At 71.3% G+C, this 53,115-nt stretch carries 63 protein-coding genes (2 of these 63 running past the window's edge); 44 read left to right on the forward strand and 19 right to left on the reverse strand.

From position 1 onward, the window contains the following. The 5 genes from ACYVOM_RS28080 to ACYVOM_RS28100 form a co-directional block, all read left to right on the forward strand. On the forward strand, positions 1 to 401 hold the 3' portion of the coding sequence (locus tag ACYVOM_RS28080; protein ID WP_460306523.1) for a response regulator. 226 nt of this gene lie to the left of the window's left edge; the window shows 401 of its 627 coding nt (coding positions 227-627); its start codon lies off the left edge, out of view; the stop codon is at positions 399 to 401. Between the two features lie 112 nt (positions 402 to 513). Then, complete coding sequence (rpmE, locus tag ACYVOM_RS28085) at positions 514 to 735, forward strand: 50S ribosomal protein L31 (RefSeq protein ID WP_460306524.1); 222 nt, start codon at positions 514 to 516, stop codon at positions 733 to 735. Positions 736 to 842: 107 nt separating this feature from the next. After that, positions 843 to 1,898, forward strand: coding sequence for a peptide chain release factor 1 (gene prfA / locus ACYVOM_RS28090; protein WP_460306525.1), 1,056 nt, complete (start codon positions 843 to 845; stop codon positions 1,896 to 1,898). After that, positions 1,898 to 2,764 (forward strand): peptide chain release factor N(5)-glutamine methyltransferase, encoded by an 867-nt coding sequence (gene prmC / locus ACYVOM_RS28095; RefSeq protein ID WP_460306526.1) that lies wholly within the window; start codon positions 1,898 to 1,900, stop codon positions 2,762 to 2,764. The genes prfA and prmC overlap by 1 nt, the downstream gene beginning before the upstream one ends. 4 nt (positions 2,765 to 2,768) lie before the next feature. Further along, entirely contained in the window at positions 2,769 to 3,719 is a 951-nt protein-coding gene (locus ACYVOM_RS28100) for an L-threonylcarbamoyladenylate synthase (protein WP_460306527.1), read from the forward strand. Between the two features lie 31 nt (positions 3,720 to 3,750). On the opposite strand, the gene ACYVOM_RS28105 is transcribed toward ACYVOM_RS28100, so the two are convergent. Beyond that, positions 3,751 to 4,686, reverse strand: coding sequence for a DUF2207 domain-containing protein (locus tag ACYVOM_RS28105; protein WP_460306613.1), 936 nt, complete (start codon positions 4,684 to 4,686; stop codon positions 3,751 to 3,753). Between the two features lie 346 nt (positions 4,687 to 5,032). Here ACYVOM_RS28105 and ACYVOM_RS28110 point away from each other — a divergent pair, with 346 nt between their 5' ends. From ACYVOM_RS28110 to ACYVOM_RS28185, 16 genes are all read left to right on the forward strand, one after another. Then, entirely contained in the window at positions 5,033 to 5,500 is a 468-nt protein-coding gene (locus ACYVOM_RS28110; protein WP_460306528.1) for a hypothetical protein, read from the forward strand. Positions 5,501 to 5,850: 350 nt separating this feature from the next. Beyond that, complete coding sequence (locus tag ACYVOM_RS28115; protein WP_460306529.1) at positions 5,851 to 6,312, forward strand: hypothetical protein; 462 nt, start codon at positions 5,851 to 5,853, stop codon at positions 6,310 to 6,312. A gap of 101 nt (positions 6,313 to 6,413) precedes the next feature. After that, on the forward strand, positions 6,414 to 7,541 hold the full coding sequence (locus tag ACYVOM_RS28120; protein WP_460306530.1) for a hypothetical protein: 1,128 nt from the start codon (positions 6,414 to 6,416) through the stop codon (positions 7,539 to 7,541). Positions 7,542 to 7,720: 179 nt separating this feature from the next. Continuing rightward, positions 7,721 to 8,899: an MraY family glycosyltransferase gene (locus ACYVOM_RS28125; RefSeq protein ID WP_460306531.1), complete on the forward strand. Its 1,179-nt coding sequence runs from the start codon at positions 7,721 to 7,723 to the stop codon at positions 8,897 to 8,899. A gap of 111 nt (positions 8,900 to 9,010) precedes the next feature. Further along, entirely contained in the window at positions 9,011 to 9,466 is a 456-nt protein-coding gene (locus ACYVOM_RS28130; protein WP_460306532.1) for a hypothetical protein, read from the forward strand. Positions 9,467 to 9,502: 36 nt separating this feature from the next. After that, positions 9,503 to 9,718: a hypothetical protein gene (locus tag ACYVOM_RS28135; RefSeq protein WP_460306533.1), complete on the forward strand. Its 216-nt coding sequence runs from the start codon at positions 9,503 to 9,505 to the stop codon at positions 9,716 to 9,718. A 112-nt stretch (positions 9,719 to 9,830) separates the two neighbouring features. Then, positions 9,831 to 10,625, forward strand: a complete 795-nt coding sequence (gene atpB, locus ACYVOM_RS28140; protein WP_460306534.1) for a F0F1 ATP synthase subunit A — start codon at positions 9,831 to 9,833, stop codon at positions 10,623 to 10,625. A gap of 78 nt (positions 10,626 to 10,703) precedes the next feature. Then, positions 10,704 to 10,928 carry an ATP synthase F0 subunit C gene (gene atpE, locus ACYVOM_RS28145; protein WP_123668887.1) on the forward strand — a complete coding sequence of 75 codons (225 nt, stop codon included), beginning with the start codon at positions 10,704 to 10,706 and terminating at the stop codon, positions 10,926 to 10,928. A 34-nt stretch (positions 10,929 to 10,962) separates the two neighbouring features. After that, the gene (locus ACYVOM_RS28150) at positions 10,963 to 11,517 is read left to right on the forward strand and encodes a F0F1 ATP synthase subunit B (RefSeq protein ID WP_460306535.1); all 555 of its coding nucleotides are present in this window, start codon (positions 10,963 to 10,965) and stop codon (positions 11,515 to 11,517) included. Beyond that, positions 11,517 to 12,326 carry a F0F1 ATP synthase subunit delta gene (locus ACYVOM_RS28155; protein WP_460306536.1) on the forward strand — a complete coding sequence of 270 codons (810 nt, stop codon included), beginning with the start codon at positions 11,517 to 11,519 and terminating at the stop codon, positions 12,324 to 12,326. The genes ACYVOM_RS28150 and ACYVOM_RS28155 overlap by 1 nt, the downstream gene beginning before the upstream one ends. A 17-nt stretch (positions 12,327 to 12,343) precedes the next feature. Further along, entirely contained in the window at positions 12,344 to 13,981 is a 1,638-nt protein-coding gene (atpA, locus tag ACYVOM_RS28160) for a F0F1 ATP synthase subunit alpha (protein WP_460306537.1), read from the forward strand. Positions 13,982 to 13,984: 3 nt separating this feature from the next. Continuing rightward, positions 13,985 to 14,890: a F0F1 ATP synthase subunit gamma gene (locus ACYVOM_RS28165; protein WP_460306538.1), complete on the forward strand. Its 906-nt coding sequence runs from the start codon at positions 13,985 to 13,987 to the stop codon at positions 14,888 to 14,890. 8 nt (positions 14,891 to 14,898) lie between these two features. Continuing rightward, positions 14,899 to 16,326, forward strand: coding sequence for a F0F1 ATP synthase subunit beta (atpD, locus tag ACYVOM_RS28170; protein ID WP_460306539.1), 1,428 nt, complete (start codon positions 14,899 to 14,901; stop codon positions 16,324 to 16,326). Positions 16,327 to 16,392: 66 nt separating this feature from the next. Then, positions 16,393 to 16,782 (forward strand): F0F1 ATP synthase subunit epsilon, encoded by a 390-nt coding sequence (locus ACYVOM_RS28175; RefSeq protein ID WP_460306540.1) that lies wholly within the window; start codon positions 16,393 to 16,395, stop codon positions 16,780 to 16,782. Between the two features lie 16 nt (positions 16,783 to 16,798). After that, the gene (locus tag ACYVOM_RS28180; RefSeq protein ID WP_460306541.1) at positions 16,799 to 17,251 is read left to right on the forward strand and encodes a DUF2550 domain-containing protein; all 453 of its coding nucleotides are present in this window, start codon (positions 16,799 to 16,801) and stop codon (positions 17,249 to 17,251) included. Between the two features lie 25 nt (positions 17,252 to 17,276). Beyond that, positions 17,277 to 17,858, forward strand: a complete 582-nt coding sequence (locus tag ACYVOM_RS28185) for a cob(I)yrinic acid a,c-diamide adenosyltransferase (protein ID WP_460306542.1) — start codon at positions 17,277 to 17,279, stop codon at positions 17,856 to 17,858. A gap of 1 nt (position 17,859) precedes the next feature. On the opposite strand, the gene ACYVOM_RS28190 is transcribed toward ACYVOM_RS28185, so the two are convergent. Further along, positions 17,860 to 18,345 (reverse strand): GNAT family N-acetyltransferase, encoded by a 486-nt coding sequence (locus ACYVOM_RS28190; RefSeq protein WP_460306543.1) that lies wholly within the window; start codon positions 18,343 to 18,345, stop codon positions 17,860 to 17,862. A 57-nt stretch (positions 18,346 to 18,402) separates the two neighbouring features. Here ACYVOM_RS28190 and nucS point away from each other — a divergent pair, with 57 nt between their 5' ends. Continuing rightward, positions 18,403 to 19,083: an endonuclease NucS gene (gene nucS, locus ACYVOM_RS28195; protein ID WP_460306544.1), complete on the forward strand. Its 681-nt coding sequence runs from the start codon at positions 18,403 to 18,405 to the stop codon at positions 19,081 to 19,083. A gap of 163 nt (positions 19,084 to 19,246) precedes the next feature. Here the strand turns inward: nucS and ACYVOM_RS28200 are convergent, their stop codons facing one another. Together ACYVOM_RS28200 and ACYVOM_RS28205 are read right to left on the reverse strand one after the other, a co-directional pair. Next, a complete protein-coding gene (locus tag ACYVOM_RS28200) occupies positions 19,247 to 19,735 on the reverse strand; it encodes a hypothetical protein (RefSeq protein WP_460306545.1) in 489 nt (162 codons plus the stop codon). Positions 19,736 to 19,885: 150 nt separating this feature from the next. Beyond that, positions 19,886 to 20,767, reverse strand: a complete 882-nt coding sequence (locus ACYVOM_RS28205) for an oxygenase MpaB family protein (protein WP_460306546.1) — start codon at positions 20,765 to 20,767, stop codon at positions 19,886 to 19,888. Between the two features lie 63 nt (positions 20,768 to 20,830). Between ACYVOM_RS28205 and ACYVOM_RS28210 the strand changes: the two genes are divergently transcribed. The 3 genes from ACYVOM_RS28210 (at position 20,831) to ACYVOM_RS28220 (ending at position 22,926) form a co-directional block, all read left to right on the forward strand. Further along, positions 20,831 to 21,469 (forward strand): TetR/AcrR family transcriptional regulator, encoded by a 639-nt coding sequence (locus ACYVOM_RS28210; protein WP_460306547.1) that lies wholly within the window; start codon positions 20,831 to 20,833, stop codon positions 21,467 to 21,469. An 80-nt stretch (positions 21,470 to 21,549) separates the two neighbouring features. After that, positions 21,550 to 22,323 (forward strand): site-2 protease family protein, encoded by a 774-nt coding sequence (locus ACYVOM_RS28215; protein ID WP_460306548.1) that lies wholly within the window; start codon positions 21,550 to 21,552, stop codon positions 22,321 to 22,323. Between the two features lie 210 nt (positions 22,324 to 22,533). Further along, positions 22,534 to 22,926, forward strand: coding sequence for an SCO5389 family protein (locus ACYVOM_RS28220; protein WP_460306549.1), 393 nt, complete (start codon positions 22,534 to 22,536; stop codon positions 22,924 to 22,926). Here ACYVOM_RS28220 and ACYVOM_RS28225 read toward each other — a convergent pair. Beyond that, positions 22,895 to 23,935 carry an LLM class flavin-dependent oxidoreductase gene (locus tag ACYVOM_RS28225; RefSeq protein WP_460306550.1) on the reverse strand — a complete coding sequence of 347 codons (1,041 nt, stop codon included), beginning with the start codon at positions 23,933 to 23,935 and terminating at the stop codon, positions 22,895 to 22,897. The two genes, ACYVOM_RS28220 and ACYVOM_RS28225, sit on opposite strands and share 32 nt — an antisense overlap. 83 nt (positions 23,936 to 24,018) lie before the next feature. Between ACYVOM_RS28225 and ACYVOM_RS28230 the strand changes: the two genes are divergently transcribed. The 4 genes from ACYVOM_RS28230 (at position 24,019) to ACYVOM_RS28245 (ending at position 26,976) form a co-directional block, all read left to right on the forward strand. Further along, complete coding sequence (locus tag ACYVOM_RS28230) at positions 24,019 to 25,077, forward strand: 3-hydroxyacyl-CoA dehydrogenase (protein ID WP_460306551.1); 1,059 nt, start codon at positions 24,019 to 24,021, stop codon at positions 25,075 to 25,077. Between the two features lie 20 nt (positions 25,078 to 25,097). Continuing rightward, complete coding sequence (locus tag ACYVOM_RS28235; RefSeq protein WP_460306552.1) at positions 25,098 to 25,376, forward strand: ATP/GTP-binding protein; 279 nt, start codon at positions 25,098 to 25,100, stop codon at positions 25,374 to 25,376. 1 nt (position 25,377) lies between these two features. Continuing rightward, positions 25,378 to 26,088, forward strand: a complete 711-nt coding sequence (locus ACYVOM_RS28240; RefSeq protein ID WP_460306553.1) for an alpha/beta hydrolase — start codon at positions 25,378 to 25,380, stop codon at positions 26,086 to 26,088. A gap of 102 nt (positions 26,089 to 26,190) precedes the next feature. Further along, positions 26,191 to 26,976 carry an alpha/beta fold hydrolase gene (locus tag ACYVOM_RS28245; protein ID WP_460306554.1) on the forward strand — a complete coding sequence of 262 codons (786 nt, stop codon included), beginning with the start codon at positions 26,191 to 26,193 and terminating at the stop codon, positions 26,974 to 26,976. A gap of 54 nt (positions 26,977 to 27,030) precedes the next feature. Here ACYVOM_RS28245 and ACYVOM_RS28250 read toward each other — a convergent pair whose 3' ends face one another. From ACYVOM_RS28250 to mce, 3 genes are all read right to left on the reverse strand, one after another. After that, complete coding sequence (locus ACYVOM_RS28250; RefSeq protein WP_460306555.1) at positions 27,031 to 28,383, reverse strand: AI-2E family transporter; 1,353 nt, start codon at positions 28,381 to 28,383, stop codon at positions 27,031 to 27,033. Between the two features lie 115 nt (positions 28,384 to 28,498). Further along, the gene (locus tag ACYVOM_RS28255; protein WP_460306556.1) at positions 28,499 to 29,782 is read right to left on the reverse strand and encodes a DivIVA domain-containing protein; all 1,284 of its coding nucleotides are present in this window, start codon (positions 29,780 to 29,782) and stop codon (positions 28,499 to 28,501) included. Positions 29,783 to 30,151: 369 nt separating this feature from the next. Continuing rightward, entirely contained in the window at positions 30,152 to 30,580 is a 429-nt protein-coding gene (mce, locus tag ACYVOM_RS28260) for a methylmalonyl-CoA epimerase (protein WP_460306557.1), read from the reverse strand. Between the two features lie 101 nt (positions 30,581 to 30,681). On the opposite strand from mce, the gene ACYVOM_RS28265 reads away from it, so the two are divergent. Next, positions 30,682 to 31,857: an acetyl-CoA C-acetyltransferase gene (locus ACYVOM_RS28265; RefSeq protein WP_460306558.1), complete on the forward strand. Its 1,176-nt coding sequence runs from the start codon at positions 30,682 to 30,684 to the stop codon at positions 31,855 to 31,857. A gap of 91 nt (positions 31,858 to 31,948) precedes the next feature. On the opposite strand, the gene ACYVOM_RS28270 is transcribed toward ACYVOM_RS28265, so the two are convergent. Then, on the reverse strand, positions 31,949 to 32,638 hold the full coding sequence (locus ACYVOM_RS28270; RefSeq protein ID WP_460306559.1) for a DUF4230 domain-containing protein: 690 nt from the start codon (positions 32,636 to 32,638) through the stop codon (positions 31,949 to 31,951). 81 nt (positions 32,639 to 32,719) lie between these two features. On the opposite strand from ACYVOM_RS28270, the gene ACYVOM_RS28275 reads away from it, so the two are divergent. Next, positions 32,720 to 33,019 carry a DUF3817 domain-containing protein gene (locus tag ACYVOM_RS28275; RefSeq protein WP_460306560.1) on the forward strand — a complete coding sequence of 100 codons (300 nt, stop codon included), beginning with the start codon at positions 32,720 to 32,722 and terminating at the stop codon, positions 33,017 to 33,019. Between the two features lie 107 nt (positions 33,020 to 33,126). Here ACYVOM_RS28275 and ACYVOM_RS28280 read toward each other — a convergent pair whose 3' ends face one another. Together ACYVOM_RS28280 and ACYVOM_RS28285 are read right to left on the reverse strand one after the other, a co-directional pair. Next, the gene (locus ACYVOM_RS28280) at positions 33,127 to 34,332 is read right to left on the reverse strand and encodes a hypothetical protein (protein ID WP_460306561.1); all 1,206 of its coding nucleotides are present in this window, start codon (positions 34,330 to 34,332) and stop codon (positions 33,127 to 33,129) included. Positions 34,333 to 34,383: 51 nt separating this feature from the next. Then, on the reverse strand, positions 34,384 to 35,097 hold the full coding sequence (locus tag ACYVOM_RS28285; protein ID WP_460306562.1) for an ATP-binding cassette domain-containing protein: 714 nt from the start codon (positions 35,095 to 35,097) through the stop codon (positions 34,384 to 34,386). A gap of 292 nt (positions 35,098 to 35,389) precedes the next feature. Between ACYVOM_RS28285 and ACYVOM_RS28290 the strand changes: the two genes are divergently transcribed. Together ACYVOM_RS28290 and ACYVOM_RS28295 are read left to right on the forward strand one after the other, a co-directional pair. Continuing rightward, positions 35,390 to 36,289 (forward strand): co-chaperone YbbN, encoded by a 900-nt coding sequence (locus ACYVOM_RS28290; protein WP_460306563.1) that lies wholly within the window; start codon positions 35,390 to 35,392, stop codon positions 36,287 to 36,289. A gap of 123 nt (positions 36,290 to 36,412) precedes the next feature. Next, the gene (locus tag ACYVOM_RS28295) at positions 36,413 to 37,822 is read left to right on the forward strand and encodes a malic enzyme-like NAD(P)-binding protein (protein WP_460306564.1); all 1,410 of its coding nucleotides are present in this window, start codon (positions 36,413 to 36,415) and stop codon (positions 37,820 to 37,822) included. Between the two features lie 4 nt (positions 37,823 to 37,826). On the opposite strand, the gene ACYVOM_RS28300 is transcribed toward ACYVOM_RS28295, so the two are convergent. The 4 genes from ACYVOM_RS28300 to ACYVOM_RS28315 form a co-directional block, all read right to left on the reverse strand. Next, the gene (locus ACYVOM_RS28300; RefSeq protein WP_460306565.1) at positions 37,827 to 38,855 is read right to left on the reverse strand and encodes a zinc metalloprotease; all 1,029 of its coding nucleotides are present in this window, start codon (positions 38,853 to 38,855) and stop codon (positions 37,827 to 37,829) included. Between the two features lie 69 nt (positions 38,856 to 38,924). Beyond that, the gene (locus ACYVOM_RS28305) at positions 38,925 to 39,167 is read right to left on the reverse strand and encodes a DUF3039 domain-containing protein (RefSeq protein WP_460306614.1); all 243 of its coding nucleotides are present in this window, start codon (positions 39,165 to 39,167) and stop codon (positions 38,925 to 38,927) included. 74 nt (positions 39,168 to 39,241) lie between these two features. Then, positions 39,242 to 39,823, reverse strand: coding sequence for a YqgE/AlgH family protein (locus tag ACYVOM_RS28310; RefSeq protein WP_460306566.1), 582 nt, complete (start codon positions 39,821 to 39,823; stop codon positions 39,242 to 39,244). A gap of 124 nt (positions 39,824 to 39,947) precedes the next feature. Then, complete coding sequence (locus tag ACYVOM_RS28315; RefSeq protein ID WP_460306567.1) at positions 39,948 to 40,310, reverse strand: hypothetical protein; 363 nt, start codon at positions 40,308 to 40,310, stop codon at positions 39,948 to 39,950. Between ACYVOM_RS28315 and ACYVOM_RS28320 the strand changes: the two genes are divergently transcribed. From ACYVOM_RS28320 to ACYVOM_RS28330, 3 genes are all read left to right on the forward strand, one after another. Further along, on the forward strand, positions 40,300 to 40,806 hold the full coding sequence (locus ACYVOM_RS28320; RefSeq protein ID WP_460306568.1) for a hypothetical protein: 507 nt from the start codon (positions 40,300 to 40,302) through the stop codon (positions 40,804 to 40,806). The two genes, ACYVOM_RS28315 and ACYVOM_RS28320, sit on opposite strands and share 11 nt — an antisense overlap. 44 nt (positions 40,807 to 40,850) lie before the next feature. Continuing rightward, a complete protein-coding gene (locus ACYVOM_RS28325; protein ID WP_460306569.1) occupies positions 40,851 to 41,591 on the forward strand; it encodes a hypothetical protein in 741 nt (246 codons plus the stop codon). Positions 41,592 to 41,692: 101 nt separating this feature from the next. After that, a complete protein-coding gene (locus ACYVOM_RS28330; RefSeq protein ID WP_460306615.1) occupies positions 41,693 to 43,426 on the forward strand; it encodes a DEAD/DEAH box helicase in 1,734 nt (577 codons plus the stop codon). Here ACYVOM_RS28330 and ACYVOM_RS28335 read toward each other — a convergent pair. Further along, positions 43,412 to 44,944: a hypothetical protein gene (locus ACYVOM_RS28335; protein WP_460306570.1), complete on the reverse strand. Its 1,533-nt coding sequence runs from the start codon at positions 44,942 to 44,944 to the stop codon at positions 43,412 to 43,414. The two genes, ACYVOM_RS28330 and ACYVOM_RS28335, sit on opposite strands and share 15 nt — an antisense overlap. 151 nt (positions 44,945 to 45,095) lie before the next feature. Between ACYVOM_RS28335 and ACYVOM_RS28340 the strand changes: the two genes are divergently transcribed. Together ACYVOM_RS28340 and ACYVOM_RS28345 are read left to right on the forward strand one after the other, a co-directional pair. Further along, positions 45,096 to 46,223, forward strand: coding sequence for a sensor histidine kinase (locus tag ACYVOM_RS28340; protein WP_460306571.1), 1,128 nt, complete (start codon positions 45,096 to 45,098; stop codon positions 46,221 to 46,223). Then, positions 46,220 to 46,882: a response regulator transcription factor gene (locus ACYVOM_RS28345; protein ID WP_460306572.1), complete on the forward strand. Its 663-nt coding sequence runs from the start codon at positions 46,220 to 46,222 to the stop codon at positions 46,880 to 46,882. Before ACYVOM_RS28340 ends, ACYVOM_RS28345 begins: the two co-directional genes overlap by 4 nt. Here the strand turns inward: ACYVOM_RS28345 and ACYVOM_RS28350 are convergent. Together ACYVOM_RS28350 and ACYVOM_RS28355 are read right to left on the reverse strand one after the other, a co-directional pair. After that, entirely contained in the window at positions 46,879 to 47,454 is a 576-nt protein-coding gene (locus ACYVOM_RS28350) for an isochorismatase family protein (RefSeq protein WP_460306573.1), read from the reverse strand. The genes ACYVOM_RS28345 and ACYVOM_RS28350 overlap by 4 nt on opposite strands. A 25-nt stretch (positions 47,455 to 47,479) precedes the next feature. After that, positions 47,480 to 48,772, reverse strand: coding sequence for a nicotinate phosphoribosyltransferase (locus ACYVOM_RS28355; protein WP_460306574.1), 1,293 nt, complete (start codon positions 48,770 to 48,772; stop codon positions 47,480 to 47,482). Between the two features lie 73 nt (positions 48,773 to 48,845). Here ACYVOM_RS28355 and clpS point away from each other — a divergent pair, with 73 nt between their 5' ends. From clpS to ACYVOM_RS28380, 5 genes are all read left to right on the forward strand, one after another. Beyond that, entirely contained in the window at positions 48,846 to 49,136 is a 291-nt protein-coding gene (gene clpS, locus ACYVOM_RS28360) for an ATP-dependent Clp protease adapter ClpS (protein WP_460306575.1), read from the forward strand. After that, positions 49,136 to 49,669, forward strand: coding sequence for a DUF2017 domain-containing protein (locus ACYVOM_RS28365; RefSeq protein ID WP_460306576.1), 534 nt, complete (start codon positions 49,136 to 49,138; stop codon positions 49,667 to 49,669). The genes clpS and ACYVOM_RS28365 overlap by 1 nt, the downstream gene beginning before the upstream one ends. A 76-nt stretch (positions 49,670 to 49,745) precedes the next feature. Continuing rightward, positions 49,746 to 50,168, forward strand: coding sequence for a M67 family metallopeptidase (locus ACYVOM_RS28370; protein WP_460306577.1), 423 nt, complete (start codon positions 49,746 to 49,748; stop codon positions 50,166 to 50,168). Between the two features lie 122 nt (positions 50,169 to 50,290). Next, complete coding sequence (locus tag ACYVOM_RS28375; RefSeq protein ID WP_460306616.1) at positions 50,291 to 50,563, forward strand: MoaD/ThiS family protein; 273 nt, start codon at positions 50,291 to 50,293, stop codon at positions 50,561 to 50,563. Between the two features lie 3 nt (positions 50,564 to 50,566). Then, on the forward strand, positions 50,567 to 51,514 hold the full coding sequence (locus ACYVOM_RS28380) for a PLP-dependent cysteine synthase family protein (protein WP_460306578.1): 948 nt from the start codon (positions 50,567 to 50,569) through the stop codon (positions 51,512 to 51,514). Between the two features lie 65 nt (positions 51,515 to 51,579). Here the strand turns inward: ACYVOM_RS28380 and ACYVOM_RS28385 are convergent, their stop codons facing one another. Further along, positions 51,580 to 52,452 (reverse strand): DUF3825 domain-containing protein, encoded by an 873-nt coding sequence (locus ACYVOM_RS28385; RefSeq protein ID WP_460306579.1) that lies wholly within the window; start codon positions 52,450 to 52,452, stop codon positions 51,580 to 51,582. Positions 52,453 to 52,515: 63 nt separating this feature from the next. On the opposite strand from ACYVOM_RS28385, the gene ACYVOM_RS28390 reads away from it, so the two are divergent. Then, positions 52,516 to 53,115, forward strand: the 5' portion of a protein-coding gene (locus tag ACYVOM_RS28390) for a thioesterase family protein (protein WP_460306580.1). It continues 231 nt past the right edge of the window; the window shows 600 of its 831 coding nt (coding positions 1-600); the start codon lies at positions 52,516 to 52,518; its stop codon lies off the right edge, out of view.

Raw genomic sequence — 53,115 nt, forward strand, 5'->3', positions numbered from 1 at the left:
TGGTCCTCTCGCAGTACGTGGAGGAGCAGTACGCGGCCGAACTGCTCGGCGGGGGAGCGCGCGGCGTGGGCTACCTCCTCAAGGAGCGGATCTCCGACGTCGCGGAGTTCACCGCCGCGGTCCGGGAGGTGGCCGGGGGAGGCACCGTGATCGACCCCGAGGTCGTCGCCCAGCTCCTCGGCCGCAACCCCCTGCGCGACCTGACGCCGCGGGAGCGCGAGGTGCTCGGGCTGATGGCCCAGGGGCTGTCCAACGCGGGGCTGGCCAAGGCCCTTTTCATCGGCGAGGGCGCGGTCGAGAAGCACATCTCGGCGATCTTCACCAAGCTCGGACTCGAGCAGTCGAGGGGCGTGCACCGGCGCGTCCAGGCGGTGCTCGCCCAGCTCAGGGCCGCGGAATAGACGCTGGTCCCGGCATGTTCGGGTATCCGTCATACTGGAGGGGTTCACAGGTTCCGGTTCCCGATCGCGAGATGTCGCGGCCGACCCGGGGCCGTCTCGAAGGAGATCATCCATGAAGCCCGAGATCCACCCCAACTACGTGGTCACCGAAGTGACCTGCACGTGCGGGGCGACCTTCACCACCCGCAGCACCGTGGAGAGCGGCCAGATCCGCTCCGACGTGTGCAGCCAGTGCCACCCGTTCTACACGGGCAAGCAGAAGCTTCTCGACACCGGTGGCCGCGTGGCCCGGTTCGAGGCCCGCTTCGGCAAGAAGAAGGCCGCGGGCAAGTAGGGGTGCGGCGGGGGCCCGGCCGCGGCTGTGATCGCAGCCGTGTGCCGGGCTCCACTGCTTTTCCTTCCCTCCTCGTCCGAACCAGAGCCTTGAGAAAGAGCTGACCGGTGAACTTCGACCTCGACGACTTCCTGCGCGAGTACGCCGACATCGAGCTGGCGCTCGGCGACCCGGCCGTGCACGCCGACCAGAAGAAGGCGCGCGACCTGGGCAAGCGGTACGCCCACCTGCGCCCGATCGTCGAGACGTACCGGGAGCTGGCGCAGGCCGAGGAGGATCTGGACGCGGCCCGCGAGCTGGCCGCCGAGGACAAGGCGTTCGCCGAGGAGGCGACCGCGATCGAGGGCCAGATCGGCGAGCTGAACGAGCGCCTGAAGCGCCTGCTCGTCCCGCGCGACCCCAACGACGACAAGGACGTGATCGTCGAGATCAAGGCGGGCGAGGGCGGCGAGGAGTCGGCCCTGTTCGCCGGGGACCTGCTGCGGATGTACGGCCGCTACGCCGAGCGGATCGGGTGGAAGACCGAGATCATCGACTCGCAGCTGTCGGACCTGGGCGGCTACAAGAGCGTCACCATGGCCGTGAAGTCCAAGGAAGGCGCCTGGTCGCAGCTCAAGTGGGAGGGCGGGGTGCACCGCGTGCAGCGGGTGCCCGTCACCGAGTCCCAGGGCCGCATCCACACTTCGGCGGCGGGCGTGCTGGTCACCCCCGAGGCCGAGGAGATCGACGTCCAGATCGACCCGAACGACCTGCGGATCGACGTGTTCCGCTCGGGCGGGCCGGGCGGCCAGTCGGTCAACACCACGGACTCCGCCGTCCGGATCACCCACATCCCGACCGGCACCGTCGTGCAGTGCCAGAACGAGAAGAGCCAGCTGCAGAACAAGGAGTCGGCGCTGCGGGTGCTGCGCTCCAGGCTGCTGGCCGTCGCGCAGGAGGAGGCCGACGCCGCGGCCTCCGCCGAACGCAAGGCGCAGGTGCGCACGGTCGACCGCTCCGAGCGGATCCGGACCTACAACTTCCCGGAGAACCGGATCTCCGACCACCGCGTGGGCTTCAAGGCGTATAACCTCGACCAGGTGATGGACGGAGATCTGACGGCCGTCATCAAGGCCCTGGTGGACGCCGACATGGAACGCCGGCTGGACGAAATTCAGCAGTAATGAACTTGCTTCTCGACGAGATCGCGCGCGCCACGGCAAGGCTGGCCGAAGCCGGGGTGGCATCGCCGCGCGCCGACGCCGAGGAGCTGGCCGCCTTCGTGCACGGAGTGGGCAGGGGTGAGCTGCACACGCTCCCCGACAGCGCCTTCGACGCCCGGTACTGGGAGGGGGTGGCCCGCCGCGAGGCGGGCGAGCCGCTCCAGCACATCACCGGGCGCGCCTACTTCCGCTACCTGGAGCTGACGGTCGGCCCCGGCGTCTTCGTGCCCCGCCCCGAGACCGAGGTGGTCGCGGGCTGGGCCATCGACCGGCTGCGCGAGATGGACGTCGCCGATCCCGTCGTGGTCGACCTCGGCACGGGCTCCGCGGCGATCGCGCTGTCGATCGCCCAGGAGGTCCCGCAGGCCCGGGTGCACGCCGTCGAACTCGACGACGACGCCCACCGGCACGCCGCCAAGAACATCGCCGACCTCGACACCCGCGGCCAGGTGACCCTGCACCAGGGCGACCTCGCGGGCGCGCTCCCGGAGCTGAACGGCAGGGTCGACCTCGTCGTCAGCAACCCGCCGTACATCCCGATGAGCGAGTGGGAGTATGTTCCGGTCGACGTGCGCGAGCACGACCCGGCGCCGGCCCTGTGGGGCGGCGGCGACGACGGGCTCGACGCCGTCCGCGCGGTCGAGCGCACGGCCCGGAGGCTGCTGCGCCCGGGCGGATTCGTGGCGGTCGAGCACAGCGATCTCCAGGGGGCCCCGGTCTACTGGATCTTCGCTGAGGAGCATGGCTGGCGCGACGTGCGCAACCGCCGCGACCTCACCGACCGGGACCGGTACGTCACGGCCCGCCTCACGACCTCGATGGAGTAGTCCCATGAGCCGACACTACGACTGCTCGGACCCCCTGGAGCGGGCCCGGGGCATCGCGGACGCAGCGTCCTGCCTGCGCCGCGGTGAGGTCGTCGTCATACCGACCGACACCGTGTACGGGATCGCCGCGGACGCGTTCACCCCGTCCGCCGTGCGGCTCCTGCTGGAGACCAAGGGCCGCGGCCGGGACATGCCGCCGCCGGTGCTCGTCGGCTCCGTCCGGGCCGCGACCGCGCTGATCGACGACCTCGGCCCCTACGGCCAGGACGTCATCGACGAGTTCTGGCCGGGCGCCCTCACCGTCGTGTGCCACGCCAACCCGAGCCTCGCCTGGGATTTGGGCGACACCAAGGGCACCGTCGCGGTCCGCATGCCGCTGCACGACCTGGCGCTCGAACTGCTGCGCGAGACCGGCCCCCTGGCGGTCTCCAGCGCGAACCTGAGCGGGCACCCCGCCGCGCGGACCATCGCCGAGGCCGAGGAGATGCTGGGCGACGCGGTCTCGGTCTACCTGGACAACGGCCCGTCGAACGGCGGCCCCGCCTCCAGCATCATCGACCTCACCGGCACGCTGCCGAAGCTGCTGCGCCGCGGCGTGATCCCGGAGGCGCGGCTGCGCTCGGTGTGCGGCGTGCTGCTGCGCGACGAGCTCCTCGGCGACGAGGACGACGACCTGTCGCCCGCCGCCCGCGCCATCGAGGAGGCCGTGGCGGCCGAGGCCCTCAAGGAGGAGTTCGGCGCCCCCGGCGGGGTGGACCTCGTCAAGGACCCCTTCACGAAGGACGACGCCGCCAAGGACGATGCCGCGAACGAAGTTCCTGCGAAGGACGCGTTCGCGAAGGAGGACGCGGCGAACGACGGCTCGGTCGACTTCGGCAAGAAGGCCGTCGAGCCCGTCGAGGACGCTCCTGCCGACGAGTTCCCGTACCGGGAGCTTCCGCCCAAGGACGCCTGAGTCCCACGCCGAGCGCGTCCGGCGGTCCCGGTCACTCCGCGGTGCGGCGGGTGGCCACCCGGGCCAGGGCGAGCAGCATGAGCCCGCACAGCAGCTTGTCGTCGACGGCGGTCTGCCACGGGCCGCCCTTGACGACGTCGTCGGCGAGGTCGAGCACGACGAGCAAGCCGCCCGCGAGCAGGAGGGCCCGCCGCAGTGGCAGCGGGCTGCGGCCGTGCAGCACCATGCCGAGCGGCACCGCCGACAGCAGCACGAGCCACCCCCACGGGGTGAACCCGAGGTGGGGCGGGGCGGTCGCGGCGGCGACGGGCGCGAGCGCGCCCGAGGTGAACGCGGCGCGCACGACCATGCCCTCCCCGGGCCGCAGCCCGGACTGGCGGAACTCGGCCTTCCCCGGCCCGCTCGGGCCGCCCGCGCAGACGGTCTGGGCGCCGGAGCGGCCGGCGAGACATCCTGCGGCGAACACGGCGGGGGCGTGGATCCGCACCGTCGCCTCGCCGAGCGGATGGGGCCAGCCGGGCCCGAGCGCGTTCCAGAGCAGCTCGTCCTGCGCCCCACCCCGATGCACCAGCCCGACGACGTCGTAGTCCAGGACGTACGTGTGGCGGCCGGAGACGGGGTGTCCCGCGCCGATCCTGAGCTGGCGCTCGTGCCCGAAGTCGCGGACGGTCAGGTTGACGGGCGCGAAGGTCGGACTCGCCACCGCGACGCGCTCGATCCGGTGCACGTGGTCGCCCTCCCGCTGGCGCAGCCGCCGCAGTATCCCCGCCTCCCCGCTGCCGGTGTAGTCGACGGTGAAGGTCTCCCGCACGTGCACGGTGCCGTTCTCGGCGACGGTGAGAAGCGCGTCGAAGTTCGGGACGCTCGCCTCCGCGGACTGCTGCCCGCGGAAGAGGACCGGCAGGAACGCGAGGAACACCAGGGTGGCCGCCATGACGAGGCCGGTGGGGGAGGGGCGTCGCTTCATCACCGGGTGCAGTCTTTCGCGGACGCAGCGCAGCCCGCAGCAGTTCCCGCAAACGAAAAAGCCACCCAGCACCACAAATGTGAAGAAGGTCACATGCAACCTGACGCACATCGGTGATCACTTGCATGCACCCCGTGTTTCCCCTGGTAGATCCGTCACGAGTGCTCACTGAACGTCATGATCTCCGCTCCCGCATCCCGTCTTCGATGTGAAGAGCGATCCCAAGGTTCCCGAAATCTCGCGATTTCGGCCCACGGCAATCCCCACGTATGCGGCGCATAAACCTGATCTTTAACAAACCGCTACAGTCCCCCACCGAGTAGGCGAGAGATCAAGGAGTGAACACATGCGCCGTATTGCTGCGGTGACTGCCACCGCCGTCGCCCTGGGCGTCGGAATGGGTCTGGTCGCCACCCCCGCCGGAGCCGCGCCCGCCGAGGCCAAGGCCGCCGCGAAGAAGTGGGCCACCCACAAGGGCAAGACCAAGATCCTCAAGTCGATCAACGTGAACGGCACGTACACGCGATCCGGCAGCACGGTGAAGATCAGTGCGACGTTCCACGACTACGTCGGCGGGAACGGCTGGGGCCCGGGCGTGCAGTTCCGGATCAAGCAGAACGGCAAGTGGAAGCCGTCGAAGGTGATCTTCCTCGAGCGTCAGGGCACCAACACGCCCGTCGACATCAAGGTCAGCTACAACGTCGGCCACGTCTGGACCGCCAAGGGCAACCACCTGCAGGTTCGCGAGATCGCGCTCAAGCCGACCTACGGGGGCAAGACCGGCAAGGCCGGTGCGTGGAAGAGCCTCTACTAGGAGTTCGATCCCCCGTTCGGCTCCCGAAGCCCGGCACCCTCCGAGGTGCCGGGTTTTCTGTTTCGGGAATTCGCATCTGCGATGTGGTGCACATCACATGCAACCTGGATTCGGGTGTGATGCGTCGCCTGCGCTGCGTAGTCGGCCGAGGTGGGCCGCCTGTGGTGTCGGAAGGGCATGGGAGGCCTGTCGGCGGGCGGCTTAGATGCCGGGTGGACTGCGGAGGTTCGGCGGGCACGCGATGTTCATCTGATCGTGCCAATTCGGCGACCGGGGGAAATGAGGCGCCATTGCGCGGTCGGTACAGTCCACTTTCGGAAATTCGGGTGAGCGAGTGAAGGAGTCGGGGCATGCGGCGCATGGCGGTGGTGGCTTCGGCGGCCGTACTGGCCGCGGGCTGGGCGGTTCCCGCCCAGGGGGCGCCGGCGGCGGAAGCGGCGCGCGCGAAGGTGACGAAGAAGTGGTCTACCCCTGAGGGCAAGACCAAGCCTTTGAAGTCCGTCAAGGCCTATGGCACCTACACCCTCGAAGACGACGCCCCGGTCTCGGTGCGGGGGGAGCTGCGCGACTTCGCCAAGAACGGCTGGTCACCGGGCGTGCAGTTCCGCGCCTGGGACGCCGGGAAATGGGTCCTGTCGGAGGTCTACTTCCGGGTGCGCCCCAACGGAAAGCCGATGGACCAGCCGTTCACCATGAACTACGGCCTCTTCTGGGCGACGCCCGCGACCCATTTCCAGGTCCGCGAGGTGGCCCTGAAATCCACCAGCACCACCAAGGGCCGCAAGTACGGGGCCTGGCGGAAACTCTTCTGAAAAATCCGCGTGCCCTTCCTCGGGCGATCGCCGGAAAGGGAACGGGGGGCGCGGATACGATGCCCGGGCCGATTCCGCGTTGACCGCCGGGAGTGCCACGGATGCCACGCGTCACCACCGTGCTGTTCGCATGCGGCGCCCTCTCCTTGGGCGTCGCGCTCTTCGGTGTGCCCGGGCTCGCCGAGAGCCGGGCGCCCCAGGCCGTCGTCGCCGAGGGGCGGTTCAGGACCGCCGACGGCGAGGGCGCGGCCTTCGGACGGATCCGGGCGAGCGGCCGGTACGAGATCACCGAGGACGCCGTCACCGTCCGCTTCACGCTCACCGACCGTGCGCGGGACGGCTGGACCGCGGGGGTCCAGTTCGCCACGTCCGAGGCCTGGGACGAGCAGCACTCTCCCGTCTACCACGCCTACGGCGACCCCGCCGCGCCCTCGCCCGGCGCGCTGCGCGGCCCCCGGGTGCCCGAGGCGAAGCCGGAGGGCAGGCCCGGGTGCCACGGCTGCCGGGTGATCGAGGCGCGCAAGCGCAAGCGCGCGGACCCGCTCGTGGACGAGGCGGTCTCCTACCGCTACCCCAAGACCTTCACCTCGTCCTACACCGAGGGCCTGTGGGTGCGGGAGGTCCTGGTCAAGAAGGACGGCCGCAGGACGCTGCTGCGCCCGGGCCGGACCGTCGCCGTCTACCGGGCCCCCGTGGGCACCGTCCACCCCTCGGTGCAGCGCTCGGCCCGCCTGTCCCCGGGATCGCGCTTCGCGGCGGACCCTGAAGATCCGCCCGGCCCGTCCGGGCCGGGCGGTCAGGGCGGTCAGGGCGGCCCGTCCGGGGAAGGCCCGGGGCCCGAGGAGCAGCAGGGCACCGTCCTGTTCTCGGCCAAGCAGCTCGCCAAAGGCGCCAGGGTGAAGGCGGAGCCCTGGGGGGAGGCGACCCGGGCGGCCGGAGGCAGGGGAGACGGCAGGCGGGCCCGCCTGCTGCTGCGGATCAGGGACCTCCAGGCCGACCGCCGCCTGGCCGGGGTGATCGTGACCTTCACCGACGAGGACGGCCGGCGCGTCGACACCTGGACTTTCTGGAACAGCAGGGACAGCGTCGGCCGTTGGACCAGTCGGATGGCGGTGAACAAGCTGTCCGGGCACCTCTTCTACCGGCCCTGCGTGGGTACGCAGAGTCATATCGACGGTGAGTGGGCCTACGAGCCCGTCTCCTGCGGGGACACCACGCGGATCTACTGACCGCGGCGCCGCGGGCGCGGTGTGACGAGGCGCTCACACGGACGAAGGCCCTGGAAAGCACATCCAGGACGATCGGAAGGCGTAAGGTGTGCTGATCGTGGGACCGCCCTCCAACCGGAGACGGCCGGCCGGCGTCCCACCAGATACAGGGGCATGAGGGCCGGAACGGGGGTGAGGGCGTGCGGGAGTACCTGCTGGTGATCCTCACCGGTATCACCGTCACCTACCTGCTCGTCTCCCCGGTGAAGAGCCTGGCGATCGCCATGGGCGCCCAGGCCGCGGTCCGCGACCGCGACGTGCACAAGGTGCCCACCCCGCGCATCGGCGGCCTGGCGATGTTCGGCGGCCTGCTGGGGGCCCTGGTGATGGCCCGGGCGCTGCCGCACATGACCCAGGTCTTCATCGAGACCAAGACCGCCAACGCGATCATCCTGTCCGGCGCCCTCATCGTCCTGCTCGGCATCGCCGACGACCTGTGGGACATCGACGCGCTGACCAAGCTCGCCGGGCAGATCGCCGCCTCCGGCATCCTGATCATGAACGGCGTCCAGCTCAGCGCGCTTCCGCGGCTGGACGGCGGCTCGCTCACCTTGTCCCCGATCTACGGGGTCCCGCTGACCGTCTTCATCGTGGTCGCCACGATCAACGCGGTGAACTTCATCGACGGGCTCGACGGCCTGGCCGCGGGCGTCGTCGGCATCGCCGCCTTCGCGCTGTTCCTGCTCGGGTACCGCCTCGCCGAGGTCGTCGACATCCCGCTGCTCATCGGCCCGGCGATGATCGCCGGCGTGCTCGTCGGGATCTGCGCGGGCTTCCTCGCGCACAACTTCCACCCGGCGCGCATCTTCATGGGCGACACCGGCTCGATGCTCATCGGCCTGCTGCTGTCGGCCTCGACGATCCAGCTCATCGCGCTGTTCGACACCGCGCTCGCCGAGAAGTTCAAGATCCTGCCGATCTGGCTGCCGCTGCTGCTCGTGCCGATGGTGACCATCGTGCCGTTCGCCGACATGCTGCTCGCGGTCTGGCGCCGCACCAACCAGGGACTGTCGCCCTTCGCGCCGGACAAGCAGCACCTGCACCACCGGCTCCTGCGCCTCGGCCACTCCCACCGCAGGTCGGTGCTGATCATGTACGGCTGGGTCGGCCTGGTCGGCGCCTGCATGGTCGCCATGTCGTTCGTTCCGCCGAACTCGCCCAAGTGGCAGGCGCTCGTGCTGTTCATCACTCTCTGTGTCGCAGCCCTGGGCGCGGCCCTCATGGTGGGCGTGCCGCGCCTCATCGCGCGCAGGGCTTTCCAGGCCGAGGTCGAGGCGGCCGCGGCGGGTCCGGGGGACAGGACGCGGCAGCACGCTTAACGTGCCGTTCGCATGCCGGTTACCCAGGGGGTAATTGCCGGAGTTCCCTAGCCTTGTGATAGCTTTCACTAAGTAGAGACGAACACGTAACGTAACCACCCCGGAGCCCTCATGGACTCGACTGGAAAGCGCCTCTTCGCCGGCGCAGCCCTCCCCGTCTCCCTCGCGGGAGTCGTCGCGATCGCCGTCGGCAGTGTCGTCGGCGGGGTCGAAGGGGCGCTCGGCGCGGCACTCGCCTCGGTGGCTGTGATCGCCTTCTTCTCACTCAGCGCGTACGTCGTGAACTGGGCTTCGAAGATCTCGCCGCAGACCGTCCTGCTCGCGGGCCTTGCCAGCTATGTGCTCAAGGTCCTCGCCATGATGGTCCTGGTTTCGGCGGTGAAGGGTGTCACGGTTTTCGACACCGTGGTTTTCGGCTGGACCGTGGTGGCCCTCGCGGTCGCCTGGATCGTCGCCGAGTTCCGTATCACCCTCGACACACGAAAGCCCTACATCGATGAACCCGCCGGTGATGCCCGCCGCGACGACGCCAAGGAGCGCGCGTCGCACGGGGCCACTCCGATATGACCAGTCCGCGCCTAGCCTGCTATTGTCCGGAACGCGATGAGCGAGCACGAGGCACCATCCGAAGAGGCGGGCCCCAGCTTCGCAGACGCCATGTGGTCGGTCCCGAGCTACATACTCTCGGGAATGGTCATCTGGGGCGGCGCGGGTTGGTTTGCGACGTACCTGACCGGGTGGGTGTTGTTCAAGCCGGTCGGTTTGGTGATCGGTGTGGTGCTCGCCGTCTACCTGGTCTACGTGAAATACGGTCGCTGACCGCCGGTGCGCGGCATCCGGTCAGACGGTTCTTGATCCGATATCAGCTTGAAGGGAACGCCACAGTGCGCGAGTGCAGCGAGCGGACCACCGTACCCACCGAGGTGAACAAGTGAGTACAGCGATCGTGCTCGCTTCGTCCGGTGAGGAGTTCACGCCGCCTGGCGCCGAACTGTTCGACTTCCCGCCGCTCTTCGCCGGCGGCCCGGAATGGCTGACCAAGCCGGTCCTCATGGCGATCTTGGGCGCGGTGGTCACCTGTGCCCTGGCGTGGAGCGCGTTCGCCAAGCCGAAGCTGGTGCCCCGCGGCATGCAGAACGTCGGCGAGATGGGCTACATCTTCGTACGCGACCAGGTGGCCCGTCCGTTCCTGGGCAAGGACGCCGAGCGGTGGATGCCGCTGCTGCTGTCCATGTTCCTGCTCATCTGGTGCTGGAACATCTTCGCGGTCGTCCCGATCATCCAGTTCCCGGTCGCCTCCCATATCGCGTTCCCCGCGGTTCTCGCGCTGAGCGTGTACGTCCTCAAGATCTACCTGGGCATGAAGCACCAGGGGCCGGTGAAGTACTTCACCAACCTCATCCCGCCCGGCCTGCCCAAGCCGATCTACGTGCTGCTCGTTCCGATCGAGTACCTCTCGACGTTCGTCCTCGCGCCCTTCACCCACGCCGTCCGACTCTTCGCGAACATGTTCGCCGGACACATCATCCTGGCCTTCTTCAGCCTCGTGGGTTACTGGTTCCTCATCGAGAACCCCACTCTTCTGGGCGCTCCCGTCGGCGTGCTCGGCGTCGTCATGACCATCCTGATGACCGCTTTCGAGATGTTCATCCAGTTCCTGCAGGCCTTCCTGTTCACCATGCTGGCCGCGATGTACATCGGCAGCGGTCTGCACGCCGACCACTGAGTCGTCGACACAAGGCCTCTATCCCCAAGGACCAGACCGGCGGAAACCTCCGCCGGCCAACTGAAGGAGTAAGTGAAAATGAGCGTTCTCGCCGCCGTCGAAGGCAACGTCGGTGCGATCGGCTACGGCCTCGCCGCCATCGGCCCCGGTGTGGGCGTCGGCATCATCTTCGGCCAGGGCGTCCAGGCGATGGCCCGTCAGCCGGAGATGGTCGGTGTCATCCGCCAGAACATGATGCTGGGCTTCGTTCTTACCGAGGCGCTCGCCCTCATCGGTCTGGTCGCGCCGTTCATCTACGGCTGATCAGCCCCAACCCTGACGAAAGGCTGCGAACATCATGATCACAGCAGCTTCACTGCTCGCTGCGGAGGAGGGGAACAACCCCCTCATTCCGCACACCTATGAGCTGGTCGTCGGAATCTTCGCCTTCCTCGTCGTCGTCCTGGTCGTCGGCAAGATCCTGACTCCCCGGATCCAGAAGACCCTGGCCGAGCGCACCGAGCTCATCGAGGGTGGGCTGAAGAAGGCCGAGGATGCTCAGGCCGAGGCCAAGCAGACCCTCGACGCTTACAAGAACCAGCTCTCGGAGGCCCGCCAGGAAGCGGCGCGCCTGCGCGAGGAGGCTCGTGAGCAGGGCGCTTCGATCATCGCGGAGATGAAGGAGCAGGCCCAGGTCGAGGCTCGGCGAATCGTCGAGAACGCTCAGGCGCAGATCGAGGCGGAGCGGGCCCAGGCCCTGGCCTCCCTGCGCGCCGAGGTCGGCGCGCTGTCCGTCGACCTCGCGGGTCGCGTCGTCGGTGAGTCCCTTGAGGACGAGGCGCGCCAGCGCCGCATCGTCGACCGGTTCCTGGAGGAGCTCGAGACCTCTGACGCCGCCGGTAAGGCCCTGTGATGGCGGGAGCTGTCACCAGGGCCGCCCTGGCCGAAGTGGACGAGCGGTTCCCGGCGATCCTGGCGTCCGCCGACGCGGGCGTGCTGGGCGCCGAACTGTTCGAGATCCTGCACCTGCTCGACCGTGAGCACGGCCTGCGCCGGACGCTGTCGGACCCCTCGGCCTCGGCCGAGGCGAAGGCGGGCCTCTTCGGCTCGCTGCTCGACGGCAAGGTCAGCACCGCCGCGGCGACGCTGGCCGGCGAGATCGTGCGGCGCCGCTGGAGCTCCTCCAGCGAGCTGACCGACGCGTTCGAGCTGTACGCGGTGGCGGCCCTGGCCGACGCCGCGGAGCGGGCCGGGCAGCTCGACCAGCTGGAGGACGACCTCTTCCGCTTCGGCCGGACCGTCGAGGGCAACACCGAGCTGCGCAACGCGCTGGCCGGTGACCTGGTGCCCGTCGACCGCAAGGCCGAGCTGGTCAGCTCCCTGCTGGAAGGCAAGGTCGCCGGGCCGACTCTGGCCCTCGTGCTCGAGGCCGTCACCCACCCGCGGGGACGTAGCCTGGAGCGTGGGCTGGACGCGTTCGGCAAGATCGTCGCCATTCGGCGCAACCGGCTCGTCGCGCTCGTGCGCACCGCTGTCGCCCTCACCGGCGAGCAGCAGACCCGGCTGGCGGCCGCGCTCGGCGCGTCCTACGGCCGCGAGGTACACCTGAACATCGAACTCGACCCCTCAGTGCTCGGCGGTATCGCCGTGCAGCTCGGGGACGAGGCAATCGACGGCACGATCGCCGGACGCCTTGAGGGCGTTCGCCGGCGTATCGCCTGAAGGGCAAGAGAGGAATCATGGCGGAGCTGACGATCCGTCCGGATGAGATCCGGAACGCGCTGGAGCGTTTCGTCCAGTCGTACGAGCCCGACGCGGCCGCGCGCGAGGAGGTCGGCACTGTCACCGAGTCCGGCGACGGTATCGCTCGCGTCTCGGGCCTCCCCTCGGCGATGGCCAACGAGATCCTCGAGTTCGAGGGTGGCATTCGTGGTCTGGCGCTGAACCTCGAGGCGCGCGAAATCGGCGCGGTCGTACTGGGCGACTTCACTAAAATCGAAGAAGGCCAGGCCGTGCGCGGCACCGGCGAGGTCCTGTCGACGCCGGTGGGCGACGCGTTCCTCGGCCGCGTCGTGGACGCGCTGGGCAACCCGATCGACGGCAAGGGCCCGGTCGAGTCGACCGAGCGCCGCGCGCTGGAGCTGCAGGCTCCGACCGTCGTGCAGCGCCAGTCGGTCGGCGAGCCGCTGCAGACCGGCATCAAGGCGATCGACGCCATGACGCCGATCGGCCGCGGTCAGCGCCAGCTGATCATCGGCGACCGGCAGACCGGCAAGACCACGGTCTGCGTCGACACGATCATCAACCAGCGGGAGAACTGGCTGTCCGGTGACCCGGACAAGCAGGTCCGCTGCATCTATGTCGCGGTCGGCCAGAAGGGCTCCACGATCGCCTCGATCCGGGGCACCCTGGAGGAGGCCGGCGCGCTGGAGTACACCACCATCGTGGCGGCTCCCGCGTCCGACCCGGCCGGCTACAAGTACATCGCGCCCTACACCGGTTCCGCGATCGGCCAGCACTGGATGTACCAGGGCAAGCACGTCCTGATCGTCTTCGACGACCTGTCCAAGCAGGCCGAGGCCTACCGCGCCGTGTCGCTGCTGCTGCGCCGCCCGCCGGGCCGTGAGGCCTACCCGGGTGACGTCTTCTACCTGCACTCGCGTCTGCTGGAGCGCTGCGCGAAGCTGTCCGACGACATGGGCGCCGGCTCCATGACGGGTCTGCCGATCATCGAGACCAAGGGCAACGACGTCTCGGCGTTCATCCCGACCAACGTCATCTCCATCACCGACGGCCAGTGCTTCCTGGAGACGGACCTGTTCAACCAGGGTGTCCGTCCGGCCATCAACGTCGGTATCTCCGTCTCCCGCGTCGGCGGCTCCGCGCAGATCAAGGCCATGCGCAAGGTGGCCGGCACGCTGCGTCTGTCGCTGTCGCAGTTCCGCGACCTGGAGGCGTTCGCCGCCTTCGCGTCCGACCTCGACGCGGCCTCCAAGGCCCAGCTGGACCGCGGCTCCCGCCTGGTCGAGCTGCTCAAGCAGCCGCAGTACAGCCCGTTCCCGGTCGAGAAGCAGGTCGTCTCGGTCTGGGCCGGCACCTCCGGCGAGCTCGACGAGGTCCCGGTGGAGGACATCCGCCGGTTCGAGGCGGAGTTCCTCGACTACGTCGAGGCCAACTCCAAGGGCCTCCTGGCGGGCATCCGCGACACCGGGCAGCTCTCCGACGACGCGCTGACGACCCTCAAGGACTCGATCACCGAGTTCAAGAAGGGCTTCACCACCAGCGCCGGTACCCTCCTGGGCGCCGACGAGCCGGTCGAGCCCCTGGGCGCCGAGGACGTCGAGCAGGAGACCATCAAGCGCGTCAAGAAGGCCTGATCCATGGGAGCTCAGCTTCGAGTCCTGCGCGGCAAGATCAAGTCGGTCTCCTCGACCGCGAAGATCACGCGCGCGCAGGAGCTGATCGCCACCTCACGGATCACCAAGGCGCAGGAGCGCGTGGCCGCCTCCAAGCCGTACGCCGACAAGATCACCGCGGCGCTGTCCGCGCTGGTCAGCCACCGGTCGGGCGTCAACCACCCGCTGCTCACCGAGCAGCCGGAGGACAAGCGCTCGGCGGTGCTGATCATCACGTCGGACCGCGGCTTCTGCGGCGGCTACAACTCCAACGTGATCCGTGAGGCCGAGTCCCTCATGGCCATGCTGCGCGAACAGGGCCGCGAGCCGGTCCCGTACGTGATCGGCAACAAGGGCGTCACCTGGTACCAGTTCCGTGACCGCGAACTCGGCGGGCACTGGTCCGGCTTCTCCGGACAGCCGGACTTCGCCAGCGCCGAGCGGGTCGGGCGCAAGCTCGTCGAGGACTTCCTCAAGACGGACGCCGAGGGCGGGTTCGGTGAGATCCACGTGGTCTACACCGAGTTCGTCTCGATGCTCACCCAGGAGGCCCAGGTCAAGCGGCTGCTGCCGCTCCAGGTCGAGGAGGTGGACCGGAGCGGGGACGCTCCGCTGCCGTCCTACGACTTCGAGCCGTCGGCGGACACGGCGCTTGACCTGCTGCTGCCCAACTACATCGAGAGCCGCATCTTCCACATGCTGCTCCAGGGCGCGGCTTCCGAGCACGCGGCACGACGCCGGGCCATGAAGTCGGCGACGGACAACGCCAACGATCTGATCAACCTGTACTCGCGCAAGGCCAACCAGGCGCGGCAGGCCGAGATCACCCAGGAAATCAGCGAGATCGTCGGTGGCGCGGACGCGCTCGCCGACGCCGGTCGCGGGGAGTGAAAAGGAACATGTCTTCAACTGCGGTAGCGATCGGCACCGGCCGCGTCACCCGGGTCATCGGCCCGGTCGTCGACGTGGAGTTCCCCGCCGACGCGATGCCTCCGATCAACAACGCCCTCAAGGTCGACGTCACCCTCGGTGCCGAGACCAAGACCCTGACCCTCGAGGTCGCCCAGCACCTGGGTGACAACGTGGTCAAGACCATCTCCATGCAGCCCACGGACGGCCTCGTCCGCGGCGCCTCGGTCAGCGACTCCGGCAACCCGATCCAGGTTCCGGTCGGCGACGTGACCAAGGGCCACGTGTGGAACGCCCTCGGCGAGTGCCTCGACGTGCCCGTCGCCTCTCTCGAGGTGAACGAGCGCTGGGGCATCCACCGCAGCGCTCCGCCGTTCGACCAGCTGGAGTCGAAGACCGAGATCCTGGAGACGGGCATCAAGGTCATCGACCTTCTCACCCCGTACGTCAAGGGTGGCAAGATCGGTCTGTTCGGTGGCGCCGGTGTCGGCAAGACCGTGCTGATCCAGGAAATGATCACCCGTGTCGCGCGGAACTTCGGTGGCACCTCGGTGTTCGCCGGTGTCGGCGAGCGCACCCGTGAGGGCAACGACCTCTGGGTCGAGATGGACGAGGCGAACGTCCTCAAGGACACCGCCCTGGTGTTCGGCCAGATGGACGAGCCGCCGGGCACCCGTCTGCGGGTCGCCCTGTCCGCCCTGACGATGGCGGAGTACTTCCGCGACGTGCAGAAGCAGGACGTGCTGCTCTTCATCGACAACATCTTCCGCTTCACCCAGGCCGGTTCCGAGGTCTCCACGCTGCTGGGCCGCATGCCGTCCGCGGTGGGCTACCAGCCCACCCTGGCCGACGAGATGGGCCAGCTGCAGGAGCGGATCACCTCGACCCGCGGTCACTCGATCACCTCGATGCAGGCGATCTACGTCCCCGCGGACGACATCACCGACCCGGCGCCGCACACCACGTTCGCGCACCTGGACTCCCGGACGGTTCTGTCCCGGGCCATCACCGAGAAGGGCATCTACCCGGCGGTCGACCCGCTGGACAGCTCCTCCCGGATCATGGACCCGGCGATCATCGGCCGCGAGCACTACGACGTGGCCCAGAGCGTCATCGGGATCCTCCAGAAGTACAAGGAGCTCCAGGACATCATCGCGATCCTCGGTATCGACGAGCTGTCCGAGGACGACAAGGTCACCGTCCAGCGCGCGCGTCGCATCGAGCGGTTCCTGTCGCACCCCATGTACGTCGCCGAGCAGTTCACCGGCCAGCCCGGTGTGACCGTTCCGCTCGACGAGACCGTGGCCTCGTTCAAGGCCCTCACCGAGGGCAAGTACGACCACATCCCCGAGCAGGCGTTCTTCATGTGCGGTGGCGTCGACGACGTCGAGAAGAAGGCCAAGGAGCTCGCCAAGTAAGGCGGCTTCCCGCCGCCGGGGCCAGCGGGCCCCGGCGGCCCTTCTTCCTGGAAGAGGAGAGACACTATGGCGATCAGAGTCGCCCTCGTCTCGCCCGAGCGCGAGGTATGGGCCGGCGAGGCCGAGATGGTGGTCGCGCAGACCATCGAGGGTGAGATCGGTATCCGTACCGGTCACTCCCCGGTGCTGGGCGTCCTCGTCGACGGCAGCGTCGTGAAGATCTTCCCGACCGGTGGCGACCCCGTCATCGCGGCGGTCGGCAGCGGGTTCTTCTCCGTGGCCGACAACGAGGTGTCCGTGCTGGCCGAGCAGGCCGAGCTGGGCGCCGAGATCGACCTCAGCGAGGCCCGTGAGGCCCTCGCCGCGGCGCAGGCCGGCGGCGACGGGGACAACCCGCAGGCCGTGGCCGAGCGTCGGGCGCGGGCCCGGCTCCGGGCCGCCGGCGCGGACGTCTGAGAGAGTTCGGCAACACGTGGGCGAGCACCTGGCAGAGATCACCGGCTGGGTGCTCGTCGCCGTTGTGCTGCTGGTCACCCTGGCCTTCGCCGCGATGACCCTGCGCCGCTGGCTCCTGGAGCTGGGCGGCGGCACCGTCGAGTGCAGCCTCCGCGACCTCGGCGGCACCGGCGTGTGGCGGCTGGGGATCGGCAGGTACCAGGGCGACGAGCTGCAGTGGCACCAGATCTTCGGGCTGGGCCGCAGGCCGCGGATCGTCATCCAGCGGCGCGGCCTCGTCGTCCTGGGCCGGCGCGACCCGTCCGACGGGGAGGCCGAGGCCCTGACGGGCGACGCGGCCATCATCGAGGTCCGCAGCGGCGACGCCAAGGTGGAGCTGGCGATGTCCTTGGCGGCCCTCACGGGCTTCCTGGCGTGGCTGGAGTCCTCGCCTCCGGGCTGGCCGGTCGACCTGCCTTCGGGGGCCTGAGGCGCCGCGCTCTACGCTGGCCCGTATGAGCCGCGAAGACGAACCCGTCGTCCTGTCCAAGATCTACACCCGGACCGGGGACGACGGCACCACGGGTCTCGGCGACGGCAGCCGGACCAGCAAGACCGACCCGCGCCTTGCCGCGTACGCGGACGTCGAGGAGACGAACGCCTTCATAGGCGTCGCTCTGGCGACCGGGGGACTGCGCGAAGACGTCGCCGCCGTGCTGCGGCGCGTGCAGAACGACCTCTTCGACGTCGGCGCCGACCTGTCGGCCCCCGTCGTCCCCGATCTGCCCTACGAGCCGCTGAGGGTGACCGCCGCCTACGTCGAGCGCCTTGAGGGCTGGTGCGACGAGTTCAACGGCCCCCTGCCCGTGCTGCGGAGCTTCATCCTGCCGGGCGGCGACCTGCCCACGGCGCACCTGCACGTGGCCCGGACGGTCTCGCGGCGGGCCGAGCGCATGGTGTGGGCGGCGATCGAGGCGCACGGCGACAAGGTGAACCCGCTGACGGCGCGCTACCTCAACCGCCTGTCGGACCTGCTGTTCATCCTGTGCCGCACCGCGTCGGCGGGCGCCGAGGTGCTGTGGAAGCCGGGAGGCTGACCTACAGGAGGCGGGCCATGAGGACGTCGTCCACGTAGCCGCCGTCGATGAGGAACTCCTCGCGGAGGATCCCCTCGATGTGGAAGCCCGCCCGCTCGTACAGCCGGCGCGCTGCGGTGTTCCCCGACAGCACGCGCAGGGTGAGCCTGCGCGCGCCCTGGCGGCGGGCCTCGGCGCACGCGGCGTCCAGCAGCGCGAGGCCGACGCCCTGCCCGCGCGCGGCATGGTCGACGCCCAGGCCCTGGATCTGCCTGACGTGCGCCGCCGTCGGCTGCAGGACCGGCTGGACGAGCCGGAGGAAGCCGATGAGGGCCCCCTCCCGCTCGGCCACGAGGAAGTGGTCCGGCAGGTGGAAGCGGTCGAAGAAGTGGGGGCCGGCCGGAGGGCGGGGCACGACGGAGTTGTCCGGCGCCCAGGTGCGCCGGTCCAGATCGGCCAGGGCGCGCTCGTCCTGCGGTCGGGCCTTGCGGATGACCACGTCGTTCACCCCTCCAGTCTGCCGTTCCCGGACCACGCGGGGCGAGGGCGGTGGGAGACTTGGCGCATGCGTCTCGTCATCGCCCGCTGCTCCGTGGACTACGTGGGGCGGCTCACCGCCCATCTGCCGCTCGCGACCCGCCTCGTCCTGATGAAGGCCGACGGCAGTGTGTCGATCCACGCCGACGACCGGGCCTTCAAGCCGCTGAACTGGATGAACCCGCCCTGCAGCGTCAAGGAGGAGCCGTTCACCGAGCACGACGCGATCGCGAAGTGGACGGTCACGCACGGCAAGTCGGGCGAGCAGCTCATCCTCACGATCTTCGAGATCCTGCACGACCACCACCACGAGCTCGGACTCGACCCCGGCCTGCAGAAGGACGGCGTCGAGGCGCACCTGCAGGAGCTGCTCGCCGAGCACATCACCACCCTGGGCGAGGGCTACCGGCTGATCCGGCGGGAGTACCCGACGGCGATCGGCCCCGTGGACATCCTGTGCCGCGACGCGGCAGGGGGAACCGTGGCGGTGGAGATCAAGCGGCGCGGCGAGATCGACGGCGTCGAGCAGCTCACCCGCTATCTGGAACTGCTGAACCGGGATCCGCTGCTGGCGCCCGTCAAGGGGGTCTTCGCGGCGCAGGAGATCAAGCCGCAGGCGAAGGTCCTCGCGCACGACCGCGGCATCGGCACCCTGACCCTGGACTACGACGCCCTGCGCGGCATCGAGAAGGAAGGCATGCTCTTCTAGGGGTCCTCAGGGCCGGTCGTCCGGAGGCGACGTCTTTGGGGCGGGGGTCGAGGGGTCGGGGTCCCGGAAATGCGGAGAGCCGCCCGGGTCCGCCTGCGGGATCGCGTCCCGGGTGGCCGGCCGAGGGCGGCTCCGTGCCCGATGCGTGCTGCTTCCGGCCCCGTCAGATGTCGGGGCTGAAGGCGTAGGTGTACTTCGCGAAGTGGTGGTGCGTGCCGGGGACGAAGACCCGGTACGTGCGGTTGTTGCGGATGACCCAGGCGGTCTCCCCGTAGCGGTCGGTGCGGCGGCAGGAGACCGTCACGAAACGGCGGTCGTAGCCGCGGACCTCCCGGCGCTGGAGGCACACGCGCGCGTCGCGCAGGACGCGGTCGGTGCCGGCGCGCTTGAGTTCGACCTCCAGCAGGGACCGGTTGCCCCGGTAGTCCTCGAGGTCGAGTTCCACCGAGACGCGGAAGCGGCGAAGGTAGTCGTCCGTCGCCGAGGCGACCCGGGCGCCGGCCGTGGCGGAGGAGTCCGCGGCCACGGCCGTGCTCGGGGCGGCCGGCTGGGCCGGTGGCGCCGCGGGGATGGTGGACTCGGAGGCGAAGGCCGATGGTGTCGTGGCCAGCGCAGCCGCGGCTGTCGCCGCACAGAGTATCTGCTTGATCATGCATCCTCCCGGAGAGATCGTTATCCGTTGACCTGTCCGAGAAGGGCGATGGTGAATCTTGTCGCCGCGCTTGCGCTTGGTCAATTATCGGAAAAACGAACCCTTTGTCGGGAATGGAATAGGGAATTTCGCGAGAATGGCGCCGGTTCGTCAGGGCCGGGTGTACGGGACGCCGACGCGGGTGTGCGCCTCTTCCACGATCCGCTGGTGGACGCCGTACCTGAGCGTCCGGGTGAGGGCGTGCCCGGCGGCGCGGGCGGCGAGCGGCCCGAGCGGGCTGCGGGGCGCGAGGCCCAGCAGGCGCTTGGCCCAGGACGGGAGCAGGTCGGTGGCCACCCGGCTGATGACCTGCGTGGAGTAGCGCGTCGTGGGATCCCCGCCGACGGGTCCGCGCAGGAAGCCGATGGCCTCCAGGGTCTCCTCCGAGACGGTGAGGCGCGGGCGCATCATGGCGAAGTAATCGGCGACGTCGGCGCGCGACTTGGGCACGTCGGTCGCGCCCAGCATCTCCGATACGACGGCGTACTGGGCGAAATATTCGTCAATGCCCTTTCCGTCAAGGGGCTTCGGGTGGTAGCGCTGATGCGCCTTGGCGGCCTGTGCCGACTGGGTGATGCCCGTCCAGATGATGTCGGCGGAACTCGTCGCCGAATAGGGGCGGCCGTCGGGCATGGCGCCGTGGACGCGCTTGTGCATCGTCCGGACGATGCCGGCGAGCTTCTCGGCGACGGGCGTCGCGCCGTAGGTCATGCCGCTGACGAAGCTGCTGGTGAATCCGAGCCGCCGGATCGGGTCCTGGAGGTAGTTCGAGTGCTGGTTCGTGCCGTGGGTGACGGGTTCGTTGAGCGTGCCGAGCAGGAGCCCGGAGACGCCTCCGAGGACTCCGGAGACGTCGCCGTGCACGTACCAGACGGCCGAGCCGGGGCCGAAGAGCCCGGGGTCGCCGACGGGTTCGGTGTACTGCTCCCCGGGCAGGTGCGCGGCGGCCAGCATGCCCCAGTAGGAGTCGTCGATCTGCTTCCTGAGGTTCATAAGCACATACTTATGGACGGATGAGACAAGTTTCAAGTGGTGTCTCACAGATAGGGTGTGACCATGCCCTCAGGTGCCACCCTGCCCTCCGGCTCTTCGTCCGCAGAGTCTCCGCCGCTCCCGCCCGCCGCCTCCGGCCGGTCCTCCGCGGAGCGCATCGTCGACGCGGCCGAGGAGTGCTTCGCCCGCTTCGGCGTCGCCAAGACGACGGTCGAGGACGTCGCCCACGCCGCGGGCATGTCGCGGGCGACCCTGTACCGGAACTTCTCCGGCGGCCGGGACGAGCTGATCCTCGCGGTGTTCCTGCGCGACATCGGGCGGTTCCTCGACGAACTCGTCGCGAACGTGCCCGACGAGTTCGACCCCGTCGAATCGGTGGTGGCGGGGGTGCTGGACGCGGTGCGCTTCGTGCGGCGCGAGCCCAAGTTCGCCGCGCTGTTCGCGCCCGAGGCCTACGGGCACACCCACAAGGCGGTCGCGCAGTCGTCCCAGCGGGCACTGGACCTGTGCGCCGAGCGCGTCGAGCCCTACTTCCTCGCCGCCCGCGACGCGGGCCTGCTGCGCGCGGAGCTGGAGGTCAACGGCACCGTGGAGTTCCTGTTCCGCATCATCTCCTCGCTCAGCCTCGCGCCGCTGGACCGCCCCGAGGCCGAGACCGCGAAGTTCCTGCGCGCCTACGTGGTCCCCGCACTGCTGCCCTGACGACTTTCGCGGCGTCGTGTCCCAAGAGTTATCCACAGGCCGGGATCAGGATGCGGGGCGGGGGAGGTAGCGTTCGGCTCGTGAGACAGAAGCAGCGCAGTTCCGGCAGGGGGATCAGCCCGGTCTTCCTCGGCATCCTGGCCGTCACCGCGGTCTTCGGATTCCTGGTGTGGCAGACCGGCTTCGAGGCCAGCGATCGTGCGGGCCTCCTGGTGTTCGTCTTCGTGGTGGCCGCCTGGGTGGTGTCGCTGTGCCTGCACGAGTTCGGGCACGCGGCGCTCGCGCACCGCTTCGGCGACCACTCGGTGGCCGCGCGCGGCTATCTCACCCTCGACCCGCGCAAGTACACGGACATGACCCTGAGCATCGTGCTCCCGGTGCTGTTCCTGATGCTCGGCGGCATCGGCCTGCCGGGCGGGGCCGTCTGGATCGACCGGGGCGCGATCCAGGGCAGGTTCCGGCACAGCATGGTGTCCTTCGCCGGCCCGCTCGCCAACATCGTGTTCGCGATCGTGTGCGGGGCGGCCATCCACCAGTGGGCGACCGCCGAGCACGCGGTGTTCTGGACCGCGATCGCCTACCTCGGCTTCCTCCAGGTCACCGCCGCGGTGCTCAACCTCCTGCCCGTGCCCGGCCTCGACGGCTTCGGCATCTGGGAGCCGTACCTGCCACGGCACCTCGTGCAGAAGGTGGCGGGCTACGGCATGTGGGTCTTCATCGGCCTGCTGCTCCTGCTGTGGATCCCACCGCTGAACCGCGCCTTCTTCTCCCTGGTGTACGCCATCACCGGCCTGTTCGGCATCAACGAGGAACTCGCGCAGATCGGGCACGCGCTCTTCACGTTCTGGGGGTGAGGCGCCTCCCGCGTCTCCCGCACCGCCTCCCGCCTCTCGCGGGTCCCACCGGTCCCGCGGGGGGCACAGGCGCGCACGTTCCTCTTCGGTGAGGAGTGTGTCACGGGATCATCAAGAAAAGCTTGCTTTCTGTCGGCGTTCACTATGGACGTCTCACGCAAAGGTGATTAGCGTCACCAGTGGACACTTCGGCGGAAGGAAGCCACACGCATGTCCCTTGATGTCTCCCCCGAACTGCTCGCAAGGGCACAGCAAGGTGAGATCGACGACGCCATGTTCGTCGAGTGCATCCGGACCTCGCTCCCGTACGCCTGGGATCTGATCAGCGGTCTGGTCGCCGATCTCGAAGTCGCCGGCGGCGACTTCGCCGACAACCAGACACCTCCTCCGGACGAGCAGGCCCGCGGGCAGCTCCTGCGAGTCCTGGCGAGTGACGCCATGCGCGGCAGCATCGAGCGCTACTTCGGCGTCAAGCTGGCCTTCCAGAACTGCCACAGGGTGGCGGTGTTCCCCGGCAAGGCAGGGGACTCCGACACCTACCGGCGGTTCGTGACGGCACGCGAGCAGATCCTCAACCAGCAGCCGCACCTGCGCGACTGCTGACGGGCGCCCAGCGGGCAGGATCGCGGAGCCTCGGCAGGACGTCCCTGCCGAGGCTCCGCACGCATCTGAGGGTCGCTGAGGGGTCGGCGGCGCACTCGGCCAGCAGAACCACCCGGGCGACGTCCGGGAGCGCGCACGTGGCCTCCAGGGCCGCCGCGCAGTCCTCCGCGGTGCCGACCGCGTGCAGTTCGGCGAGTTCGGCCGCGTACTCGGCCGCGTCGCGCCGGTGCCGGGGCCGCCCGTCCGCCGCGACATGGCCGTCGAGGCCGGGGCCCATCCAGCGCGGCAGCTCCTCCCGAACGGTCGCCTTGGCCTCCTCACGGGTCCGTCCCACCCAGGCCAGGCCCACCGCCGTGTGGCCCACGCCGGCGGGGCCGCCCAGCGCGCGGTACCGCGCGATCGCCTCGGCCTTGCCCGCGTCGCCCACGTGCATCCCCAGCAGCATCGGCAGGCCGCGCCGGGCGGCGAGCTCCTCCGAGGCGGGGCCGGAGGCGGCGAGGAAGACCGGCGGGGGAGTCTCCGGCCGGGGGACGAACGGGACCTCGCCGAACCGGAAGAACCGCCCGTCGGCCGCGACCGCCTCCCGCCCGTCCAGGCAGGCGCGGAGCAGGTCGAGCGCCTCGGGATAACCCTCCTCGTACCGTTCGAGGCCGGTGCCGAGGACCTCCAGCTCGCGCCACGGCCCGCCCCTGCCGACGCCGAGCAGGAACCGCCCGGGCGCGAGCGAGGCCAGCAGCGCCGCCTCCTCGGCCAGCGCGACCGGGTGCCGGGCCGAGAGGACGGCGACGGCGGTGCCGACGGAGATCCGCGACGTCGCCGCCAGCAGGTGTCCGGCGAGCACGGTCGCCGACGGGCACACCCCGTAGGTCATGAAGTGGTGCTCGGCGAGCCACACCTCGTCGAATCCGGCCTCCTCGGCCGCTCTGGCCAGGGCGACCGTCCTGCGGAGGGCGTCGGCGGGGGACTGGCCGGGCCACTGCCCGGCGGGGAGGAAGAGTCCGAAGCGCATGGTCGTCTGCCTGCCCGCGAAAGGCGTCTGCCAGACTTCTTTGCAGCGGACGGCTTGAGCGGACGGCATGGAGAGGAACGGCTATGGGCTTCGGCAAGGTGGGTGTGGTCGGACTCGGCACGATGGGCGCGGGCATCGCCGAGGTGCTCGCCCGCGGTGGTGTCGAGACCGTCGGCGTCGAGGTGAACGACGCGGCGCTGGAGCGTGGCCGCGGCGGCATCGAGGGCTCCACCGGTCGGGCGGTCACCCGCGGCAAGCTCACCGAGGAGGCCCGCGACCAGATCCTCGGCAGGATCACCTTCAGCACCGACTTCGGCGCCCTGGCCGACTGCGACCTCGTCATCGAGGCGGTGCCCGAGTTGATCAAGCTCAAGGCCACGGTCTTCGCGCAGCTCGACAAGGTGTGCCGGCCCGACGCCGTCCTCGCCACCAACACCTCGTCCCTGTCGGTCACCGAGATCGCCGCGGCGACCTCCCGGCCCGAGTCGATCGTCGGGGTGCACTTCTTCAATCCCGCGCCCGTCATGAAGCTCGTCGAGGTCATCCGCAGCCAGGCGTCGCGGCCCGAGTTCGTCGCCGCAGTCACCGAGCTGGTCCGCGACCTCGGCAAGGTGCCGGTGACGATCGGGGACCGCGCCGGGTTCGTCGCCAACCGGCTGCTGTTCGGGCTGCTCGGCCCGGCCGCCCAGCTCGCCGAGACCGGGGTCGCCAAGGAGGACATCGACGCCTCCCTGAAGGCGATCGGCCTCCCCATGGGCCCGCTCACCCTGATGGACCTCATCGGCCTCGACACCTGCCTTGAGGTGCTGGAGGCCGTCCACGCCGACTCAGGCTCGCCCCGGCACGAGCCCGCGGGCATCCTGCGCAAGCTGGTCGGCGAGGGCTCGGTCGGCCGCAAGTCCGGCGGCGGCTTCTACACCTACGACCGCGCGGGCTCCGGCACCGTCGTCGCCCCGGTCGAGGGCACCGCCTCGGCGGAGATCGCCGAGCAGCTGTACGGCCCGTACCTGGAGGACGCCGCCGAGATGGTCCGCAGCGGCTACTGCACGGCCGACGACGCCGACGCCGCGATGACCCTCGGCTGCGGCTTCCCCGTCGGCCCCATCGCCGCCCTGCGCGACCGGGGCGCCTGGACCGACTGACCTCGCATAACCTGTAGATCATGGCGCGCAGGAACCGGCGGAACGACGGCGGCACCCGTCCGCTGTCGTCCTTCGGCGTGCAGGAGACCAGGAGCGAGCCGGACGGCGAATGGCACGTCCGCGCCATCACCGCGGCGGCCGCGGTCAAGCACTACCGCTGCCCGGGCTGCGACCAGATGATCCCCCCGGGGCTCCCGCACCTGGTCACCTGGCCCGCCGACCGCGGCGGTCCCGACGACCGGCGGCACTGGCACAAGCCCTGCTGGTCGGCCCGGCTGCGCAGAAAACCCAGAAGGTGACATGAGTACGGAGATCAGGGCATCGACGGTGCTGCCCGCCAAGCGCGAGGACATCACCCTGCACACGGGTGACGGGCTGGAACTCGTCGGTGAACTCGCGCTGCCCGAGGACCGCGAGCCGGTGGCGACGCTCGTGTGCCTCCACCCCCTGCCCACCCACGGCGGGATGATGGACAGCCACGTGCTGCGCAAGGCGTCCTACCGGCTGCCGGCACTCGCCGGGCTCGCGGTGCTGCGCTTCAACACCCGCGGCACGACCTCCGACCGCGGCACCTCGCAGGGCGCGTTCGACGGCGGCGAGGACGAGCGCTTCGACGTCGCGGCCGCCCTGGAGTTCGCCGAGTATCACGACCTGCCGAACGTGTGGCTGGTCGGCTGGTCGTTCGGCACCGAGCTGGCGCTGAAGTGGGGGCTCGACCCGTCGGTCGCGGGCGCGATCCTGCTGTCGCCGCCGCTGCACCGCGCGACCGACGCCGACCTCGACGCCTGGGCCGCCGACGGCCGGCCGCTCACCGCGCTCGTCCCCGAACTCGACGACTACCTCCGCCCGCCCGAGGCGACCCGCAGGTTCGCGCGGGTGCCGCAGGCCGAGGTCATCGGAGTCCCCGGAGCCAAGCACCTGTGGGTGGGGGAGCCCTCGGTGCAGGTGGTGCTGAACGAGATCGTCAAGCGCGTCGCCCCGAACGCCTGGCCCCTGCCCGTCTCCTTCTGACCGCGCACGCTGACCGCACACGGCCAGCCCGCGGTTTTTTCTGATCAGCAGGGTACGGAAGTGGGGATTGAACCGTTTCAAGGCGTTCTAAGGGGATTGCTGATGCAGTTGTACGCACGGGACGTCGGTCAAGGCACTCCGCTCGTACTCCTGCACGCCTTCCCCCTCTCGTCGTCGATGTGGCTGCCGCAGCGCGAGACGCTCGCCGCGCGGTTCCGGGTGATCACGCCTGATCTGCGTGGCTTCGGCGGGTCGGTACTGGGCGACCAGGAGCCGTCGGTGGAGACGATGGCCGACGACGTGGCGGCGCTGCTGAAGTCCAGGAACATCCCCCGCGCGGTGATCGGCGGACTGTCCATGGGCGGGTACGTGGCGATGGCGCTGTGCCGCCGGCACCCCGACCGGGTGCGCGGGCTGGTCCTCGCCGACACCAAGGCCACCGCCGACACCGACGCCGCGCGGGCCAACCGGCTGCGCATCGCCGACCGGCTGACCGCGGAGAACAACGTCGCCGTGCTCGCCGAGGAGGTGCTGCCCGGTCTCGTCGGCCCGACGACGATGCGGCAGCGCGCCCTCGTCTACGGGCGGATCCGCGGTCTCGTCCAGGCGACCCCGCCCCGGGCGGCGGCCTGGGCGCAGCGGGCGATGGCCGCCCGCCCCGACAGCACCGAGACGCTGCGCGAGGTCCGGGCGCCCGCGCTGGTCATCGTCGGCGACGAGGACCGCGTCACCACCGAGGCCGACGCCCGGCACATGGCCGACACGCTGCCCAACGCCGAATTGCACGTCATCCCGAGATCGGGCCACCTCACCTCGATCGAGCAGCCCGACCTGTTCAACCAGTCGGTGTCCGACTTCGTCGGCGCGGTCGCCAAGTCGACCGCCTGACCTCCGTCAGCGGGTGCCTGTGTCAGCGGGTGCCTGTGTCAGCGGGCGTCTGTGTCAGCGGGCGTCCTGGCGCGGATGCACGACCTCGCGGATGATGAGCGAGATCGCGGCCGCCACCGGGATCGCCAGCAGGGCTCCGATGACGCCCATGAGGCTGCCGCCGATGAGCGCGGCGATGACGGTGACGACAGGCTGGACGTTGACCGAGCGCTCCATGATGCGCGGGTAGATGAAGTAGTTCTCCACCTGCTGGTAGAGCACGAAGAAGATGGCGCAGGCGATGCCTTCGGGCACTCCGGTGAGGAAGCCGACGAGGGTGACCGTCGCGCCGCCGATCGTCGCGCCGACCATCGGGATGAGCCCCGTCATCGCCACGATGAGCGCGAGCACCGCCGCGTAGGGCACGCCGACGATGCTGAGGAAGATGTAGGCCGAGACGCTGGCGATGAGCGAGATGAGCGCCGCGCCGGAGACGTAGCCGCCGATCTGGTCGAGGATCTCGTCGCCCAGCAGCGCGACGCGGGCGCGGCGGCTGCGCGGGGTGAAGCGGTAGAAGAAGTTCTTCATCTGCGGCAGCGCCGCCAGGAAGTACAGGGTGAGGATCAGCACCGTGAAGGTGTTGAAGATGGCCGACAGCGCGCCCTTGCCGACGCCCAGCGCCCAGTCGGCGACGCTCGCCTGGAAGTTGGACTCCAGCAGCTTCTGCTGGATCGTCTCCAGCAGGTTGTAGCGCGCGTCGAACTCGGCGATCCGCTTGTTCTCCTGGAGCTGGCCGATGTACTCCGGGACGTGCTCGGCGAACTTGCTGATCTCGGAGACGACCGGCGGGACGACGGCCCAGCCGATGCCGGTGAGGAACAGCGCGACCGCGAGGAACACCACGGCGACGGCCTTGCCGCGCGACAGCCCCAGCTGCACCAGCCGCTCGACCGCCGGGTTCAGCCCGACGGCGAGGAACAGGGAGATGGTCAGCAGGATGAGCACCTGCCTGACGTCCAGAACGGCCTGGACGAGCAGCCACGCGAAGATGCCGCCGAGGACCCCGGTGAAGCCGAAGGTGAAGGGGTGGAACCGGCTCAGCGGCGCGCCCGGCGTGCCGAAGGGCAGGCGTTCGGTGACGCCGGCCTCGCGATGGCGCTGGCCCATGTCGGTGAGGGGGTCGGCCCCGTGGACGGGTTCGGGGACGGTGCCGCGCGGCAGCGGCACGGGCGCGCTCGCCTCCGGCTCGTTTCCGGACTCCGGGGACTCCGGGGACTCCGGGGTTGCCGGGGGAGGCGCGGACTTCGCGGAACCGATGGTCTCCGCGGGCCCCCATGCGGAGGGGGCGGCCCGATCCGAGGCGTCCGCGGACGCCTCGGCCGCACCCGGCTCACGCCCCGCCGACGGGTCCGTGCTGGAGTCCCGCATGCCCTCTCCTCTCCCCGAAAGCCGACGAACGCCTACAGAGGTAGACGCAGGAAGGCCCGGGGTCGTTGCCGACCCCGGGCCACATTGTCCCTTACCGACCCCTAGGGGAGTGCGGTCACTCCTGCCACCAGTCGTCGTCGTCACCGGCGGACGCGGGCTTCTTGGCCGCGGCCTTGGCGGCCGGGGCGGCCTTCGGCTCCGGCGCGGACACCGCGGGCGCGGGCTCCGGCGCGGACACCGCCTCGGGTGCCGACATGACGGGAGCGACGCCGCCGATGAGCTGGCGCAGCTGGTTGAGGTGGCTGGTGATGGAGTCGCGCTGACGCGTGAGCTCGTCCACCTGGCGCTGGGCGGCGGTGCGGATCCGCTCGGCCTCGGCCTTGGTCTCGCCGAGCAGCTGCTCGGCCTGAGACTTGGCCTCGGCGATGACGTTGTCGGAGTTCTTGCGCGCGTTGGCCATGAGTTGCTTGGCGTGGCTGTCGGCCTCGCGGCGGGTCTGCTCGGCCTGCTGGGTGGCCTTGGCGGCGCGCTGCTCGGCGGAGGCGGCCCGCTGCTCGGCCTCGGCGACCAGCTTCTGGGTGGCGGCCTGGGCGGCGGCGTGGCGCTCGGCGTCCTGGCGGTCGGCCTCCTCGCGGCGGGCCGCGAGCTGGATCTCGAACTCGGCCTCGGCCTGGGCGCGCTGGGCCTCGGACTCTTCGAGGATGCGCTGCGCCTGCGCGCGCATCTCGTCGGCCTGACGCTTGGCGGTCGTGAGGATCTCGTCGCGCTCGCGCTTGGTGGAGGCGCGCAGCTGGGCGACCTCGCGCTCGGTGGTGGTGCGCAGCTTGGCGATCTCGCGCTCGGCGCTGGCGCGCTTCTCGGCGACCTCGTGGTCGGCGGTGGCGCGCAGCTTGGCGACCTCGCGCTCGGTGGTGGAGGTCAGCTCGTCGGCCTCGCGGCGGGCGCTCGTGCGCACCTCGTCGGCCTCGCGCTCGGCGGTGTTGCGCATGTCGTCGCCCTCGCGCTGGGCGGTGGCGCGCAGCTCGGAGGCGTCGTTCTCGGCGGTGGCGCGCAGTTCGGCGGCGTCGACCTTGGCCGCGGCCTTGATCTCGTTGGCCTCGGAACGCGCGGCGCCGACCAGCTCGGTCGCCTGCTCCTCGGCGAGGCGCAGGAGCTGCTCGATGCGGGCGCCGAGACCGGAGTAGGTCGGGCGCTCCTGCTCCTGGAGCTGCCGGTGCGCGTCGGAGAGCTCGCGCTGAAGCGCGCCCGCCTGCTCGCTGGACTTGCGCACCTCGTTGTCGAGCTGCTTGATGTGCTCGTCCACCTGGTGGCGGTCGTAGCCGCGGAGGACTACGTCGAACTCCTTGGCGGGGGTGTCTTCGAAGAAGTTGCTGAGCTGGGCGTCGATGTCGGACTGCATGGAGGCTCAATCCTGGTGTGACGAGTGCGGGCCGGGGTCATCTGTGTGACTTCACAACCGGTTGATGGCCTGACGGTGCGCAGAGCTTCTTCCGGCGAGAGCAGCGTACTCCCGCCGTTGCCTTGTTGGGGGCTCATCTGAACGCACTGCGTAGATTGTCGGATTTGTTACCTTTCCGACACGGGCGTTGGGAGCCCGAACCTCCACGGAGAGTGACGTGAAGAACTGGACAAGAAGGCCGAGACGTCCATGGAAACCCCGCTGCGTGACCGCGCGATTTCGATAACGTCACGAAACAGGCAACGCCGGACGGATGCCAATGATCTGTCGACTTCCCGGCCTTCCGTACGGGGCTTTTCGGCCCCGCCGTCACTCCGCCTTCTGCACCAGTTCGGTGAGTACGCCGTGGCAGTCCTTCGGGTGCAGGAACGTGATGCGCGAGTCCATCGAACCGCGGCGCGGCTGGTCGTAGAGGACCCGCACGCCCTTGCCCGCGATGCCGTCGGCCTCCTCCTGCACGTCCGTGCCGTCGGTGCCGAACGCGATGTGGTGGACGCCCTCGCCGTTCTTCTCCAGCCACTTGGCGACGGTCGAGTCGTCGCGGATCGGGGTGATGAGCTGGATGTAGGAGGCGGCGCCGTCACCCGTGGTGTTGATCTTGAGCATGCACTCCCGGACCCCCTGCTCCTCGTTCACCTCGAAATGGGCGTCGGTGAAGCCGTAGGTCTGCTTGTAGAACTCGACGGTGGCGTCGAGGTCGTGGCAGGCGATGCCGATGTGGTCGATACGGGAGAGCATGAGGCGGATCCTCCGGTAACTCGGGGCAGCGAAAACTCGGTTCGGGGCTGCTGGGTATCGTGGCAAACGAGTTGAGCCGCGGCTTGGGAGGCCCCCTAGTTATGACTGCTGTGATCGTTGCCGGAGCCCGGACGCCCATCGGGCGCCTCCAGGGCTCCCTGAAGGACTTTAGCGCCACCGACCTGGGCGGATTCGCGATCAAGGCGGCCCTGGAGCGTTCGGGTGTCGCGGCGGACGCCGTCCAGTACGTGATCATGGGGCAGGTGCTCCAGGCCGGGGTGGGCCAGATCCCGTCGCGGCAGGCCGCCGTCAAGGCGGGCATCCCGATGACCGTCCCGTCGATCACCATCAACAAGGTGTGCCTGTCCGGCCTCGACGCGATCGCGCTGGCCGACCAGCTCATCCGGGCCGGCGAGTTCGACATCGTCGTCGCGGGCGGCATGGAGTCGATGACCAACGCCCCGCACCTGCTGCCGAAGTCCCGCGCGGGCTACAAGTACGGCTCCATCGAGGTCCTCGACCACCTGGCCTTCGACGGGCTCACCGACGTGTTCGACCACATCCCGATGGGCGAGTCGACCGAGCGCGTCAACCAGCGGCTCGGGCTGTCCCGCGAGGCGCAGGACGAGTTCTCCGCCCGCTCCCACCAGCGCGCGGCCGCCGCGATCAAGAACGGCCTGCTGGCCGAGGAGATCGTCCCGGTGGAGATCCCCTCCCGCAAGGGCGACCCGGTCGTCTTCGCCGACGACGAGGGCGTGCGCCCCGACACGACCGCCGAGTCCCTCGGCAGGCTGCGCCCGGCCTTCGCCAAAGACGGCACGATCACCGCGGGCTCGTCCTCGCAGATCTCCGACGGGGCCTGCGCGGTCGTCGTCATGTCCAAGGCCAAGGCCGAGGAGCTGGGGCTGACCTGGCTCGCGGAGATCGTCGCGCACGGCAACGTCGCGGGCCCGGACAACTCCCTGCACTCCCAGCCGTCCCGCGCGATCGAGCACGCCCTCGGCAAGGCCGGCGCCGCGGCCGCCGACCTCGACCTCGTGGAGATCAACGAGGCGTTCGCGGCCGTCGGCCTCCAGTCGATGGAGGACCTCGGCATCTCCGCCGACATCGTCAACGTCAACGGCGGCGGCATCGCGCTCGGCCACCCGATCGGCATGTCCGGCGCCCGGATCGTGCTGACCCTCGCGCACGAGCTCAAGCGGCGCGGCGGCGGGCTCGGCGCGGCAGGCCTGTGCGGCGGCGGCGGCCAGGGCGACGCGCTGCTGATCAGGGTCTGACCGGCGGCTCGAAGCCACGAGAACGACATGAGGGAGGGGCGCGGCCTTGCGGGCCGCGCCCCTTCTGTCGTCGGGTGCCGTAAGGCGGGGGCTAACCCTGGGGGCCGTTGATGGTGACCTTCTCGAAACCGAGGGCCTTCATCAGGTTCTCGAGCATCTGCTTGGTGTTGTCGTCGGCGCGCTGCTTCAGCCCTGAGGCTTCGGCGGCCTCCTCGATCTTGGTCTCGGCGAGCTTGTAGACCTGCTGCTGGTCGCCGGGGTTGCTGGAGAAGAAGTCGCCGATGCGGTCGAACAGGCCCCGCTCGGTGGCGAACACGTAGGACTTGTCGTTGTCGAGCGCGGCGGGCTCCAGCGCGGCGGCCGGGAGCGTGATCGTGACCTCGGTGCGGTCGGGGTTGACCTTCACCTGGTCGATCTTGGAGAAGTCGACGTAGGCGTCCACACTGCCGACGCCGACGAAGAGGGTCCGCTGCCCGCGGACCGCGTCGGGCAGGAACTTCGCGTCCTTCTCCAGGTCGACCACGACCTGGAACTGGCCGGTCGCCGCCTCGTACCGCGACAGGTCCTTGATCGACTTGAGCACGGCGGGGCCGGAGCGGTCCTTGGTGGTCAGGCCGAACGGGTCGGTCCAGCTCGGCAGCAGGCTGAGACCCTGCAGGACCGCGTAGAGAACGGCGAGCACCACGACGACGGCACCCGCCTTGAGGATCCGGCCGGACGTCCGCGGGCGGCGGGACTCCCTGTCCGCTCTATCGGCCCGCTCTGATTTCGTGGGGTTCATAGGGGGAATGTCCCCGCCCCCGGGGCCGCTCATTCAGGGGTCGGATGACCATCTCGTGATCATGGCTCTACCTTGGGAGACGTGATCCGTGTCTTTCGTTACGTCTCCCTGGCCGAGGCGACCTCGTTCCTGCTCCTGCTGCTCGTGGCGATGCCGCTGAAGTACTTCGCGGACCTGCCCGTCGCGGTCTCGATCGTCGGCGCCGCGCACGGCGCCCTGTTCATCGCCTATGTGGGCCTCGTCGCGCTGTGCTTCCGGCCGCTGCGCTGGGGCCTCGGCAAGGCGTTCCTCGCCCTGGTCGCCGCGGTCCTGCCCGTCGCGCCGCTGTTCGTCGAGAAGCGGTGGATCAGGGAGCCCGTCGCGGGGATCGCCAAGGCCTGAGCCTCCGCGCCCGTCGGCACGGCCGAAGGGAAGCGCCGCCGAACGGAAGTACCGCCGAACGGAAGTGTCACCTCAAGGGAAGACGAGCGGCCGCCCCGAGGGGCGCCTCACATGAAGTGGGCGCGGCCGAGCTCGCATCCCCGGAAGAACCGGTAGTTCCGGGCGAACCACTCGCGGCGCTGGCTCTCCGACCAGTGCGCGAAGGGCGTGATGGGGCGGACCGGCATCGGCTCGTCCAGCAGCCAGGTGACCACCTGGGCCTGGTATCCCGCGGCCGGGCCCGCGCCGCAGCCGCCGGCGAGCGCCGCGCCGAGCTCGCGCACCACGCGGCGCTCGTAGCCGGGCGAGAGGTCGGCGAGGTGGAAGCCGACGAGCCCCTTGCCGATCCGCACCGGATCACCGCCCGGGATCTGCTCCATCCGCCTGATCGCGCCCGGCGTGCTCGCCAGGCGGGTCGCCAGGGGCGCGATCGCGGCGCTGAGGGTCGGCAGGGCCTCGCGCAGCGCCGGGTGGACGCACACGCTCACCGGCCACTCCCGGCAGACGTACCGGGGCACGGCAGGCTCGGCGACGATCCCGCCCGCCGCCTCCAGCCACGCGGTGCAGCCGAGCACGGCGCCGAGCGCCAGCCCGACCGGGCCGAGCAGCCGGGACCGCCGGGTCAGCCACGCGGTGTAGGCGAGCACCAGGGCGAGGGCCAGTCCCGCGGCCCAGCCCGCCTGCGCGGCCGGGACCCCGGCCAGGAGGTCCTCGAACGGGTCGACGGGGCCGAGCCGGGCGGGCGGTAGGAGCGCCCACGCCGGACCCGGCCGGAACGCGCACCACGCCCAGGCCGCCGCCGCCACCGCGGGCACCGCGGCCGCGCGCGGCCAGATCCGCCCGACCAGGTAGCCGCCCGCGACGAGCAGGGCGGTGGCGCCCGTGCCCGCGGCGAGCCCCGCGGCCTGCGCCGCGCCGAAGCCCCCGTCACCGAGCAGCCGGCCCGCCACCAGCGCCCAGCCGCACAGGTGCGCGGCGAGCGCGACGACCAGCAGCAGCGCCAGGTCGTGCAGGGGCGCGGCGGCGGGGGAGCGGGCCGCGAGGGAGCGCAGATAGTCGAGCCGCCTGCCGCGCACCCCCGTCCACGCGGCGAGCGCGGCGGCCGCGGGCCCCGCCCACCGCACCGACGCCTCGGCCGCGCGGACCGTCGAGTCCCAGTCGTGCAGGCCGATCGGCAGCGACCGCCAGCCCGCGACCGCGCCGATCCCGGCGAGCGCGGGCAGCGCGACGAGCAGCGACCAGCGCCGCGCGTCCACCCGCATCACCCTGGCCACGCGTGCGATCCGTGCGGGCCGTACCGCCCGAGCGAGGTCACTCACGCCGCGTCAGCCGATGGGCAGCGGGGTCTGGCCGCGGACGGCGCCGGGAAGCGGCCTGCGCCCGCCCTGCACGGCCGCCCTCGCCGACCCTCCGGGCCCCGAGGGGGCGGCGGAGAGGGAGGGGGCGGGGACCGGGGCGCGGTCCGCGGGGGTGAGGCGGCAGTGGTGCAGCACCAGGACGCTGTCGCACCAGGGGCTGAGCGGGCCGGTCTCGGCCGCGGTGACGACCACGGTCGGCGCGGCGGCCGCGATCAGGGGGCCGAGTTCGGCGGCCGCGGAGTCCGAGAGCCCCGCGAAAGGCTGGTCGAGGAAGGCGATGTCGGGTTCGTGCACGCACGCCGCGGCGAGCCCGGCGCGCACGCGCAGATCGGCGGGCAGCGAGCTGAGCGGCCAGCCCGCCACGTCCCGCAGGTCGAGGCCGTCGAGGACCTTGGCGACGGACGTCGCGGGCCGCCGCTGGTAGTAGGCCGCGTAGGCGACGAAATCGCCGACGGTGGAGCTGGCGGCCCAGGGGGAGTCGGCGGGCAGGAACCCGACGCGGGAGCGGAGCAGCCGCAGGCCGCCCCGGGTGCCCGAGTCGTGGCCCAGCACCTCCAGACGGCCGGTGTGCGGCCGGCGCAGTGTCGCGAGCGTGGCGAGCAGGTCCGACGTGCCGGAGCCGGCAGGGCCGGCGATCCCGACCGCGCCTTCCGGCAGGCCGAAGGAGACAGGCCGTAGCACCCACCGTCCCCCACGGCGGACGCCCAGTCCCTTCGCCACGATCGCGGATGTCTCCACGATCACTTTCTGTTTCCCCCTGAGTCGTCGGCGACGCGTTCGGGCGGGCGGCATTCCGGCGTCATCCCCCAGGCGGCCGGGCCTTTTGCCGTCGCAACACGCATCGACAGCGGAACTATAACGGTCCTTTGGTATCGCTGTCAGCAGCCTTTTGGTCACTCGCCGCAATGTCCGCTGTGTGACCGGGCCGCGTCGGCGCGTTCGGGATCGTGCCCGCATGAGGCAGGATGGACCCATGCAGAAGCGTGATTTCTCCCTGCACGGCGCCGTCGACCTGGGTGCCCGCGCGGCGGCGGCCAAGAGGCAGCAGGAGCGCGCCGAGCGGCCGGCCGGGCCGGGCGGCCAGTACCTGATCGAGGCGACCGACGAGACCTTCGGGTCCGAGGTCGTCGAGCGCTCGATGCGCATTCCGGTCATGGTCGCGTTCGTGGTCGACAAGGAACCCTCGTGCGACGCGCTCATGGGCGACCTCGAGAAGCTGGTCGGCGAGGGCGGCGGCGCGTGGCTGCTCGCCCGGGTCGACATCGAGGTCAACCAGCAGCTCCAGGGCTACCTCCAGCAGATGCGGGTGCAGCGCCTGCCGTTCGTCGGCGTGGTGGTGCAGGGCCAGATGATGCCCTTCCTCAACAGCGTCCCGCCGGAGCCCGAGCTGCGCGCCGCCGTCGGCGAGCTGTTCGCCGCGCTCAAGGAGCAGGGCCTCATGGGCGACGCCCCGGTCGGCGAGGAGGAGCCCGTCGAGGCGGCCCCGCCCGTCGACCCGGCGCACGCCGCCGCCGAGGACGCCCTGGCCAGGGGTGACTTCGAGACGGCCGCCACGGCGTTCCGCGACGTCCTCGCCGCGAACCCCCGCGACGAGACGGCCAAGCGCCGCCTCGCCCTCACCGAGCTGACGATCCGGGTCCAGGGCTACGACGAGGAGCGTGCGGCGTCCGACCCCCTGGCGGCCGCGGACGTCCAGCTCCTCCAAGGCGACGCCGAGGGCGCCTTCGCCAGGCTCGTCGGGGTGGTGCGCACGACCGCGGGCGACGACCGCGACGCGGCGCGGGTGCACCTGCTGGGCCTGTTCGAGTGCCTGCCGGCCGATGATCCGCGCGTAGCAAAGGCACGGCGGGCTCTGCAAGCCGCGTTGTTCTGAAACTTTCGCAATTTTTTGCGACCGCTTACATCTGGTCGCCTTGACGGCGTATTCTCAGAAGGGCCCTGACGTGTCAGAAGGCGTGTCAGGGCTCGTTCTTTTCTCTGGCATGAGGAGTTTCACGTGGGCGCCGCGCCGAGCGTGTCTTATTCGATCACGGTCAGGTTGGAGGTCCCGGCGGGCGGCCGAGCCGTCAGCGGGATCACCCACCACGTCGAACACGCGGGCGGCGTCGTCACCGCGCTCGACGTCAACACCGCGGCCACCGACATGCTGGGCATCGACGTGACCATCGCCACCCGGGACACCGCGCACGCCGAGGCGATCGTCGGGGTCATCGAGGGCATCGAAGGCGTGAAGGTGCACAAGGTCTCCGACCGGACCTTCCTCATGCACCTCGGCGGCAAGATCGAGATGAAGTCCAAGGTCCCGCTGCGCAACCGCGAGGAACTCTCGATGGCCTACACGCCCGGCGTGGCGCGGGTCTCGATGGCGATCGCGCGCAACAAGGAGGACGCCCGCCGCCTGACGATCAAGCGCAACAGCGTCGCGGTCGTCACCGACGGCTCGGCGGTGCTGGGCCTCGGCAACATCGGCCCCGAGGCCGCGATGCCGGTCATGGAGGGCAAGGCCGCGCTGTTCAAACGCTTCGCCGGGATCGACGCCTGGCCGATCTGCCTGGACACCCAGGACCCCGACGAGATCGTCAGGATCGTCCAGTGCATCGCGCCGGGCTTCGGCGGCATCAACCTCGAGGACATCTCCGCGCCCCGCTGCTTCGAGATCGAGGCGAGGCTGCGCGAGCTGCTGGACATCCCGGTGTTCCACGACGACCAGCACGGCACCGCGATCTGCGTGCTGGCGGCCCTCACCAACGCGCTGCGCGTCGTCCGCAAGGACCTCTCCCAGGTGCGGATCGCTATGGCGGGCGCGGGCGCGGCGGGCACCGCGATCCTCAAGCTGCTGCTGCACGCGGGCGCCCGCGACGTCATCGTCAGCGACATGCACGGCGCCGTCCACGCGGGCCGCGACGGCCTCGACGAGTCGCTGGCCTGGATCGCCGCGAACACCAACGCCGCGGGCTACGACGGCGACCTCAAGGGCGCGGTGAAGAACGCCGACGTCTTCATCGGCGTGTCGGCCCCCGGCATCCTCACCGGGGACGACATCGCGGGCATGGCCTCCGACGCGATCGTGTTCGCGCTGGCCAACCCCGAGCCCGAGGTCAGCCCGGACGAGGCCCGCGAGCACGCCGCCGTCGTCGCGACCGGCCGCAGCGACTACCCGAACCAGATCAACAACGTGCTGGCCTTCCCCGGGGTGTTCCGCGGGCTGCTGGACGCCGGCGCCAGGGTCGTCAACCAGGACATGCTGGTGGCCGCGGCGCGCGCCCTGGCCGGCGTGGTCACCGACGCCGAGCTCGGCCCGAACTACATCGTCCCGAGCGTGTTCCACCCTGACGTGACCACGGCCGTCGCCGCGGCGGTGCGGGACGCCGCGGGCGGCGCGATCGAGCCCTCCGAAGAGGTCTGAGCCCTCAGCGCAGCGCGCTCGATCCGCCGCGGTAGGCCGTCCAGCTCCGGCGCAGCCGGTCGGTCTGGCCTCGGGTGAACTCCGTCATGCAGGCGTCGTAGCTGTAGTCCATGTAGTTGTGCACGGGGTCGAGGCCCGCCGAGGTGCAGGTGTCCTTGCCGACCGGGCACCCGTCGGACGCCGTCGCCTGGTCGGGGGTGTCGGCGACGCCGTCGCCGGGGGCGGTGCAGCCGTTCTCGAACGTGTGGAACAGGCCGAGCCAGTGGCCCACCTCGTGGACCGCGGTGAAGCCGAGGTCGTAGTTGGCGTAGGTGCCGCGCGGCATGCTGCGGTGGTCGATGACGACGCCGTCGAGCTGGGGCTTGTTCTTGGCGCTCTGCGGGAAGGTCGCGTAGCCGAGGACGGCCTGGCCGACGTCGGCGCTGTACAGGTTGAGCGTGCCCGCGTCTCCCTTGTGGAGCTGGGGCTTGTAGGCGCCCTCGTGCCCTATCGGGTCGCGGAACCAGGCGGCGTTCACCGTCGTGTCGGTCGAGGAGAGGCGGAACCGGAAGCCTGTGTCGACGCCGCCGCGCACGCCGCTGTAGGCGTCGTTGAGCACCCGGATCTGGGAGTTGATCGTGGCCGCGGTGGGCCGTCCGGTGACGGTGCCGTCGGGCGCGAGGACGTGGAACGCGACGGGCACGGTGACGCGCACGGCGGCGGGCCGGTTGGGCCGCCGGAACGGGGCGCGGTAGGCGAGGTCGGCGAGCATCTCGCGGACCTGCTCGGGGGTCGGGTCGAGGGAGTCGCGGGCGCGCAGCGCGGTGTCCAGCGCGGGCCGTGCGATCGTCGCGGCCTCAGGCGGTGCGGGCATCGGCTGGAAGGGCGCGGCCGGGGCCGCCGCCGGGGGCTCCGTGCCGCGGGCAGGCTGGAAGCAGTCGTCGGCGGACAGGGGCGGGCCCTGCACCGGGTCGCCGCCCGGATCGGCCCACGCCGCACCTCCGGTCAGTGCGAGTGCCGTCACCGTGACCGTCGCCGCCAGGCGTCGCCGCATCCGTCCCCCGAACCGTGTGCCGATTGACGGTCCAGCGTACCGGTCGGGGGACGTTGCGTGTTGAGATGATTACTCTTCGTTTCCGCCGCCGCCGGGGGCCATGCCCTCGTAGATCTCCTTGCACTCGGGGCAGACCGGGAACTTCTTCGGATCGCGGTTCGGCACCCAGACCTTGCCGCACAGCGCGATGACCGGGGTGCCGGTCAAGGCGCTCTCGGTGATCTTGGCCTTCTTGACGTAGTGCGCGAAGCGCTCATGGTCACCGTCACCGTGGGACAGGTCCGGGCGGACGTCGGCATCCGGCTTGATCATGGTGCCGGTGCCGCCCTGGCCCGGAGTGAAAGTCGGCTCGCTCATGCTTTTCAGTTTAGGGCGGGTCGGCGCGGTCAGTTCATGGTCGGATCGTCGGGGTAGGTCGCGAGGAACGCCAGCTCCCCGCCCTGCCGGCGCAGGACGTGCCGCCAGAGCCGTTCGGGCTCGGCCGAGAAGACGTCCGCGGTCTGCCCCGCGACCACCAGCCACGCGTCCTCGGCGATCTCCGCGGCGAGCTGGTCGCGGCCCCAGCCGGCGTATCCCGCGAAGACCCGGAACTGCGCGGCGCTGCCCGCCAGCAGCGCGGGAGGGGTGTCGAGGTCGACCAGGCCGACCCGGGCCAGCGCGGGGATGCCGTCCAGCGGACGCCAGCCGAGCGGCTCCGCGGTGCCGGGCACGTGGGCGAGGGCCAGGGCGCTGTCGATCGCGACCGGCCCGCCCTGGAACACCACGTCCGCGCCGCCGTCGCCGGTGAGGGCGGCCCACGGAGGCAGGATGCGGCCCACCTCCACCTCGGTCGGCCGGTTGAGGACGACGCCGACGGTCCCCTCCTCGAGCCCGTGGTCGACCACCAGGACCACGCTGCGGCGGAAGTTCGGGTCCTCCAGCATCGGGGTCGCCACCAGCAGCCGGCCGGGCCGGATGTCGTCATCCATGGCCTCCATCCTCTCTCGTCCCACAAGTCCGGGACACGCCGGTCCAGCAGTGGGCACGCCAAGCAGCCCCCTTCCGAGGGGCGTAACCCGCACAATGGGGGGTAAAGAAACGATCAATTGCTGCCTACGGGAGGCGCTGGATGCAGCCGGTCAGGGCGATCATTGCGGCGATCTTCATCGTGATCGGGGCGCTGATCATGATCCCCGCGCTGACGACCGACAACGACACCTCCAACGCCTCGGGTTCGCCGAGCCCGTCGGAGTCGGCGGCGCCGGCGCCACCGTCGGACGGCCCGTCGGCGTCGCCGACGAAGACGCCGACGAAGAAGCCCGAGGACACGCCGACCAAGTCGCCGTCGAAGACGCCGACGAACACGGTGACGCCGACCAAGACGCCGACGTCCACGAAGCCGCCGACGCCCACGAAGCCGCCGACCGCGGCCCCGACGAAGCCGCCGGCGACCTCCGCCGCGCCCGTGCCGACCAAGCCTCCCGCCACCTCCGCGGCCCCGACCAAGCCTCCCGCGCAGCCCCCCGCCGCCGCGGGCGGACTCGTCGTGGTGTTCGGCGACATCGACTGCCCGGCCAAGGACGTCAAGGTGCGGGTGACCAACGAGGGGGCCGGGAGCGAGGGCTACTCGATCACGAGGAACGGCGGGCTCGTCCTCGCCGACCGGCTCGGCGAGGCCGCGTCGCGGACCAGCGAGATCGACCTCGCCGAGGACAAGAACGTCGTCGTCCGGGTCACCCAGGACGGCAAGACGGTCAAGAGCCACACCTACAAGCTGAACTGCGTGAAGGGCGCGGTGAAGTCGTCGGAGAAGCCCGAGCGGCTCCCCGAGACGGGCTCGGGTTCCGGCACCCTCATCGCACGCCTGGCGACGGGCGCCGCGTCGATCGTCACCGGCGCGATCATCCTGTGGTGGGGTGGCCTGTGGCCGCGCCGCCGGGAAGGCATGTTCGGGCCCGCCGATCGCGGGTAGGCGACCCGGTGTGATCATTCGGTCACGTTCCGGGGGAGGTCGCGGTGTTCGGGGAACTGCTGCTGCTCGCCGTGGCCGGGGACGGTCCCGGCGTCGGCCCGCTCCAGGTGGCCTTCGGCGAGGTGCGCTGCCCCGACCGGGTGGTCGACGTCCAGGTCGTCAACCCGGGCGGCACCGACGCGTTCTACGAGCTGCGGGTCGGCGACCAGATCCTGCGCACCGAGTTCATCGCCGCGGGGACCCGGCTGGACAGCAAGGTCTTCCTCACCGGCGACGGGATTCCGCTGCGCGTCTCGGTGCGGGACGGCCAGGGCACCGAGGTCGGTTCCGCGGTCCGCACCGCGTCCTGCGGGAGCTCGGCCGTCGAGCCGGGGTACGAGGAGGCCGGGCAGGCCCCTGAGACGCCCGCAGAGACCGGCACGGCCCCCGGCGGGACGACGCCCCGGGAACCGTCCGCCGAGGGCGCTGCTCCCGAGGAGGGGGCGCCGAAGGGCCAAGCTCCAGAAGAGCAGGCACCGGACGGGCGGGCACCGGAGAAGCAGGGATCAGAAGGGCGGCCGGAGGGCGCCGCTCCCGGCAAGGCCGAGGGCGAAGGCGGCGGCAAGGGCAAGACCAAGGCGCGGGCGGAGGAACTGCCCTATACCGGCCAGGACACCGCCGCGCTGGGCCGGACGGGCGCCGCGATCCTTCTCACCGGAGGCATCCTCTTCTGGTACGGAAGGCTGTGGCCCCGCACGTCCGCGAGGCCCTGCGCACCGGGGGCTCCGCGCCGTCGCGGAGCCTGAACCTCGGGGCGGCGTGAGATCCCGCACGCCGCAAGTCGGCCCGCAGTGTCGGTGGGGGTCGGTAGCCTCTCTGGATCGTGAGTACCTTTGCCGCCTCGAACATGCCCCCCGCCTACCCCGAGCGGGCCGCGTGGGGGACCGCGGGGTCGCTGCGCGCCTGGCAGCAGCAGGCGCTGGAGCTCTACTTCCGCGACGGCCCCCGCGACTTCCTCGCCGTGGCGACCCCCGGCGCGGGCAAGACGACCTTCGCGCTGCGCCTGGCCCGCGAGCTGCTCGACCGCAGAGCCATCGCGGGCATCACCGTGGTCTGCCCGACCGAGCACCTGAAGCGCCAGTGGGCCGAGTCCGCCGCCCGCGTCGGCATCAAGATCGACCCGGAGTTCACCAACGCTCAGGGCAAGGTCGGCAAGGACTTCCACGGCATCGCCGTCACCTACGCGACGGTCGCGGCCCGGCCCGCGCTGCACCGCAACCGCACCGAGATGCGCAAGACGCTGATCATCATGGACGAGGTCCACCACGCGGGCGACGGCCTGTCGTGGGGCGACGCGGTCCGCGAGGCGTTCGAGCCCGCGGCGCGCCGGCTGGCCCTGTCGGGCACCCCGTTCCGCACCGACATCAACCCGATCCCGTTCGTGGAGTACGAGGAGGGCCCCGACGGCATCCGCCGCAGCCGCGCCGACTACACCTACGGCTACGGCCCTGCCCTGGCGGACGGCGTCGTCCGTCCGGTGATGTTCATGGCGTACGCGGGCGAGATGCGCTGGCGGACCCGCGCGGGCGACGAGATCGCCGCGAGCCTCGGCCAGCCGATGACCCAGGACCAGGTGTCCCAGGCGTGGCGGGCCGCGCTCGACCCGAAGGGCGACTGGATCCGGCAGGTCCTGGACGCCGCCGACAAGCGGCTCACCGAGATCCGCAAGGTCATGCCGGACGCGGGCGCGATGGTCATCGCCTCCGACCACGAGGCGGCCCGCGCCTACGCCAAGATGATCCGGGGGATCACCGGGCAGGGCGCGACGATCGTCCTGTCCGACGACCCGAACGCCTCCAAGAAGATCAAGCAGTTCGCCGATTCCGAGGACCGCTGGCTGTGCGCGGTCCGGATGGTGTCCGAGGGCGTCGACATCCCGCGGCTGGCCGTCGGCGTCTACGCGACCTCCACCGCGACCCCGCTGTTCTTCGCGCAGGCGGTAGGCCGCTTCGTGCGCGCCCGCAAGCGCGGCGAGACCGCCTCGGTGTTCCTGCCGAGCGTGCCGACCCTGATGGGGCACGCCGCCGAGATGGAGACCGAGCGCGACCACGTCCTGGACCGCAAGCAGCGCGAGCAGGACGGCCTGGACGACGAGGCGCTCGCCGAGGCCAACCGCAAGAACGACGGCGCCGACCTCTCCGAGGAGATCCCGTTCGAGACGATGGAGGCCAGCGCCACCTTCGACCGGGTGCTTTTCGACGGCGGCGAGTTCGGCGTCGGCGGCGCGGTCGGCTCGGAGGAGGAGCAGGACTTCCTGGGCATCCCGGGCCTGCTGGAGCCCGAGCAGGTCACCGCCCTGCTGCGCCAGCGCCAGGCCGACCAGCTCGCCGCCCAGCGCCGGCGCGGCGGCGAGGAGACCGCGCCGAAGGAGACGACGGCCGCCGAGGACCTCCACGCCCTGCGCACCGAGCTGAACGGCCTCGTCGGCGCCTGGAGCCACCGCACGGGCAAGCCGCACGGCGTCGTGCACACCGAGCTGCGCCAGGCCTGCGGCGGCCCCGCCATCCCGCAGGCCAGCGGGGCCGAGGTCAAGCGCCGCATCGACAAGATCCGCGAGTGGGCGGCCTCACGCCGTCCGTGAGGTCCGCCGCGCGGCGAGCCCGAAGGCGAGCGCGGTGAAGGCGAGCAGGACGGCGAGGCCCGCCCAGGGCGGCAGAGGCAGGTAGCCCGTCTGCGGCGCGTACAGGCGGGTCACCTGCGGGTAGGCGGGCACGCTCTGGAGCACGGCCATGCCCGCGGCCGGGGTGGCCCGCAGCAGCCAGGAGGCGGGCCCGTCCGGCAGGACGCCCGTGAGGGCGAGCGCGTAGGGCAGCGGCAGCAGCAGCGCCGCCGCGGCGGCTCCGCGCCACCGGCCGCCCAGCAGGACCGCCAGGCATCCGGCGAGCACGGCCGCGCCCGCCCAGACCACCGCGAGTCCCAGGACGATCCGCGCCTCGGTCAGCGCCGGCAGCCCCGCCAGGCGCGTGCCCACGGCCCCGGCGAGCCCCTTCCCGGCCAGGACGGCGCTCCCCCCACCCACGAGCCCGGCCCCGAACCCGACCGCGCCGAGCGCGGCGACCCGCCCCGCGAAGGAGGACGGGTTCGCGGGGGTGTCGCGGTGCGTGCGGGGGTCGGGGGAAGCGGCTCGGCGGGGGCGGGCGGTGAAGGCGGCGGACGCGGTGATCAGGAGGAGGAGGGCGGGGAGGGCGCCGGTGAGGAGGGATTCGGGGCGGCGGGCGGCGAGGTCGGTGCCTGGGGCCAGGTCGCCGGTGCCGGAGACCTTCAGCGAGCCGCCGGGGTCCTGGACGACGCCGCGGGGGTTGTGGAAGCGGTCCCAGTCGGTGCGGTGGCCGTCGTCGCCGACGAGGGTGGTGGTCCACGGACCGGAGGTGCTCCCGGAGACCGAGTCGAAGAGGCCGACGGCCTGGGTGAAGCGGCTCTGGGTCGTGGACGGGCCGAGGGGGCGGTCGACGATCGTCAGGTCGCCGGGGGAGGCGGCGAACAGGCCGATCGGGACGTCCTCGGGAAGGCCGGGGACGCGGGCGGAGCCGACGCTGAGCCAGGACGTGCCGTCGGGGGACTCCTCGGCGGTGATGAGGTCGTCCGCGCGAGTGAGGCGCAGCCAGCGCGCTTGCGAGGAAGGGGCGGCGCTGCCCGCCTCGTCGCCGGTGAAGTCGTGCTGGAAGCGGACGCCGTGGGAGCCGGTCAGCATCACCGCCGCGTACGGCGCGCCCGGTTCGAGCGACGCCTTCACCAGGAGGCCCGCCTTGGCCCACGGGACGAGCCCGGGGACGATCGCGTCGTGGCGGGGCGGCGGGTAAGTGATCGTGCCGGTGAAGGAGGCGAGGCGGGCCGTGAGGGAGCCGTCGCCGTGCAGGGTCCGGTGGGCGAACGTGAAGGAGTCGGTGACGGAGCGGCCGTCGAGACCGCGCGGCGCCTCCGGGCAGGCGACCTCGACCTGGCCTTCGGAGCAGACGGAGCGGTCGGTCCAGGCCAGGAAGGGCCCGGTCAAGGCGGTGAGTGCAAGCGCGCACACGAGCACGACGACGTAGCGGCGGGTTCGGAACAGCTCCGAGAAGGCGGCGCGGAAGGCGCGGGTGAAGGACGGGATGAATGCCATGGACGGCTTTCTACGGACTCGCGGGTGACACCGGCCGAACGCCGGACGTCATGCCCGTGTTAGGTCGGACCGGGCATCCTGGGGTGATCCGACCCGTCAACCCGGCGATCAAGTCCCACCAGCCGGGCCCACCGGCAAGAAGGGGTGGCCGATGCGCGCCCTGTCCTCCCGCCCTATCCGGCGCCGCTTCACGCTTCAGTACGGGCTGCTCTTCTTCGCCTCCGGGGCGGTGCTCCTCGCCGTCGTCTACGCGGTGGTGCTGGGCACGTCGCCGCGCGCTGAGAGCGTGCCGGCCTTCGGCCCCGGCGCGCCGCCCGCCGAGCAGGCCGCCGCGCTGCGCGAGCGGCTGGCGGAGGTCGGCGCGGGCCAGGACCGGGGGCTGCTGCTCGGGTCGGCCGTCGCGCTGGCGCTGCTCGCCCTGGCCTCGGTCGCGCTCGGCAGGGTCGCGGCGGGCCGTGCGCTGGCGCCGCTGCGCGCGATCACCGCGGCGACCCGGCGGGTGTCGGCCGACACCCTGCACGAGCGCCTCGCCGTCGCCGGGCCGCGCGACGAGGTCAAGGAACTCGCCGACACCATCGACGGCCTGCTGGGCAGGTTGGAGGAGGCGTTCGCGGCGCAGCGCAGGTTCGTCGCCGACGCCTCGCACGAGCTGCGCACCCCGCTCACCACGATGCGCGCGGCCGTCGACGTGGCCTCGGCCAAGCCCCAGGCGGCCGAGCAGACCCTGGCGCTCGCCGGCCGCGTCCGCGGCGAACTGGACCGCACCGACGCGCTCCTGGACGGCCTGCTCGTCCTGGCCCGCGCCCAGCACCGCGCGCTGGAGGGCACCTCCCGGGTCGACCTCGCGGCCGAGGCGGCCCGCGCCGTCGCCGCGGCCCCGTTCGGCGGCCGGGAGGTCACCGTGTCGCTCGCCCCGGCCCCGGTCCGCGGCGACGCCGCGCTGCTGGCCAGGCTCGTCGACAACCTCGTGCACAACGCGGCGGTCCACACCCCGCCCGGCGGGGCGATCCGGGTGACGACCGCCGAAGGCCCCCGGCTCGTCGTGGAGACCGACGGCCCCGTACTCGACCCCGCGGAGATCGCCGACCTCGCCAAGCCGTTCCGCCGCCTCGGCCCGGCCCGCACGGGCGGCGCCGAAGGCTCCGGGCTGGGCCTGGCGATCGTGGCCGCCGTCGCCGCGGCCCACGGCGGCGCGCTGGAGCTGGCGGGCCGCCCCGGAGGCGGCCTGCGCGCGGTCGTGACCCTGCCGACGGCGACCCTGCCGGGGGAGGTCCGGTGAGGGTCCTGGTGGTCGAGGACGCCCGGACCCTCGCCGACGTCGTCGCCGAGGGCCTGCGCGACCAGGGCATGGCCGTCGACGTCGCCTACGACGGCCTGGACGGGGCCGAGAAGATCGCCGTGCACCGCTACGACGTCGTCGTGCTGGACCGCGACCTGCCCGGCCTGCACGGCGACGTCCTGTGCCGCACGGCGGCCGCCGCGCCGGACCCGCCGATGGTCCTCATGCTGACGGCCGCGGCGGAGCCCGGCGACCGGGTGCGCGGCCTGGCGCTCGGCGCGGACGACTACCTCGCCAAGCCGTTCCACTTCCCCGAGCTCGTCCTGCGCGTGCGGGCGCTGGCCCGCCGCCGCCCGCAGGCCAGACCGCGGGTGCTGCGCGCGGCCGGAATCGAACTCGACCCGCTGACCCGGACCGTCCTGCGCGACGGCGCGCCGGTGGAGCTGTCGGTGAAGGAGTTCGCCGTCCTCACGGCGCTGCTGGCCGCCGCGCCCGGCTTCCTCAGCGCCGAGGACCTCCTGGAACGCGTCTGGGACGAGCACGCCGACCCGCTCACCAACACCGTCGCGGTCACCGTGGGGCGGCTGCGCCGCAGGCTCGGCGCACCGCCCGTCATCACCACGACCCCCGGCGTGGGCTACCGGATCGGCGGTCCCTAGCGGACGATCGGCTCACCGGTGAGGGTGACGCCCTCGGTGCGCAGGATCTCCAGGGCGCGCTCGGTGGTGTCGGCGGCGACGCCCGCGGTGAGGCCGAGCAGGACCGTGGTGTCCAGGCCCGCGCGGGCGGCGTCCTCGGCCGTCGCCCGGACGCAGTGGTCGGTGGCGATCCCCACGACGTCCACCGCGGTGACGCCGTGGCCCGACAGCCAGTCGCCGAGGGACGTGCCGTCGTCCGCCAGGCCCTCGAACCCGCTGTAGGCGGCGGACTCGCGGCCCTTGGAGAACACCGCCTCGACCCCGCCGAGCGCCAGCGCCGGGTGGAAGTCGGCCCCCGCCGTGCCGATGACGCAGTGCGCCGGCCAGGTCGAGGCGTAGTCGGGGTGCTCGGAGAAGTGGTCGCCGGGGTCGAGGTGGAAGTCGCGGGTCGCGACGACGTGGGCGTACTCGCCGGCGCGGGCCGCGACGTGCTCGGAGATCGCGGCGGCGACCTCGGCGCCGCCGTTCACCGCGAGCGAGCCGCCCTCGCAGAAGTCGTTCTGGACGTCGACGATGATCAGTGCACGGGACATGGGATGGATTCTCCCCCGACGTGGCCTAGGCGAACAGGGTCGGCAGGGCGGGGTCGCCCTTCGACAGGTGCAGAGCGTGGGCGGGCAGCTCGGAGAGGGCGCGACGGTGCCTTTCGCGCCCCTCGGTGAGCGGTTCGCGGCCGACGATCTCGCCGGACCGCACCAGCGGCACCTGGAGCGGCCGGTCGTCCGGGGTGAGCCCGGCCTCGGTGACGGTGACGAGCTCGGCGGTGGCCGTCCCGTCGGCGAAGCGGCGGTGGGCGTGCTTGCGGCCGCCCCGGCTCGGCTTGCCCGGCGAGTCCTTGGCGACGGGCTTCAGCTCCCCGGAGGAGTCCTCGCGGGCGACGAGCTTGTAGACCATCGACGCGGTGGGCGCGCCGGAACCCGTCACCAGGGAGGTGCCGACGCCGTACCCGTCGCAGGGCGCGGCGGCCAGGGCCGCGATGGCGTACTCGTCGAGGTCGCCGGTGACGACGATCCGGGTGCCGTGCGCGCCGAGCGCGTCGAGCTGGGCCCTGACCTCTTCGGCGACGACGCGGAGGTCGCCGGAGTCGATCCGGACCGCGCCGAGGTCCGGTGCCAGCCCGACGGCGAGCCGCACCGCCTCGGGGACGTCGAAGGTGTCCACGAGAAGGGTGGTGCCCGCTCCGGCTGCCGACAGCTGCGAGGCGAAGGCGGCCCGCTCGTCGTCGTGCACGAGGGTGAAGGCGTGCGCGGCGGTCCCGGCGGTGGGCACCCCGTAGGTGCGCCCTGCCTCAAGGTTGGACGTCGTGGCGAAGCCGCACAGGTAGGCGGCTCGGGCGGCGGCGACGGCTGACGCCTCGTGGGTGCGCCGCGACCCCATCTCGATGAGCGGCCGGTCGCCCGCGGCCTGCGCCATCCGGGACGCGGCCGCGGCGATCGCGCAGTCGTGGTTGTAGACCGACAGGGCGAGGGTCTCCAGCAGGACCGCTTCCCCGAAGGGGCCCTCGACGCGCAGAATCGGCGATTCGGGGAAGTAGCAGTCGCCTTCGGCGTAGCCCCACACGTCTCCGGAGAAGCGGAAGTCGGCGAGCCAGGCGGCGGTGTCGTCGTCGACGACGCCGGTGGAGGTGAGGAACTCCAGGTCCTCGGGCGCGAAGGCGAAGTGCTCCAGGGCGTCGAGGAACCTGCCCGTCCCGGCCACGACGCCGTAGCGCCGGCCGCGCGGCAGCCGCCGCGCGAACACCTCGAACACCGACCGCCGCGCCGCCGTGCCGTCGCGCAGAGCGGCCTGGAGCATGGTGAGTTCATAATGATCGGTGAGCAGCGCCGTGCCCACGCCAGGTCCGACGTTCACACCGGCAGCGTAACGGGCAGGGTCCCGGGGGCCGTGCGCCCGGTAGGTTCGTAGGAAGGGGGAGGGAGTACCGATGAGCACCGCGCCCGCCGAAATGCAGAAATCCGACGCGGACGAGGACGTCCGTCCGGATCTGCCCTGGTTGACCATTGTGTGGAATGATCCGGTCAATCTGATGTCGTATGTCACCTATGTCTTCCAGACGGTCTTCGGGTACGCCCGGGAGAAGTCGGAGAAGCTCATGATGGACGTGCACCACAAGGGCCGGGCCGTCGTGGACTCCGGCACCCGCGAGGAGATGGAGCGGAACGTCGAGGTGCTGCACTCCTACGGCCTGTGGGCCACCGTGAAGCGGGACGACTAGTGGGCGGATTCCGGCGGCTGCCCGACGGCGGCGTCTCCCTGCGCATGGAGCAGGTCGAGGGCCAGGTGATCGAGAACCTCCTCGGCCAGCTCTCCCAGCTCTACGAAGCACTGCCCAAGGGCGATCCCGGCCTCGCCGAGCTCGGCATCTCCGAGAGCACCGAGGCCCCCGAGGACCCCGTCCTGGCCCGCTTCTTCCCCGACGGCTACCGCGACGACGACAAGGCGTCCGGCGAGTTCCGGCGCTACACCGAGGCCTCCCTGCGCGAAGGCAAGGAACGCGACGCCGCCGCGGTCCTCAAGTGCCTCGCCCAGGGCCCGGACATGCGCCTGGACGACGAGCAGGCCCAGTCGTGGCTGCGCGCCCTGAACGACCTCCGGCTGGCCCTCGGCACCCGGCTGGAGATCACCGAGGACGACCGGGACCGCTTCGAGGCCCTAGACGAGGACGACCCCGCCTACGCCATGTTCGTCACCTACGACTGGCTGACCAGCCTCCAGGACAACCTCGTGCAGTGCCTGTTCCAGGACTGAACCGGCCCGCCGCCCGCGCCCGGGCCCATCCGCCCGGGCCCTGGGGGCCGGGCGACGGATGGGTAATATGCGGCTCATGCTGACCGTTACCCGCGACATCGTCGACAAGATCGTGGCGCACGCCCGCGCCGACCACCCCGACGAGGCCTGCGGCGTGGTGGCGGGGCCCCTCGGCTCCGACCGCCCCGAGCGGTTCGTGCCCATGGAGAACGCCGAGCGGTCGCCGACCTTCTACCGGTTCGACTCCATGGAGCAGCTCAAGGTGTGGCGGGAGATGGACGACCGGGACGAGGAGCCCGTCGTGATCTACCACTCGCACACCGCGACCGAGGCCTACCCGTCCCGTACGGACATCTCCTACGCGTCGGAGCCGAACGCCCACTACGTTCTGGTCTCCACCCGGGAAGAAGATGACGCCGAATTTCGTTCCTACCGGATCGTGGACGGCGTCGTCACCGAGGAAGAGGTCCAGATCGTCGATGTTTACGAGCTTGGGTAAACTCGTCGTCATGGTCCAGAGCTTCCTGTTCGCCCACTCGCGTGCCGAGGTCGTGTACGACTGTCGGTGAGTGTTCGTCCCGACTTCTAGTGCTTCGACTTCTGTGAATGGAGATCACCGAGATGGCGATCGAGGTCCGGATCCCCACGATCCTGCGGAACCTCACCGACGGCGCCAAGGCCGTCGAGGGCAAGGGCTCCACGCTGGACGAGCTCTTCTCCGACCTGGACGCGGCGCACCCCGGTCTGCGCGCCCGCCTGGTCGACGAGAAGGGCCTGCGCCGGTTCGTGAACGTCTACCTGAACGACGAGGACGTGCGCTTCCTCGGCGGACTGACGACCGAGGTCTCCGACGGCGACACGGTCACCGTGCTCCCCGCCGTCGCCGGCGGCTGAGTCGTGCGTTACGAATCGCTGATCGACGCGCTGGGGCACACCCCGCTCGTCGGCCTGCCGCGCCTGTCCCCGTCGCCCGACGTGCGGATCTGGGCGAAGCTGGAGGACCGCAACCCGACCGGCTCCATCAAGGACCGGCCGGCGCTGCGGATGATCGAGCAGGCCGAGAAGGACGGGCTGCTCACGCCGGGCTGCACGATCCTGGAGCCCACTTCGGGCAACACGGGCATCTCCCTGGCGATGGCCGCGAAGCTCAAGGGCTACAACATCATCTGCGTGATGCCGGAGAACACCTCCTCCGAGCGCCGGCAGCTGCTGCGCATGTGGGGCGCGGAGATCATCTCCTCCCCGGCGGCGGGCGGCTCCAACGAGGCGGTCCGGGTGGCCAAGGGCCTGGCCGCCGAGCACCCCGACTGGGTCATGCTCTACCAGTACGGGAACGAGGCCAACGCTCGCGCCCACTACGAGACCACCGGCCCCGAGCTGCTCGCCGACCTGCCGACGATCACCCACTTCGTCGCGGGCCTGGGGACCACCGGCACCCTCATGGGCACCGGCCGGTACCTGCGCGAGCACGTCCCGGACGTCAAGATCGTCGCCGCCGAGCCGCGGTACGGCGAACTGGTCTACGGTCTGCGCAACGTGGACGAGGGCTTCGTGCCCGAGCTGTACGACCCGACCGTCCTGACGACCCGGTTCTCCGTCGGCTCGCACGACGCGCTGCGCCGCACCCGTGAGCTCCTGGAGTCCGAGGGGATCTTCGCCGGGATCTCCACCGGCGCGGTCCTGCACGCCGCGCTCGGCATGGCGGCCAAGGCCGTCAAGGCGGGCGAGCGCGCGGACATCGCGTTCGTCGTCGCCGACGGCGGCTGGAAGTACCTGTCCACGGGCGCCTACGAAGGCACCCTGGACGAGGCCGAGGCGAGGATCGACGGCCAGCTCTGGGCCTGATCCGCAGACGCCGGAAGCTCTGGGAGGACCCGCCCGCGGACCACGCCGGCGGGTCCTGCGCTGCTTCAGGCGGTGACCCAGTCCGTCAGCCTCGACAGGAGCCGGGCGCGGGCCCTCGCGACGTCGAGGGCGAGGATCGCCGTACCCCGGTAGACCTGGCCTTCGAGCGCCGCGACCAGGGCGACGTCCACGGCATCGGGGGCGCTGAGCGCGAGCGGCAGCAGCAGCCGGACCTGCTCGGCCGCCGGATCCCAGGCGGGCACCGCCCAGCGCGGGTCGCGCCGCGCCCGCTCCTCGGCCCGCCGCACCGCGCCCTCCATGACGAGGCCCGCCAGGTACGGGTTCGTGCGCAGTTCCCCGGGCAGGACCGCGACCGACTCCCGGTTGTCCAGGAGCGAACGGGGGTGCACGGTGAGCGGAAGCCGCCAGTCGTAGACGAGCTCGGAAGGGTCGGCCGCGTAGTCCGCGCGGGCCGGAGGCTCCGGGAAGTGGTCGGCGACCCGCGGATCTCCCTCGGCGACCCAGCCCTGTAGTGCCCACGGCGCGCCGTCGGCGTTGGCGCCCGGCACGCACAGGCCGTAGACCGGGGCGTCCTCGGCGGTGACGAGCCCGGTGTCGAACACGCCGCGCGAGCCGTCCGCGGCGACCGCGACCCGGCGCTGGGCGTGCAACCGCTCGTAGGTCTGCTCCACGTACTCCCGCAGCAGCCAGGTCTCGTCCCTGCCCGGGACCGTCCAGGGCTCGGGCGCGGCGATCCGGGCCAGCCTGTCGAAGCAGTCCTCGGGGGTGGTCCCGTCGATGCGCAGCGGCCCCAGCTCCACCTGCTCGTACAGCGCCCGGGCGGGCCGCACGGGACGCGCGGCGGAGGCCGACGGCGGGTCGCCCAGCAGCCGTCCGAAGTCCGGGAACGACGAGGGCTTCGACTCGTGCAGCGTCACGGGGGCCAGGCTAGTGGATCGCGCTTTCGAGCGGCATTCATGCGGTATGTAGGCTTGCCTGCCATGACGACCTACCACGAGGCCACCTCGGTCACGTCCCTGGGCGAAGGCAAGTACGCCGCTCGCCTGGCCGAGGAGTACAGCTTCGGCGAGGCGGTCAACGGCGGCTACCTGATGGGCGTCCTGCTGCGCGCCGCCGTCGCCGAGTCCCCACACGCCCACCCCCTCACGACCGCCGCGAGCTTCTTGCGCCCCGCGCAGCCCGGCCCCGCCGAAGTCCTCGTCCAGACCCGCAAGTCCGGCAGGACAGCGGCCACCTCGTGGGTGTCGCTCGTGCAGAACGGCCGCCCCGTCGTCGACGCCATGGTCACCACCGGCACCCTCGACCCCGCCGCCGAACCCCACTACCAGGGCGAACAGCCGTACATGCCGCCGATCGAGGCCTGCCGCCCCTCCGGCGACCACTCCAGCGGATTCGTCGCCCAGGTCGACATGCGCTTCGACCCCGCCGTCATGAACTGGATCGACGGCCGGCCCAGCGGCCGGCCCGAGATGCGCGCCTACTTCCGCCTCGCCGACGGCTCCGACCCCGACCCGTACGTGCTGGCCATCGCCCTCGACGCGCTCGTCCCCGTCGTCGCCAACACCGGGAACACCGGCTGG

Source organism: Actinocorallia aurea, assembly GCF_054783995.1.

Excerpts from the sequence above, each read along its gene's own strand:
- ACYVOM_RS28290 (WP_460306563.1), top strand. The coding sequence starts at position 35,390 with ATGCAGAAGCGTGATTTCTCCCTGCACGGCGCCGTCGACCTGGGTGCC.
- ACYVOM_RS28310 (WP_460306566.1), bottom strand. The coding sequence starts at position 39,823 with ATGGATGACGACATCCGGCCCGGCCGGCTGCTGGTGGCGACCCCGATG.
- ACYVOM_RS28175 (WP_460306540.1), top strand. The coding sequence starts at position 16,393 with ATGGCGATCAGAGTCGCCCTCGTCTCGCCCGAGCGCGAGGTATGGGCC.
- prmC (WP_460306526.1), top strand. The coding sequence starts at position 1,898 with ATGAACTTGCTTCTCGACGAGATCGCGCGCGCCACGGCAAGGCTGGCC.
- clpS (WP_460306575.1), top strand. The coding sequence starts at position 48,846 with ATGAGCACCGCGCCCGCCGAAATGCAGAAATCCGACGCGGACGAGGAC.
- ACYVOM_RS28300 (WP_460306565.1), bottom strand. The coding sequence starts at position 38,855 with ATGCGGCGACGCCTGGCGGCGACGGTCACGGTGACGGCACTCGCACTG.
- ACYVOM_RS28185 (WP_460306542.1), top strand. The coding sequence starts at position 17,277 with ATGAGCCGCGAAGACGAACCCGTCGTCCTGTCCAAGATCTACACCCGG.
- ACYVOM_RS28100 (WP_460306527.1), top strand. The coding sequence starts at position 2,769 with ATGAGCCGACACTACGACTGCTCGGACCCCCTGGAGCGGGCCCGGGGC.
- atpD (WP_460306539.1), top strand. The coding sequence starts at position 14,899 with ATGTCTTCAACTGCGGTAGCGATCGGCACCGGCCGCGTCACCCGGGTC.
- ACYVOM_RS28225 (WP_460306550.1), bottom strand. The coding sequence starts at position 23,935 with ATGCGCTTCGGACTCTTCCTCCCCGCCGGGCAGTGGCCCGGCCAGTCC.
- ACYVOM_RS28135 (WP_460306533.1), top strand. The coding sequence starts at position 9,503 with ATGAGCGAGCACGAGGCACCATCCGAAGAGGCGGGCCCCAGCTTCGCA.
- ACYVOM_RS28250 (WP_460306555.1), bottom strand. The coding sequence starts at position 28,383 with ATGCGGGACTCCAGCACGGACCCGTCGGCGGGGCGTGAGCCGGGTGCG.
- ACYVOM_RS28155 (WP_460306536.1), top strand. The coding sequence starts at position 11,517 with ATGGCGGGAGCTGTCACCAGGGCCGCCCTGGCCGAAGTGGACGAGCGG.
- ACYVOM_RS28305 (WP_460306614.1), bottom strand. The coding sequence starts at position 39,167 with ATGATCAAGCCGGATGCCGACGTCCGCCCGGACCTGTCCCACGGTGAC.
- ACYVOM_RS28205 (WP_460306546.1), bottom strand. The coding sequence starts at position 20,767 with ATGAACCTCAGGAAGCAGATCGACGACTCCTACTGGGGCATGCTGGCC.
- ACYVOM_RS28330 (WP_460306615.1), top strand. The coding sequence starts at position 41,693 with ATGCCCCCCGCCTACCCCGAGCGGGCCGCGTGGGGGACCGCGGGGTCG.
- ACYVOM_RS28220 (WP_460306549.1), top strand. The coding sequence starts at position 22,534 with ATGTCCCTTGATGTCTCCCCCGAACTGCTCGCAAGGGCACAGCAAGGT.
- mce (WP_460306557.1), bottom strand. The coding sequence starts at position 30,580 with ATGCTCTCCCGTATCGACCACATCGGCATCGCCTGCCACGACCTCGAC.
- ACYVOM_RS28230 (WP_460306551.1), top strand. The coding sequence starts at position 24,019 with ATGGGCTTCGGCAAGGTGGGTGTGGTCGGACTCGGCACGATGGGCGCG.
- ACYVOM_RS28210 (WP_460306547.1), top strand. The coding sequence starts at position 20,831 with ATGCCCTCAGGTGCCACCCTGCCCTCCGGCTCTTCGTCCGCAGAGTCT.
- ACYVOM_RS28245 (WP_460306554.1), top strand. The coding sequence starts at position 26,191 with ATGCAGTTGTACGCACGGGACGTCGGTCAAGGCACTCCGCTCGTACTC.
- ACYVOM_RS28200 (WP_460306545.1), bottom strand. The coding sequence starts at position 19,735 with ATGATCAAGCAGATACTCTGTGCGGCGACAGCCGCGGCTGCGCTGGCC.
- ACYVOM_RS28115 (WP_460306529.1), top strand. The coding sequence starts at position 5,851 with ATGCGGCGCATGGCGGTGGTGGCTTCGGCGGCCGTACTGGCCGCGGGC.
- ACYVOM_RS28265 (WP_460306558.1), top strand. The coding sequence starts at position 30,682 with ATGACTGCTGTGATCGTTGCCGGAGCCCGGACGCCCATCGGGCGCCTC.
- ACYVOM_RS28150 (WP_460306535.1), top strand. The coding sequence starts at position 10,963 with ATGATCACAGCAGCTTCACTGCTCGCTGCGGAGGAGGGGAACAACCCC.
- ACYVOM_RS28165 (WP_460306538.1), top strand. The coding sequence starts at position 13,985 with ATGGGAGCTCAGCTTCGAGTCCTGCGCGGCAAGATCAAGTCGGTCTCC.
- ACYVOM_RS28255 (WP_460306556.1), bottom strand. The coding sequence starts at position 29,782 with ATGCAGTCCGACATCGACGCCCAGCTCAGCAACTTCTTCGAAGACACC.
- ACYVOM_RS28270 (WP_460306559.1), bottom strand. The coding sequence starts at position 32,638 with ATGAACCCCACGAAATCAGAGCGGGCCGATAGAGCGGACAGGGAGTCC.
- ACYVOM_RS28235 (WP_460306552.1), top strand. The coding sequence starts at position 25,098 with ATGGCGCGCAGGAACCGGCGGAACGACGGCGGCACCCGTCCGCTGTCG.
- atpE (WP_123668887.1), top strand. The coding sequence starts at position 10,704 with ATGAGCGTTCTCGCCGCCGTCGAAGGCAACGTCGGTGCGATCGGCTAC.
- ACYVOM_RS28240 (WP_460306553.1), top strand. The coding sequence starts at position 25,378 with ATGAGTACGGAGATCAGGGCATCGACGGTGCTGCCCGCCAAGCGCGAG.
- ACYVOM_RS28120 (WP_460306530.1), top strand. The coding sequence starts at position 6,414 with ATGCCACGCGTCACCACCGTGCTGTTCGCATGCGGCGCCCTCTCCTTG.
- nucS (WP_460306544.1), top strand. The coding sequence starts at position 18,403 with ATGCGTCTCGTCATCGCCCGCTGCTCCGTGGACTACGTGGGGCGGCTC.
- ACYVOM_RS28335 (WP_460306570.1), bottom strand. The coding sequence starts at position 44,944 with ATGGCATTCATCCCGTCCTTCACCCGCGCCTTCCGCGCCGCCTTCTCG.
- ACYVOM_RS28340 (WP_460306571.1), top strand. The coding sequence starts at position 45,096 with ATGCGCGCCCTGTCCTCCCGCCCTATCCGGCGCCGCTTCACGCTTCAG.
- ACYVOM_RS28110 (WP_460306528.1), top strand. The coding sequence starts at position 5,033 with ATGCGCCGTATTGCTGCGGTGACTGCCACCGCCGTCGCCCTGGGCGTC.
- ACYVOM_RS28375 (WP_460306616.1), top strand. The coding sequence starts at position 50,291 with ATGGCGATCGAGGTCCGGATCCCCACGATCCTGCGGAACCTCACCGAC.
- ACYVOM_RS28105 (WP_460306613.1), bottom strand. The coding sequence starts at position 4,686 with ATGAAGCGACGCCCCTCCCCCACCGGCCTCGTCATGGCGGCCACCCTG.
- atpA (WP_460306537.1), top strand. The coding sequence starts at position 12,344 with ATGGCGGAGCTGACGATCCGTCCGGATGAGATCCGGAACGCGCTGGAG.
- rpmE (WP_460306524.1), top strand. The coding sequence starts at position 514 with ATGAAGCCCGAGATCCACCCCAACTACGTGGTCACCGAAGTGACCTGC.
- ACYVOM_RS28350 (WP_460306573.1), bottom strand. The coding sequence starts at position 47,454 with ATGTCCCGTGCACTGATCATCGTCGACGTCCAGAACGACTTCTGCGAG.
- ACYVOM_RS28370 (WP_460306577.1), top strand. The coding sequence starts at position 49,746 with ATGCTGACCGTTACCCGCGACATCGTCGACAAGATCGTGGCGCACGCC.
- ACYVOM_RS28130 (WP_460306532.1), top strand. The coding sequence starts at position 9,011 with ATGGACTCGACTGGAAAGCGCCTCTTCGCCGGCGCAGCCCTCCCCGTC.